This window comes from Gilliamella sp. B3367, assembly GCF_026536825.1.
GTDB lineage: Bacteria > Pseudomonadota > Gammaproteobacteria > Enterobacterales > Orbaceae > Gilliamella > Gilliamella apicola_E.
The window spans coordinates 1-57,671 of sequence record NZ_JAFNNJ010000004.1 but is presented as its reverse complement, the minus strand read 5'-3'; the positions used below and the strand labels follow the sequence as shown (position 1 = coordinate 57,671).

Sequence of the window (57,671 nt, the reverse complement as noted above, 5' to 3'; positions counted from 1 at the left end):
CTATTTCAAATCCTAAGCAGGAAGAAAATTAATTAGATATTAATATACGTTACTAATTATTCCGCCAATATATTTGGCGGAATTTTTATTTATAAATACATTTGGCTGGGTCACATAATAAAGATAATGAAAAAATGCTTTTATAAAATATTTAAATTTTTTTTGATATTATTAGTTTTATTGAGCAGTAGTTTTTTTATTGCTGACTCTCTTTTTCCTTTATCTATTTCACAAAATAAAACTACACAAACCGTTGTTGCAGATGATGAAACGCCATTATGGCGATTTGCTGATCAAAATGGTGTTTGGCGTTATTCAGTCAGTCTTGATGAAGTGCCAGACTATTATCTTGAAGTTTTATTAAATTATGAAGATCGCTATTTTTATGAACATATTGGTATTAATCCGATTTCTTTATTTCGTGCAGCTTGGCAAAATATATCAAATGATAAAATCGTTTCCGGTGGTAGTACTATATCTATGCAAGTGGCAAGATTATTATATCCACACGATCGAACGCTAACGGGTAAGCTAAAACAGATCTTTAGAACCCTCCAGCTTGAATTACATTATAGTAAAGATGAAATCTTAACTTTATATATTAACCACGCACCCTATGGTGGCACAATAGAAGGTATTGGGGCGGCAAGTTGGTCTTATTTTGGTAAACAGCCCAAAGAGTTAACAAGAAGTGAGGCAGTATTATTAGCAGTGTTGCCTCAAGCCCCAAGTCGATTACGACCCGACCGATTTCCTGAAAGAGCCAAACAAGCTCGTGATAAAGTATTAGACCGATTGGCAGAATATAAAGTATGGTCAAATGATTTAATCGAAACCGTTCGACGCGATGAGGTTTGGGTATATCCACGAAAAGCACCACAAGTGGCTCCCTTACTGGCTTATCGTTTAAAAAATAAATACCCTAATGAGGATATTATTCATTCCACTATTGATGTTTCAATTCAATATAATTTAGAAGATTTAGCCATCAATCGTGTGAAACAACTACCGCCTAAAACATCATTGGCTATTCTAGTAGTCGATCATACTGATATGACAGTAAAAGGTTATGTCGGTTCAGCTGATTTTAATGACAATGAACGTTTTGGCCAAGTTGATATGATTAGTGCGTTACGTTCTCCTGGCTCTACACTAAAACCTTTTATTTATGCGCTTGCTCTTGATGAAGGTATGATTCATTCTGAATCGCTGTTGCAAGATGTTCCTCGTATTACTACCGATTATCGTCCGACCAATTTCGATGATGGTTTCTATGGGCCGGTTAGTGTGTCTGACGCATTAAGTAAATCATTAAATTTACCAGCGGTTCAATTAATTGAGTTATATGGCCCAAAACGATTTGCAGGTAAATTGGCTGGTATTGGGTTACCTTTATCTTCGATAGGCAATGAACCTAATATCTCCTATATATTAGGTGGTGCTTCATTAAGGATGGATAATCTTGTTAGTGCATATAGTGCATTTGCTAGGCATGGCGAAGTGAGTCCATTGCGCTTTACTCAAAAAGAGCCATTGATTAATAAACCCTTTATTTCTGATGGTAGTGCTTGGATAACAAGACAAATGTTAATTAATAGTAATCTATTAGCTTATAAAACAGGAACCAGTTATGGCTATCGGGATGCTTGGGCAGTTGGTATCAATCCAAGATATTTAATTGGCGTTTGGGTAGGGCGTCCTGATGGCACTCCCGTTGTTGGGCAATATGGTTCAATGTCTGCCATGCCAATTTTACAACATGTTAATTCAATTTTATTAAATAGAGAAAATCGTTTAAATCGTCCACTTACTACTTATGAAAAACCAGCATCAGTATCTTCTACGAAAATTTGTTGGCCATTAGGGCAACCTCTTCCGGAATCTGATGTAAATTGTCACCGTCAAAAGACCGCATGGGTTTTAAACAATATGACACCGCCAACACTAAGTACCTATGGTGAACTAAAAAATAATATCTATCGTTCTGGGTGGATAACGATTTGGGTAAATGAACGAGGTGAACGTGTTGCTGCTGATTGTCCCGGAGCACAAAAAAAACAACTTGCCCTATGGCCAGTATCATTAGAAAACTTTTTGTTAACAAAAGAGAAAAGGCGGACTCTATTACCACCAATTGATAAAAGTTGCCCTGTAATGGGACAAGATGTTTTTGCTTCACTCAATATCGTAGGTTTACGTGATAAACAATTGATTAGAGCATTACCAGGAAGTCATCAAGTCACAGTTGATTTAACTCCAGAGGGTGGATATGGGGAAAAATGGTGGTTTTTAGATGGAAACTTAGTTGCTAATTCTAAAGATAATGAAAAAGTGGCCTTAACTATTGCTAAAAAAGGTGTTCATCGTTTGCTATTATTAGATGAAAGCGGACAAATATTTCGATTAAAGTTTATGTCAGATTAATTAAGTAACAAACTCAGTGGTTAATTTATTGCCCATTAAATATGTAATGGATTGCTATCTGAGGTTTATTTTAATCGGGATTAACAGAAATATCTAACGTGGCAGAAACAGTTAGCATCTATACAATATGTCACGGTTCAAAGTGCTTGTAAGATAAGTTTAACAAAAGTTAGACAATCAATGTAGACAAAAATATAGTGATCAGTGGGATAATTATTTTCAATAAAGCTAATACTACAAATAAAGTCATTCCATTGGTGATCTCTTATTAGTGGAATATATTATTTGGCAATATGTAATTTAAATGTTTGATTTTGAAGAGCTTGTACGGATTCTGTATCAAGATGATTATCAGTAATAATGTCAGTAAAGCGGTTTAGAGGTATAGACGTAAATAAAGAATAAGTATTATATTTACTACTATCTGCAACAAGAACAACTTTATCTGCCTTCTCGGCAAAGCTAGATTTTATTAATGCTTTATCTTCAGTTGGTGCTGTTACACCTTTACTTAAGCTCCAAGAGTTACAACTAACAAAGGATATGTCAGGATTAATTTGTAAAAGCAAAGAGCGACCATGTTCACCGATGCAAGATTGGCTACTGTCATCAATTTTCCCACCAATTATTGTGACTTCAATTTGTTTAAATTCAGACAAAAATAGCGCGATATGTAAGTCAGATGTAATGACCCTAACTGGCATTTGCGTAATTCTTTTTGCTATTTCTAATGTCGTCGTACCGGCATCAAGAGCGATTGAGTCACCAGGTTTTATTAGCTTTGCAGCTACATCTGCTATAAGTTGTTTTTCATTAAAATTTTTGTGAATTTTTTCGAAAGTAGTGGGTTGATTTGGAATAAAACGGTTTAGTGTCACGCCTCCATGTGTTCGACTAATGACACCTTGCTGATCTAATTTGATTAAGTCACGACGAATAGTCGCTGGAGAGGCTTCAGTAGCAATAACTAAATCTTCGACTGTCACTAGATTATGAATTTTTAAATAGTCCATGATTTGATCTAGTCGATTGTATTTTCCCACTGAAAACTCCTCTTTTATTTTACTTAATTAGATAACAGTTCCGCTAATCGGATTGATTCTATCATACTATCTGGTTTTGCGACACCTTGCCAAGCAATATCATAGGCGGTTCCGTGGTCAGCGGATGTGCGAATGAAAGGTAAACCAGCTGCAATATTTACACCATCATAAAATCCTAATAACTTAAGTGGAATATGACCTTGATCGTGATACATAGCCACGACTATATCAAATTTGCCTTGGTGTGCTTGTAAAAATACAGTATCTGGTGCACATGGTCCAATGGCGTCAATTCCGTATTGGCGCATTTTTTCGATAGCGGGAGTAACAATTTTAATCTCTTCATCACCAAACAAACCATGTTCACCAGCATGAGGATTAACGCCTGCAACGGCAATTCTAGGGTGCTTAATCCCAATTTTTTTAAGGAAATTATCAGCAATTTTAATTACTTTTTCAATGCGTTCACTGTTTAAGGTATCTAAGAATTTACGTAATGAGACATGGGTTGTGACATGGATGACTTTAAGTGAATCGGTATAAAGCACCATTGCTACATCTTTGCTATCAGTTAATTTTGCTAATAATTCGGTATGACCTGGATACATATGCCCAGCAGAATGTAAGGCTTCTTTATTTAATGGTGCGGTGGCAATAGCTGAAACTTCGCCGCTTAAAGCAAGCTCAGTCGCCTTTTTCACACATCGGTAAGCCAAATCACCAGCTTGCGGTTGAATCATACCAGGTTTTAGAGAATCAATATCATCTAACTTTATATCAATGACATTAATAATATTAGGTTGAAAAATAGCATTACTAACTTGTTCAATCACATTAATTGAAACATTAGTAAATAACCCCATTTTTAATTGCTTTTTCAGAACTTCAGCAGAACCAACTACAACAGAATGTATATTTTTAAGTGCTTCTGATTGTAGAGCTTTTACAATAATTTCTGGTCCAATACCAGCTGGATCCCCCATTGTTATCGCTACGATTTTTGACATCGTATTTCTCCTTTAAATAAATTCTAATGTTTTTAAAAAAATATCATTTGAACCAAAGCCTCCAGCTTTGGTAAATACACGATATTTTATAGGTTTGTTACTTATTAATTGACCATAAGGTACACCAGGACTTACTTGTCCTTCAATTCTAAACCCTATAGCCCCTAAAGACTTGGCTATAGCTATCGCTACATCTCCACCAGTCAAAAATAGATTTTTAAACTGTAGCCGATTGACTAATTGACCTAAAGATTGACAGATATGTTCACCAAGTTGTTCTCGAGTTAAGTTATATTCCTTACAATAATCTTCAACTTTATAACGATCGTCTATATTAGAACTTGTTCTGACTATGCAATGTTTTTGATAATCTAGTTGTGATTGAATCTTTTTTGTTAATTGGGTTAATGTAAATAATGATATATGTGGTAATAACTCTGTAATATTTATATCAAAAATTACCCAATTATCTTTCTGATTAACCGTATAATTTATTTGTTGTTGTGTCTTTTCACTCATTGAACCCGCTATGACTAATAATGGATGAGTACTTATCCTGGGGTTAGTTGTATTTTTTTCTTGATGAATTATTGGTAAAAAATCAATCAAACCAGCTGATCCAACTAGTAATAATTTCTCTTGTAATGGTAAGATTTGTTCAACTATACATTGCAAATCACCGTTTGTTTCAGCATCAACAACAATCATTTTTTTACCATTATTGATAGCATTTTCAATATGTTCTTTTAACTTATAATTTCTTACTTGATCTAAATTGACCTCTACACATGAATATTTTGTTTGTTGTTCAATACAATCTTTTATATTTGATGAGTAAACAGGCGTTTTAGGGTCACTAGCAAATTCAGTATTAATTAATTCAATTCCATTTATGTAACAATTTCCATTTATTGTCGTACGATTCATATTGGGATATGCAGGAACAACCAATGCAACTTTATTTTTAAAATTATCCAATAGCGTGGCTATTTCAGTACCAATATTTCCTCGTAAAGTAGAATCAATTTTCTTATAAATTTGCTTAACGTCAGGATTATTAATAATAACTTTTTGTATTCTTCTTTGAGCTTCTTTATCTGTAACGGCGCGACTTTCAGTATTCACGACTATAACATTATTATTTTTACTTTCTTGAAAACTATGTTTTTCTGATAAGTTGGCTTCTTCCCAATTGAAAATTACATCAACTACCAATCCTTTGTTTACTAATTGAACTCCAGCGTCATTAGAACCGGTGAAGTCATCAGCAATAATCAACTTAATCATTAAGAACTCTTAATTATAAATAATTCCAGTTTTCTGATTATACATATTCTTTATTAAAAAAAACAATTATTATGATTAAAATAAATCAAAAGTTGCATAATGTGATCTTGATCATAGTTTTTCATATTCAATTTGATCAAAATGCAAACATAAATTAATATTTAGTGATTAAATGAAATCAATATGATTTTTAATTGTCATTTTTGGGGCGTTTGTTGGAGATGGTTATGCATATAAATAGCACAATTCTTAGTGGACAAGGAGTTTTAAAAGATCTTCATTTTTTATTTAAAGATCGTAAGCATGTTCTGTTTATAACAGATCAAAATATTATTAATTTATCCGTAACAAAAGAAATCATCAAAAAAGTGCAAGAAAATGTTGCTTTAGTAAGCATAGTTGATGATATTCCGCCGGAACCAAGCCATCAGGATGTAACTAACTTACTTAATAAAATGAAGGTATCTAATGCTGATCTTGTAATAGGTGTAGGTGGTGGAAGTGTACTTGATGTAGCTAAATTGATTTCTGTTTTATGCGTTAAAGATTCCAATATTACTCTTGAACAATTATTAGATGGGCAAAAACCAATTAAGCGGTGTACTTCTGTATTGATACCGACTACAGCCGGTACAGGATCAGAAGCAACACCAAATGCGATTCTAGCTATACCTGAAAAAATGACCAAGCAGGGTATTATTTCTCCCGTCATGTTACCTGATTATGTTTGTTTAGCACCTGAATTAACAACGTCAATGCCAAAGCATATTGCTGCTTCAACAGGTATAGATGCTTTATGCCACCTAATAGAGTGCTTTACAGCCAGTATCTCTAATTCGGTTGGTGATAATTATGCTTTGATAGGTATGGAAAAGCTATTCAATTCACTCGAAAAATCAGTTAATGATATCACTGATATAGAAGCAAAATTAAATATGCTTTGGGCTTCTTATTGTGGTGGTGCCGCTATTGCTCATGCTGGTACTCATTTAGTTCATGCTATGTCTTACCCACTTGGTGGTAAATACCATATCCCTCATGGAGTTGCTAATGCAATTTTACTTGTACCTTGTATGGAATTTATTCGAGATGCAGTCGTTGATAAATTTGCTCAAGCCTATGATCTTTTACCTGATGCCGTTCGAACCTTAACCGCAGAAGAAAAATCGCATGCTTTAGTTAACTACTTTAGAGAATTAGTAAAACGTTTAGCATTACCTAGTAAATTACAAGAACTTAATATTTCACCAGATGACTTACCTTATTTAGTTGATGCAGCTCTTGATGTGAAACGTTTAATGAATAACGTGCCAAAGCAAGTTTCCAAAGAAGATGTATTAGCTATTTATCAATCGCTTTTATAGAAACTTTGGCTATTAGGAGTAAATATTATGAGAAAAAAAATAGAAGGGATTTTAACTGCTATCGTGACTACATTTGATGATAACGGTGATTTTTGTCCAAAACGAATGCGTAAACAAGTTCAACGTCAATTAACTAATGGTAACAGTGTTTTTTGTAATGGTACTAATGGTGAGTTTTTTGTATTAAGTACTCAAGAAAAAATTAAAGTGACTGAAGTTTGTGTTGATGAAGTTGCTGGCCGTTCACCAGTTATGGCTCATATTGGGGAAATCTCAACACGTGAAACAATCAAATTAGGCAAAGAGATAGAGAAATTAGGTGTTGATGCTGTATCAGTCATAGCACCTTATTTTATACCAGTTAAACAAGAAGAGCTAATTTATCACTACACGGCTATTGCTGACGCTCTTACTGTTCCCGTCTTTTTATACAATATCCCCGCCAGAACTGGTAACACAATTCAACCTGAAACAGCAGCCAAATTAGCTGAACATCCCAATATTTTAGGTATTAAAGATAGTGCAGGTAGTGCAGAAAGCTTACAAGCTTTTCTTGATGTAGCTAACAACATAGATGGATTTGATGTATTAACAGGGCCAGATTCGCTCATTTATCAAGGTTTTGTTGGTGGGGCTGTTGGATCTATTTCAGGACTCGCAAATGTAGCTCCGGGTTATATCAATGCCATTTGGAGAAATTTTAAAGAGGGTGATTTAGCTAAGTCTAAAGCTGCTCAAGATGCCGTTGGGGATTTAAGAAAAAATTTGTATGCAACAGTATTTTCACCAGCAGCTGTGAAGAAAGCATTAACTTTAATGGGCGAAGATGTTGGTGTAAGTCGTTATCCAGTTATGTTCTCTGATGAACATATAGCAACAATTAAAAATATTATTAAAAAACTATAACAAATATTTACATTGTAATTATATTAAAGATGAAAGGTGATTTATGCATTATTTTGGAACGATGGACACAATAATAATAATTAGTATTGTGGTTCTCTACATATTAGCTACCTCATGGATGACTTATTTTTTAAGAAGTAAAAACAATAGTGATTTCATGGAAGGGTCTCGAGCTGTACCTGCAATTGTTGTAGGTATTTTATTGATGACTGAGTATATTGGTGCGAAGTCAACTATAGGAACAGCTCAGTCTGCATTTGATAATGGTATTGCAGCGTCATGGTCAGTTATAGGTGCTGCAATAGGGTTTCCATTATTTGGCTTGATATTAGTTAAAAAAATTTATAACACTGGAGAAATCACTATTTCTGGTGCTATTGCACAAAAATATGGTAACTCAACTAAGAATTTAATTTCTCTAATAATGATTTATGCATTAACACTAGTAAATGTTGGAAATTATATTAGTGGAGCTGCAGCTATTTCTACTGTGCTCCAAATCTCTTTACCTGTTGCTGCTCTTATTACTGCAGTGGTAAGTACATTTTATTTCGCTTTTGGTGGATTGAAAGGTGTGGCTTATGTAACAATTATTCATAGCGCCGTTAAATATTTTGGTGTGTTATTTATTTTAGGAACGGCGCTTTATCTTACCGGTGGTTTTGGTCCTATGATTGAACAAATGCCACCTCATTATTGGACTTGGGATGGTTCAATCGGAGCAAGTACAATTTTCGCCTGGTTAATTGGTACTATAGGTTCAATATTCTGTACACAATTTGTTATTCAAGCTATATCATCAACTAAAGATGCTAAATCAGCTAAAAGAGCTTGTTGGTATGCTTTCTTTTTCTGCTTACCAATTGCGATAGCAATAGCTATTATCGGTGTTTGTGCAAAATTCCTTCACCCTGAAATCAAAAGTTTATATGCATTACCTGTATTTATTCAAGATATGAATCCTATCATGGCAGGCATTATTACTACATCATTAGTTGCTTCAATTTTTATCAGTGTTAGTACAGTGGCATTAGCAATAGCTTCTTTAATTGTTAAAGATTTCTATGTTCCTTACTGTAAGCCAACAGCAGAAAAAGAATTTAAAGCAACAAAAATTATTTCGGTTATTGTTGGTTTTGCTCCATTATTACTTGTACTTGCTTTCCCTGAAGTTCTGAAATTATCATTCTTCACAAGAGCAATTCGATTATCAATTACCATTGTGGCAATGATAGCCTTCTATCTACCATTTTTAAATAGTACACGAGCTGCAAATATGGCTTTAGTTGGTGCTGCAATTATAACGTCTCTTTGGTTCTACTGCGGTGATCCGTTTGGTATTAATAACATGTATGTAGCATTAATTTCACCTGCATTAATTATGTTATTAGACAAAGTGCTAATCAGTCCTTTTGTAAAAACTAAAGTGAAAGCGGATAATTTATAAGGAGATAACGGAATGACAAAAGTAAGATTAGATTGTTCAGGCCGATTATGTAAAAACACTGATGATACAAAACGTGTTGATGCATATTTGCCGACCGAATGTGTGCAAAATCATGCAGCAAATTTGTTGCAATTGCCAAACGGTGATCTACTTTGCACTTGGTTTGGAGGAACACAAGAAGGGATTCCTGACATTTCTGCGTATTATTCTAGATTGAAAAAAGGAAGTGATACATGGACAAAAGCGGTTAAACTTTCAGACGATCCAACACGATCTGAACAAAATCCATTATTCTTTTTAGATCCTGATAATGTTCTATGGATTTTGTATACTGCGCAAATTTCAGGAAACCAAGATACTGCGATTGTCCGTTATCGAAAATCACTAGATTATGGAGAAACCTGGGGGCCGATTGAAACATTATTGGAAGACCCCAATAAAGGTATTTTTATTCGCCAGCCTATTACTGTTATGCCAAACGGGGATTGGTTATTGCCAGTTTTTTACTGTATTGCAAAACCCGGTGAAAAGTGGGTTGGAAGTTATGACACTAGCGGTGTGATGATTTCTAAAGATAAAGGTAAGACATGGTCAAATATTGATGTTCCTGAAAGCCTAGGTTGTGTGCATATGAATATCTTAATGCTAAAAGATAACTCTTTGTATGCTATTTTTCGAAGTCGTTGGGCTGATTATATTTATGAAAGTAGATCAACAGATGGTGGCTATACGTGGACAAAACCAATTGCTACCATTTTACCTAATAATAATTCATCAATTCAAGCCACTGTATTAGATAATGGACATATTGCCTTAGTGTTTAATAATTCAAGTGCCAAAGATGCCAAAGAAAGGCGAGTGTCTCTTTATGATGAAATAGAAGATGAAAGCAGTGCACATAAAGAAGAAGCAAAAATTCTTGATGGGCAAAAAAATGCTTTCTGGGGTGCTCCTAGAGCGCCTATGTCGTTAGCAATTTCCACTGATAATGGTAAAACATGGCCCTATATTCGAAATTTGGATGAAGGTGATGGTTACTGTATGTCAAATAATTCAAAAGACAATCTTAATCGAGAGTTTTCATATCCAAGTATCAAACAAGGCTTAGATGGTAAGTTACACATTGCCTATACCTATTTTAGAATGGCAATTAAATATGTTTTGGTTGAAGAGGATTGGGTTAAGTCCACTATTAATAATAAGTTCTAGCAAATTTAAAGGGCTTAAATTTTAAAAAGTAAACTGGCAAAGGGAGATTGGAAATGATTGCTGGTAATACAAAATTTCTACATTTAGCAACACTACCTAAGTCGTTATATAGTATTTTAGCTCGACCAGAGGCTAGCTTTGAATATCTAAAGACTTTACCTGATGGTAAATATCAACTAAAAGGAGAAAGGTGGTTTTATAATGTCGGTGATTCTTATACTTCGCCTGAGCAAGAGCGACATACAGAGTTCCATAAGCTATTTTTAGATATTCAAATGATCTTAGAAGGTGAAGAAATCATTCGTTACAGTTTGATTGATTCTAGTAATGAACCTTGCTATGAGAAAAAACCTGATTTGTATATTTTGGAAAATCCTAAAATAAATAATGCTATTTATTTAACTGAAGGAGATTTTGTTACTTTTGCACCTGGTGAAGCCCATCAGGCTTTGTGTATGATTAATGTTCCACAAAAAGTACGAAAAGCTGTATTTAAAGTTCCCATAGATATTATTTAAATTCAATTATCATTTACTAAAACATCCAACAAGTAAGCCAAAGCAAGTTCAGTTACTGAGCTTGCTTTTTTAGTTAAAACTTTTATGTATTTTCAACGTATCTGATATGTATCATAATTCAATATAACTATAAGTTATAACCATGTAAACATTTGTTATTTATCCATACGATTCTTTATTGATAGACTTGATATATATAAACCAGTCCTTCATTTTTTGGGAGTCGATATGAAATTTTTAACTAAATCATTAACAGCTGCAGCACTATTTACGGTCTTGTTAGGTATCAATTCAGCCTACGCCGATCGTTTGGATGATATTGAAAAACGAGGGGAGATCAAGATAGCTGTTTTTGATAGTAATCCTCCGTTTGGATTTATTGATGAAAAAACTAATAAAATTGCTGGGCTTGATGTTGATTATGCCAATGAAATTGCTAAAGCATTGAATGTAAAAGTCGAACTAGTTCCAACTAATCCGGCCAACCGTATTCCTTTACTAACCTCACAAAAAGCAGATCTGATTGTTGCAAACTTTACGGTTACTGATGAACGAGCTAAAACAGTCGATTTTAGTTTGCCTTATTTTGCTACTGGCCAGAAGTTTGTAGCTAAAAAAGGATTCCTAAAAACAGCAGATGATCTTAAAAATCTTCGTATAGGTGCCGATAAAGGTACAGTGATGGAAATTACTCTACGTGAGAAGTACCCAACTGCTAAAGTAATCTCATATGATGATACACCTTTTGCTTTTGCAGCATTACGCAATGGTGTTGTACAAGCTATTACTCAAGATGACGCAAAGTTAATTGGTTTACTTGCTAATGTTCCAGAAGAACAACGAGCTGCTTTTGAAATATCTCCATTTAGTATAACTCAAGAATATCAAGCTGTAGGTATTCCAAAAGGGGAAACCCGCTTGAAAGAAAAAGTTGACCAAATATTATTAAAGCTTGAAAATGATGGTGAAGCGTTAACTATCTATAACCGTTGGTTTGGACCTGATACAAATTCAGCCATGCCTCGTGGTGATTTCAAAATAGGTAAAGGTCAATAAATAATGTATGAGCAATTACTGGAACCCCGTTATTTATGGTGGTTGTGGGATGGTTTTTTAGTCACTATCGCTATTTCAGTTTTAACAATCATTCTCTCTACAATATTTGGTTTTTTGCTAGTTATTGCTCAACAAAGTCATATCAAAATTATCAAAGGCGTTGTAATTAGTTATAACGCTATTTTTCGTTATTCTCCATTGTTACCGCAGCTTTTTTTCTGGTATTTTGGTATAGGTAATTTGTTACCAGTAGAATTTAAAATGTGGCTATTTGATGAACCGCAAATCCAGCTGTTTTTTTTCTCTTTAAAAATGCCTTCTTTTGAATTTATTATTGGTTTAATTGGATTAACATGTTACTCCAGCGCTTTTATTGCTGAAGAATTTCGAGCAGGAATTTTGGGAATAAGCAATGGTCAAGAACAAGCATCATTAGCTTTAGGCCTTACACGTTGGCAAAGTATGCGGTTTATTATTTTACCTCAAAGCATTCGTATCGCATTTCCTCCGTTAATTGGTCAATATATGAATATCATCAAAAATTCCTCTTTAACAATGGCTATTGGGGTGTTGGAACTATCTTATGTTTCACGTCAAGTTGAAACCGAATCGCTGAAAACATTTCAGGATTTTGCGATAGCAACATTTTTATATATTTTAGCCATTGTTATTGTTGGGACACTAGGCAATATTTACCAATCAAAGCGATTAAACAGGGTCTAATTTTTTATGGATTTTAAAGGTTTTGAAGTAATTTGGAATAATTTAGATTACCTAATGTGGGGTAATTTCCCAGGCGGTATTGTGTTGACTCTTTTGATGAGCTTAGCTGCTATTATCTTTTCGTCTATTTTAGGTATTTTCGCTGGTATTGGTCTAACTGTTTGCAAAGGATTTTTACGTCAACTTTTAGTTGTAGTATTAGGATTTTTAAGAGCGATTCCCGTTATTATGCTGATATTTTGGACTTATTTTTTGTTGCCAGTGCTATTGAATGTTGATGTGCCAGCTATTACAACAGTTATTTTTGCTTTATCTTTAATTGGTGGCGCATATATTGGTCATTCCGTGTATGCGGGAATGGTAGCTATTGCTAAAGAACAGTGGCAAGCGGCTTTTTCGTTAGGTTTAAATAAAAGACAAGTCATCATTTTTGTTATTCTTCCTCAAGCATTAAAAATGATGCTGCCTTCATTTGTTAATCAATGGGTATCATTAATTAAAGATACGTCTTTAGCTTATATAGTGGGTGTTGCAGAATTTACATTCATTGCTACCCAAATTAATAATCGTAGTATGGTTTATCCTACTGAAATATTTTTATTTGTGATTGTTGTTTATTTTATTATTTGTGCTGCACTTGATTTTACTGTCTCTTTATTGCCGAAATACCATTTGATTACTCGAAAAAATAAACGATAAATATCATTTATTAAATGTTCAAAATCCTTTTTAAGGTTCTTTTAAGCTTTATTGATTAAATTAAAACTAAATATTGTTTTTATAGGTCGTTGTATGTTGCTTGATATGAACACTCATCTTTTTTTATTAATTAATGCTCAAGAACAAGCCTCCAAATTATTTATTCTTTTTGCCATATTTTGTGCAAATTATTTAATCTTTGTTCCTATAGTCATATTGGGAATATGTTTTTTATTCAAACCTGTTTATAGACAATTAATCATAAAAATTGCTTTAGGTTTGGCTGTAGCCTTATTTGTAACCTTTGTTATTCGACATCTATTTTATTCTCCACGACCATTTGTTCTTAATATTGGTACCAACTATTTGAATCACGATAAAACGAGTTCTCTTCCTAGTCAGCACGCTGTTTTTATTTGGACTATTTGCTTCTCACTTTATCTAAATTATAAAAAGCAATTTAAAGCAATAACTTATCTATGTACGATTGTTGCATTACTTGTTTGTTGGAGTCGAATCTACTTAGGTGTTCATTGGCCACTGGATATTCTGGTGGGTATGTTGTTAAGTTTTATCTCTGTTTATTTAGTCAAAAAGATATGGTTTATACGTTCAAAAAGTTTTAAATAATTATTCGCTAAATTATAACTATCAAAATGAACTTAAATTTTTAAAGCATTGGGAAATAAATAGTAAAGCGTATAATAGTTGTAAATGTTACATTTCTTAAATCAAAATTAGGTAACACTATAATGAAAATTCTTATAGTAGAAGATGATAGTTTATTACAAAAAGGTTTATATGACGCGATAACGTCTAATGGCTATGTTTGTGAAGTCGCATCTAATGGCAAGCAAGCTGAGGATCTTATTGAGTTTGCACAGTTTAGTTTAATTATTCTTGATTTAGGTTTACCTGATTGTGATGGCTTAGAGTTACTCACCCGATGGCGCAAAAGAAATATCGATATTCCTGTACTAATTTTAACCGCTCGCGATACTATCGAAGATAGAGTTGAAGGTTTAGATCTTGGTGCAGATGATTATTTAATAAAACCCTTCGCCTTAACCGAATTGCTAGCCAGAATAAGAGCGTTAATTCGTCGAAATCAAGGAACTGCCGATAATATTGTTAACTATGGTCCTATTTCAATAGATATTAAACTTCAAAAAGCTACTTTAAATAATCAAGAAGTGATATTGACGCCAAAAGAATTTATTTTACTATCTAGATTGATGTTGAAAGCCGGTGAAAAAGTGCATCGAAGTTTATTACAAAATGATCTATATGATTGGCAGAGTGATCCAAGTTCAAATGTGCTTGAAGTTTATATTCACGCCTTAAGGAATAAATTAGGAAAAGATTTAATTAAGACTGTGCGTGGGTATGGCTATCAACTCAATATTAATAATTAGTTATTATTTTAAAATTAATTGAATGGCAAATTTATGATTGAACAGTCTTTGAATAATATTCGACATAGTATCCGTTGGAATCTATTTTTTACTTTGGGTGCAATAATGCTAATTTGCCAAATTATTACAGTATTTTGGTTATGGCATGAGAGTAAAGAGCAAATTGATGTTTTAGTTAACTTAACGTTAAGTCAAAATAAAATAGATGAAGTGGTTGAACATGAAGAATTAGAAGCAATTTTTGCATTATTTTGCTCAGCATTTTCCATGATGGTTGTAACTTTATTTTTGGCCTATAAGGCGATTAAATGGATTACTAAACCCCTTGAGATACTTGAAAAAGATTTAAATAAAAGAACTGAAGATAATCTTAAGCCAATAAAACCAATCAGTAATATGCGTGAAATTAAGTCAATTACTACGGTATTAAATAATTTATTTGAAAGGCTTAATAATACATTATCTCAAGAACGTTTATTTACAGCAGATGTAGCTCACGAGATGAGAACACCTTTAGCAGGTATTCGATTACATCTAGAATTATTAGAAAGTAAAGATAAAATAGATTGCCATGAGTTAATTGAACGAATAGATCGTTTAGTAAATACCGTAGAACAACTGTTGATGCTTGCTCGAGCAAGTCAAAAATTTACTCTAGGTCAGTATCAAAAAATTAATTTTCTAGATGATATTCAAATTCCCCTTTTTGATGAATTGACAGAGTTAACAGTACAGAAACAACAAAGTATTGATTGGGAAATTACGGGTAATAATATAATTTTTAATGGTGATGCGACTTTGATTCGTTTACTGATTCGTAATTTGGTTGAAAACAGTTATCGGTATAGTCCAAATGAAAGTAAAATTACTATTAGTTTTTATAAAGATGCTGAAGAAATTGTGATAGCCGTTAAAGATGAAGGGAGCGGTATTGACGAGTCAAAAACAGAAAAGTTAACCCAAGCCTTTTTCAGAATGGATCGTAAACATGATGGAATAGGGCTCGGTTTGAGTATTGTTAATCGTATTACTAAATTACATCATGGCCAATTTACATTAAGAAATCGGCAAGACCAAAAGGGTACGATTGCCGAAGTCAGACTTAATGATTCACATCATCAATTAACTTAGTGATTAATGAATTATGCTTATTTTCTCGAATTAGTGATGATAAAAATCGTTGCCATGTGCGTTCAATTTTGGCTTTTGCAAAAAAGCCTACATAGTTAGCGATAGGAATAAATGTCGAATTACCAATGTTATCAATAATAATTAAGCGATTTTCCTCTGGTGACAAATGCTGAAATAAAATATTTTTACTCTTGATTGTCATAGTAATGATTCTATCTTTTAGCAAGGCTGTTTTTAATGCTTTGAGTGATACAACTAACGCATCATAATTTTGATTAGTTGCTTGTTCGTCGAACAGATATTTTTCTAATGGAATAGAAATTTTTCCATCATAGTCACGAATAAGTTCAAAAACATGACCTTGACCAAAATTAGTCATTACAGGACCATAATATTTTGCTAGCACATCCCATGAGATATTGCGATTTATAAGGTGCTTATAATAGGCAATTTCACGGTTTGTTTCCTCTTCTGCTCCTTCATTATAATTAACTTTGATACATTTATTAGGATCATCGGGGTGATGATAGCATTTGCGGTGTAAACCTTTACTTATATAATCTTTTTCAGCAAGTTGAATTAAGTTTTCCATCAATTTTTATCGTGTTATTTAATATTAGTTAAAAGTGTAGCAGTTACTGTTTTTTCTCGCTACGCTTTTTTTATCATAAATCCTAGCGCTTTTTTAATATTTCTGTATAATATTGCCACCCACGTTACAACAGTGTTTTTCCCAACGCTGTTTTCGGTTGTCAGTATTAGTATAACGACTCGAAGGGGTTAGTTAGTTAATAGTTGCAATCAAAAAGTGTAAATAAATCAAATGATTTATTAACGTGAGATTAATTAAAATTTGGATAAATACAAATGAGTACTTTTTCAGCTAAACCAGAAACAGTTAAACGCGACTGGTATGTTGTAGATGCAGCAGGTAAAACGTTAGGTCGTTTAGCTACTGAAATCGCAAGCCGTTTGCGTGGTAAACATAAAGCAGAATATACACCACATGTTGATACAGGTGACTATATTATCGTTATCAATGCAGAAAAAGTTGCTGTAACAGGCAAAAAACGCACTGATAAAATCTATTATCGTCATACTGGTTACATCGGTGGACTTAAAGAAGCGACTTTTAAAGAAATGATTGAACGTCATCCTGAACAAGTCATCGAAATTGCTGTAAAAGGCATGTTACCGAAAGGTCCTCTTGGTCGTGCAATGTACCGTAAACTAAAAGTTTATGCTGGTAGTGAGCACAATCATGCGGCACAACAACCGCAAGTATTAGATATTTAAGGGGATAGAAGATGGCTGATAATCAATATTACGGTACAGGTCGCCGCAAAAGTTCTGCTGCTCGCGTGTTTATTAAACCAGGTAGTGGAAATATCATTATTAACAAACGTTCATTAGAGCAATACTTTGGTCGTGATACTGCTCGTATGGTTGTTATGCAACCTTTAGAGTTAGTTGAAATGACTGACAAACTTGATCTTTACATCACAGTTAAAGGTGGTGGTATTTCAGGTCAAGCGGGTGCGATTCGTCACGGTATTACTCGTGCATTAATGGAATATGATGAAACTTTACGCTCTTCATTACGTCAAGCGGGCTTTGTTACTCGTGATGCACGTCAAGTTGAACGTAAAAAAGTGGGTCTACGCAAAGCACGTCGTCGTCCACAATTCAGCAAACGTTAATTGCAACGTTACAAATTTGTTTCGAAACCCAGCCTATGCTGGGTTTTTTTTATCGCTATATAATTCTAAACTAACTGCAGTAATATTTATTTTATTTTTATTAAATTATAATTTATTCAAATAGATAATAATAATCTTTGTTATCTTTCTCTTACTTTATTGAAATTAATAAACGTACAAAAATGATTATTCTTCGAAAAAACAAAAAGAAAATATATTTTTTTTAACAAATTTGTTATCCAATTTGCTAGAATAGTAACCATATTTAAACTTAATTAAAATTTCGCATATTTGGAGTGAACATGGTTGTTGCTGTTAATAAACGTTCTGTGATGACATTATTTTGTGATACAACTGACATTTACGGCCATCAGATTCGTTTTGTGCTGGCAGAAAAAGGGGTAACAGCTGAGATCGAGTTTGTTACATCAAATACTTTACCTCAAGAATTATTGGATCTTAATCCGTATGGTTCAATCCCTACCTTAATTGATCGTGATCTAACTCTTTATGAAACACATATTGCATTAGAGTATTTAGATGAACGTTTTCCTCACCCGCCATTAATGCCGGTATACCCAATTGTTAGAGCTAATTCCCGCTTAACAATGTATCGCATTAAAAAAGAATGGTATAGCGCCTACGAAACGATCTTAAAAGATCCTGATAGTAGTAAAGCTAAAGAGGCTCGTAAAAACTTACTTGATGACTTAGTTTCTATTTCTGTCATGTTCAAAGAAAAAGATTACTTTATGAGTGATGATTTTACTTTGTGTGATTGCTATTTTGCTCCTTTACTATGGCGTTTACCATTGATTGGTATTGAATTGCCAAAAGTTGCAGAGAAAAACTATCTTTCTTATATGGCACGTGTATTTGAACGACCTGCTTTTATAAATTCTTTAACTGAAGATGAAAGAAAGATTAGAGCTTAAAATTTATTTTATCTAATGACAGATTAGCAATTAAACAAGGTAGCCGTTATGGAACTTGATGACATGACTCCTCGACGCCCTTATATATTTAGGGCATTTTATGACTGGATTTTAGATAATGATTTAACTCCTTATGTTGTGGTGAATACGTCTATTGATGGTGTATTAGTTCCACAAGAGTTTGTGAAAGATAATCAGATAGTACTCAATATTGCACCCCAATCAGTAGGACAGTATTTGGCCAATAATGATCAAATTGAATTCAATGCAAGATTTTCTGGTGTTCCTCAACATATTGTTGTGCCAATGGCTGCTATTGAAGCTATTTATGCTCGTGAAAACGGAGTAGGGATGGGGTTTGAAGATGAACCACACTACAAAGCCTTAAGACAAAGTGCAACTAAGCAATCCGAAAATGTTAAACCTGCAAATCCTTTTAGGGTTGTTAAATAGCTATCCTTAATTATTTTTTTATTATCCTATTTAAAATTTAACTAATAAATAGGATATTTTCCTACCTATTGGAATACCCATGCTAAAACTAGCTAACCTAAATCACACAATTTAAACAAGATTGTTATCTTGTGATGTTTAAAATTAAGAATAAGTTTTATAAAAAAGTGTTTAGTTAATTAATTTATATAATTCCACTTTTCTACTGCTTTTTCTATACACTTTTACCTATAAAGTATTAATTATTTTATCTTGTTTATTTATCATCCTGAATGTCGCTATAGCTTTAATCATATTATAGTTGATGATAGCCTATATTTGTTAGCCTAATCGGTATATCATATGGCAAAATAAATAATGAAAACAGACAAATGAGTAACGAAATTGAATTAAAGTTTCAAATCAATCAAAGTGATATAGAACACTTACAAAGTTATTTAAATCAATGGGTTTATTGTGATGAAGTAGAATTTTCATCACAAAAAAATTTAACCAATCAACTAAAATTAACTAATACTTATTATGATACCGAAGATCATTTATTGAGACAAAATGGTTGTGGTTTGCGTATTCGAAGTACTGAAGATGGCCAAAATAAGTGTTATGAAATTACCGTCAAATCAAAGGGTAATTCTGTGAGTGGCTTACACGAACGAATTGAAATTAATCGGCCTTTACCTAATGACAAATTAGATTTAAGTGTGCTGCCCAAAGAGGCATTACCTGATGGTTTAATCCAGTTAAATCCACTTTTTACGACTAATTTTAAACGTCAAACTTGGTTGATATCATTTGCCAATAGTGAAATAGAAGTTGCTTTAGATATAGGCAGCATTACCTCAAACGGACAATCTAAACCAATACAAGAAGTTGAGCTTGAGATAAAACAGGGTAATAAACAAGATTTGATCAACTTTGCGGTTGAATTAAGTCGCTTTAGCTTACATCTGTTTTCTCAGAGTAAGGCTTCGCGAGGATATCGCTTATTTCTCAATGTACCTCTTACTCCTAGCGTTTATTCTCCACAAATAGAGCAGGATTTGCCAAGCCTACTAAACTTTTGGCAACAAAATGAAGAATATGCTTTAGAAAATAATGATTTAACTTATTATAAACAGTTACTTATTCAAATAAATGAAATATTAATAAATAAGAATTTTGAAATTGAGCCAGAATTTCAGCAGTGGCAAATGGCAATGCAACGTATTAACTCGATTAAAAATTTTGCTTATAGCGAGGTAAACACAAAATTCAAACTTAGGCTAATTTCAGAAATAAATAAAATATAGGTATAAAAATGAAATTGGAAAGGAATTTTTTTAAATTACCACTATTATTAGTTTTATTTTATTGGTTATTTAATATTTTATATATTGTTGTCTATTTCACTGGATTTGATGATTATTTTTTACTGTCAAATATGACAAGTAATCAACTTATTAAAAATTTAACTAAGCAAGTATTAATCAACTTCTATTACCAAATACCAAGCTCAATTGTTGTATTTGTATTTTCCATAGTATTATTTTATAAATATTCAATTAATCAGGTCAATTCGAGAAATATTACTAATACGTTACTTGTTGCTATATTAATTACATCAATGGATATTGCAGGGCGATGGTTTCTTTACAACAGTATTAATTCATGGGTTGAATCTAAAATTAATTACCTTTTCATGGATAGTTATTTTTCTCTACATAATGAGCTTATTAATTTTATTAAGATAATAACTATTTATATTTTTGTAACACTATGGACTTATTTTAGTATTAGATTGTTGAATAGATATTTTATTCATGACAATCACGAATTAACTCAATCAGAGAGTCAGCGGTTACATCTTGGAGTATTCATTTCGCTTTATAATTGTTATTTTAACAGCCTGTTTTTTCCCATTATTTTGTTTGATGGTGTACATTTCAGTTTCACAGGTATTATTATTAATATAGTTGGATTAGCTATATTTTTATTAATTACTAATTTGATCGGCTATTTTTTGTTAAGAAAATGTTTTACAGGTGTAACAGAAGTTTTAAACACAAAAAAGCTTATATTTAGTACGATAAGTATATTCATCTTCAACTGCATATTGGTAACAATAATTATTATGGTATCAGTTTCTCTTCATGAATATTTAGAAATATATTATAGATTATCCAATAATTTTTCATTGTGTTATACATGGACCATTATAGGAATCGTGTTTATTCTAAGCTCTATAATGGTTAGAATTATGACCAAACTGCTATTTTATTCAGAAAAAAATAGAATCAATATCACACAATAGTACAAGTTGTATATATGTATTGGTAAAGCGATTTATAAATTAGCTTCCAATACATAATCATCTTGAAAACTTACTCAAGATCTATGCCTTTCAAACTCAAATCAAAAACTCCTCATTTCAAAGTAAAAAAAACTAACACTTTATCGAAATTTATATTCGACAATTTTTATTGTCAGACAATAAAAGAACATTTAGTTAAATCATTAAATAACCGATATAGACATTAACTATTTTTTTTGATACTTTGTTATTTTAGGTAAATTTTATAAATAATAACAATAAGTTAACTTTTGTTAGGTTTGTTAAGATTTAAGTTAATCAATGTAATGATTAGTAAATACCAAATAAATGGAGTTTATGTGTTCAAAAGTAATTTAAATAAAATTGATCTCTTGATCAAATTAACACTAGGTACTTGTCTAGTTACACCTCATCTTGCAAGTGCTTTAACTATTATTGATGCATCTAATATTGGAACTCATACTAATAGTGGTATTGCCGTTTCTTCAACCGATGATATCATTATTCAAAATATAACAGGTGTTGCTGCGCCTCATATCAACATTACTAGCAACCAAGATTACGGTATTAAATCAGGATATAATGGTAAAACTTTAACCATTGATACCGGAACGGATGAATTTGTAATTCAAACTAATGCAACAGGTAATTATAATAAAATAAGTAACATCCATGTTCTTTCAAATGGGAAAGTCAATGCTTTAAGTGACATTCGCCTAAATGTTAAAGATGGTACCGGTATTTATTTTGCTAATAGGGGGAAAGCTGATTTTGATAAAAAGGTAACTATAATAGGGACCGGTACATCAAATGGCAGTTTCATTGGAATTCGAGCTTATAACGGTTCAAATTCATCAAAAACTGAAGGCAACTTCAATGGTGAAGTTAACATACAGTCAGTAGGAAATGGTAGTTATGGTATTTTATCCTTACTGAATAACGCACCAGATTCACTTGGTATAAATCTAAACTTTAACGAAAAAGTAACGATTAATATGAGTGGCAATAATTCGACTGGTGTTGCGTTCCAGGAATATGCTGGTGCTAACCCAAATGCAGACAGTGTTATTAAATTTAATAATGGATTAGATGTAACAACGGCTAATGGAACCGCTGTCTACATGGACCAAAAAGCAGGAAAATTATTCATTAATAGTGGCTCAAATGTTAATAACATTGTTTCAACTAGTTATAACAATTATAACGCAATACAGTCGACTGCTGGTGAAATAACTGTTAATGGTAAATCGAATATTAAGGGTGATATTTATGCAGCCAGTTCAGGACAGATTAATCTTGATTTAACTGATGGCTCGACATTATTAACTTCAATTGATAATACATCTTCATCTGCGAATAAAGGTACTATCAATGTCAAGATAGATGGTAGTCAAAGCCGATGGAATATGACCAATAGCTCATCTGTTGATTCCCTTACGTTAACTAATTATGCCAAAGTAAGTTTTGGTCATGATTATGCAACATCAAATACGATTCTTGATGGTTCAAATAACATGATTTTAAAGGCAAATTCATTATCTGGAAATGGGCTATTTGAATTGCGCACTTCCATCGGTAGTGGTTTTGCTAATGATTTACTTAAAATTACTGGCTCTTCACAAGCAACTGGTAATCACAATATCTCAATTAGAGATGACAATAATGGTTCAGCAACAGTTACAGGTAATGAAAAATTTACTTTAGTTGAAACTGAAGGTGGTGGTGCTAATTTTAATTTGACTTCACCATCAGTTGATATTGGTGCATACCAATTTAATACTCTAACTAAAGTTACTGATGAACGTAATAGTGGTTCAGAAGATTGGGTATTATCAGCTCAAAAGAAAACAGTAAATCCAACTAAGCCTAATTTAACCAATACAGCTCAAAATGCGGCAAATATTCTAAACTCCAGTTACTTGATTAGTTACATTGAAACACAAACTTTAATGCAAAGAATGGGTAAACTTCGTCAAGGCGAAACATCTGATGGTGATGCTTGGGGTCGTATTTATGGTGGTAAATTAAGTTCATTCAACGATAAACGTTTATCGAATTTTGATATGGATTATTATGGCTTACAACTTGGTGTGGATCGAAAAGTTGAAAATACAAATGGTGATATCTATTATGGTATCATGGGTGGTTTAAGCCGAGGAAATATAGATCATCATGTAGGTGATGGAAACACTAAAGGCTACTATGCAGCACTTTACGGCACATACCTAAACCAATCAGGGTTTTATATCGACGGTTTAATTAAATATATGAGAATGTCGAATAAATTTAATACTCGTACCGGTGGGGGTTATTTCGTAAAAGGTGATGGTAATACTAATGGTTTTTCAATAGGGACTGAACTAGGTCAACGATTCTATTTCAATTCATTACCAAATCAAGGTTGGTATTTTGAACCTCAAGCTCAATTAACTTATTCTCATCAAGGAAGTGCAGTCATCAATGCAACCAATGGATTAAGAACTAAATTGGACAGTTATAATTCATTACTCGGTAGAGCAAGTATTGTCCTAGGCAACAGCTTTACCCAAGATGATAATATAGTTGATGTATACCTAAAAACTGGTTATGTGAAAGAGTTTGATGGTGAAACATCTTATGTCTTTAACCATGTTGCAAAAGAAAAATATGATTTCGGTGGCAATTGGTGGGATAACGGTATTGGTGTAGATGTACAGTTTAACAAACAACACCATATCTATACAGATGTTGTTTATTCATTCGGTAATAAATTTGACCAAAAACAAGTTAACTTAGGTTACCGTTATAGTTTCTAATAATTAGAGACTATCTATTAATTTAAAAAATAGACATTAACTTAAAGTGACTACCCTGCGTAGTCACTTTATTCAATAAACAAGTCTCAACTCGTCTTTCAAATCGTTTTCATTAATTATCAGCTAACCAACTATTGAAATGATATCAATATTCTTTTTTACAATTTGTTTAATAAAAAGATATGTGAAGTTAAAAAGTCATTTATAATAGTTAATTAGGTGATTTTATCAACAAGTTTAAGTGAGTGCTTATTATGTCTCAGCCTATATCGCTAGTTTCACCATTAATTGCAGAGCAAAAACAGAAAATCACTTCGCAATTATCACAATGTGATTCAATTGCAGTACAAAATAATCTTGATATTTTGGTACAAAGTGATTTTATTGTTGATGCTTTTTATCGGTTTCCAGATTGGTTGACAGACATTATTAATAATCCTCCTCAAGCTGATGAAAGAAGTTACTATCAACAATGGTTAAATGAAAAGTTAGCATCGACATTTGATGAATTGGCATTAATGAAAGTTTTGAGATTATTTAGGCGCTATATTTTAGTAAGGCTTGAATGGTCACAATTAACGCAAACAAGTAGCGATGAACAAATTTTATTACAACTTACTGAGCTAGCTGAGGTGATTATTGTCACTGCACGAGATTGGCTTTATGATCTTAGTTGTAAAGAGTGGGGAACCCCTTGTAATATGCAAGGAGAGGCGCAACCTTTACTTATCCTAGGCATGGGGAAACTAGGTGGAGGAGAACTTAACTTTTCATCTGATATTGACCTTATTTTTACTTATCCTGAACATGGGCAAACACAAGGTGGTCGTCGCGAATTAGATAACGCGGTCTTTTTCACACGTTTAGGGCAGCGTTTAATAAAAGCTTTAGATCAAATTACTGAAGATGGTTTTGTCTACCGAGTTGACATGCGTTTACGTCCTCTAGGTGATGGCGGTCCACTTGTTTTAAGTTTTTCAGCGATGGAAGACTACTACCAAGAGCAAGGAAGAGACTGGGAACGTTACGCCATGGTAAAAGCGAAAATACTCGGTGATCAACAAGATTCTTACACTAAAGATCTTTACCAAATGTTAAAACCATTTGTATACCGCCGTTATATTGATTTTAGTGTCTTACAATCATTGCGAAACATGAAAGGCATGATTGAACGTGAAGTTCGTCGTCGAGGTCTAACCAACAATATTAAACTTGGTGCAGGTGGTATTCGAGAAATAGAATTCATCGTACAAGTATTTCAACTTATACGTGGTGGACGTGTGATTGGCCTACAAACACGTTCCTTGTTGACTGCTTTACAAGTGATAGAACAAGAATCCCTACTTAATGCTAATGAAGTAGATGCTCTACGTGAAAATTACTTCTTCCTACGTCGTTGTGAGAACCTATTACAGGCTATACATGATGAACAAACACAAACACTACCAGAAGATGAATTAGACCAAATACGTATAGCAATAGGCATGAATTTTAGAAGCTGGAATGAATTTGTATCTGAACTTACTAAAAGAATGCAATTTACTCGGCAAATATTTAATCAACTTATTGGTGATGAATCAACTGAATCAACACAAAATACGAACAACGATCACTATAATGACCTTTGGGTGCCTGATTTACAATTAAGTGATGTTACTTCAGTACTATTGAACTATTCACCTGATGATGCCAAACAGCTTTATCAAATGCTTTGTCAATTTCGTGATGATATCAGTAAACGGACCATTGGTGTTAGAGGGCGTGAAATCCTCGATCAGCTAATGCCAAAATTATTAGAATTAATTTGTAATGATAAGCATGCATTAATAATACTATCACGAATTTTACCGTTACTAGTCAATATTGTTAGCCGAACAACTTATTTAGAGTTACTGCTTGAATACCCAACGGCATTAAAACAACTAATTCGATTATGTAGTGCCTCACCAATGATTAGTGAGCAACTTGCACATTATCCAATCTTATTAGATGAGCTTATTGATATTCACTCACTTTATCAAACTGTTGCCCCTAATGAATATAAAAGTGAACTTTATCAATACTTACTTCGAATTCAGGTTGATGATGAAGAACAACAACTTGAGGCATTAAGACAATTCAAACAAATGCAACTCCTACATATAGCCGCTGCTGATGTTGAACATGTATTAAATACCATGAAAGTAAGTGATCATTTAACATATGTTGCAGAATCGCTTCTCGATTTTGTTGTTCAAATGGCGTGGAATCAGATGATTGCTCGTTATGGAAAGCCGGCACATTTAACCGATAATAAAAAAGGGTTAGTTATTATTGCTTATGGTAAATTAGGTGGTTGGGAATTAGGATATGGATCAGATTTAGATCTCGTATTTCTTCATGACTGCCCTGTTGATAGTATAACCGATGGTGATAAACAAATTGATAGCCGCCAGTTTTATTTACGACTGGTACAACGAATAATTCATTTATTCAATGTACGTACTAGCTTTGGTATTCTTTATGAAGTTGATGTTCGCTTACGTCCACAAGGGGATGCAGGACTATTAGCTTGTAGTTTGAGTGCATTTTATGACTACCAAATGAATGAGGCATGGACTTGGGAACATCAAGCATTAGTTAGAGCAAGAGCCGTTTATGGTGAGATTGAACTTATTAAACGCTTTAACGAAATTAGGCATACTGTTTTATGTAAAAACCGTGAAGAAAGAGTATTAAAAACTGAAGTTCGAGAGATGCGTGAAAAGATGCGGGCACATTTAGGCACAACAGCGCCACATCAATTTAATTTAAAAATAGATGCAGGTGGTATTGGTGATATTGAATTCTTATCACAATATCTAGTACTAAACTATGCACATCAATATCCTAAAATGACCACATGGAGTGACAACGTACGGATCTTGGAGCTTGCAGCTAACTATCAAATTATGGATAACCTAGAAGCCCAGCAACTCACTAAAGCTTATATTGATATGCGAAATGAAATCCATCAATTATCGTTGCAACTCTTACCGAGCATTGTTGATGACTCATGTTTCAAATTAGAAAAAGAGATCGTGAATCAAAGCTGGCTAAAATGGCTTAAAGACTAATTAGTTCTAATATACTTATAATTGTTTAATAAAGTTGGTTTGATTGAAGTGAAAATTTATGGAGTGTAATACCAAATGGCGACGATCAAAGACATAGCAAAACTTGCTGGTGTATCTCATGGTACTGTCTCAAATGTACTCAATGATCGTGGTAATGTCAGTTTAAAAAAAATCAAATTAGTTGAACAAGCGATTCAACAATTAGGTTATCAAATCAATTTATCTGCCAAAATTTTAAAAGAAGGTTCAAATAAGTCTATTTCAGTTATACTACCAAATATCACTTCCGAACAATATACTAATTTATATGATGGCCTGTTTAGTCAAGCCAACCGACTTGGTTATGAGCTTTCGCTTTATTTAACTTATGACTCTAAAGAACTGGAATTACAATTAATCCAAAAGGTAGCTGTAAAACGTGATCATGCAGTTATCGTTGTTAGTTCATTATCAGATGCTAACTCCTATTACCAAAAAATTAAATTACCAAAAGAAAAAATTATCTTTGTCTATCGAAAGCCTATCTCAGCATTGCAATTCATATCTCTTGATTATGAGAAAGCTGGACGAGATATTGCTAATGAATTAATCAAAAAAACGTATCGAAGAATTGGCTTATTTAGTAATTCAGAGCATCATACTCATACTAAAAACTTCAAAAAAGGTTTACTTAGCACGTTCAAAAAGCATCATTATGATGTGACATTGAATAGTATTGCATCTAAACCTTCTAATGGTACCTACAATTTAGCTTTTAGTTTTTTTGAAGATGAACAGGTTAATTATGATGCGCTAATTACCATGGATATGGAGCGAGCACATTTTATTCGTAATGCTAATTATTTTGGAAGTTTAAAATCTTGCCCACCCATTTATACATTAACCAATAACAGTTTTTTTTATGAAGATAACATTTATCAATACCATATGAACTATGGCATATTAAGTGAACAAATTATCAAACTAGTAGAAGGCAAAAACACAACCAATCTTGATAATAAAGGTTTTTCATTATTGCCTGATTTGAATTCAGAAAACTTAACTAAATCTTCAGAAACTATTAACTTTTTAATCTTACCCAGCCCATCAACGCAGGCGGTAAAAAAACTATTACCACATTTCCAAAAGACGAGCGGTATTGATGTAAATTTAATTATAAAACCTTTCGACGAAATATATCATATTCTTAATCAATTTGAACAACATCAGCAAATTGATATTATACGAATTGATATGGCTGGATTACCTTGGTTTGCACCATCGATATTCAAACCTTTATCAGAATTAGATATTAACTTGAATCAACTGTTTGCAAAATATCCACAAGAAATTGTAGAACGCTTTAGCTATGTAGATAATTCTGCTTATGCTATTCCTTTTGATCCTAGTGTTCAAATGCTCTTTTATCGCAAAGACTTATTTAATGATCCATTAATTAAGCGTGCTTATTTTGAAGCATATCGACAACATCTTAATGTCCCTAAAAACTTCAAAGAGTTCGATCAAATTGCGACCTTTTTTAATCAACAGCAAAATACGGAATCCCCAGTAGAGTTCGGTAGTTGTATTACGCTCGGTAATTATGAACTTATCGCATCTGAATTTTTAGTTCGCTATTATTCTCAAGGAGGAAAACTAATTAATGGCAATAAATTTGGTTTAAATACCACAATTGCTAGAACTACTTTAAATCATTTGCAATCATACATTAGCGTTGCCAAAAATATACAATCAGCTTGGTGGCAAGAATCAGTAAATTTATTTGAACAAGGCAAGCTAGCTATGTTAATTGTTTATATGAATTTATTTGGCTATATTAATCATCGTAATATATTGCCTTTGGTTGGATACGCTAAAGTACCGGGAAAAAAATCACTATTTGGTGGAGGTTCCCTTGGTATGTCAAAATATAGTCAAAAAAATGAACAAGTAAAAACCTTTTTTAATTGGCTTTACTCCAACGAAATCAGCGAACAAATAGCATTACTTGGTGGAGCAACCGCCCAAAATACTATTTTCCAAAATCATCGAATTATAAATAGTTATCCATGGTTACCAGTGGCGCAACAACAATATGCCAATGGCATTCGAGAAAATAGCATGACAGGTAGTGCTATTAATTTAAGACTGATTGAAAATATTATTGGAAAGTATTTGACACAGTGGATAACTAACCAATATAGTTCAAAACAAGTCATAGAGATGATTAATAGTGAGATAGAAAAAAGTATGGCTAATAAATAATTATTAGCCATATTAAAGTAAGAGTAAGAAATTAATCTGATTCTACTTTTTTAGGTGCCATGATGACATCTTTATCTTTAAAGAAATACCAGAAACCTACAGCAACAATTACAGCAACTACCGCAGGATAGATCCAGAACTCTTGCCATTGTGGACCAGCATTAGGTAATGTCTTCTCTGTAACAACGCGGTTATTGATAAAGCCACATACTGACGCAGCCATAAATACACCAAAGCCATTAGAAACAATAAAACGTAACCCTTGAGCTTGCGCTTTAATTTCTGGACCTGCTTTCTTATCAACATAGATATCACCAGCAGTAAAGAAGAAGTCCCAACAAATACCTTGTAACAATAGCGTACCAATAATATAGAAGAACATATTATTTTCTGATGTTGCGGCCAGTGATAACATCATGCTACGAATTACCCAACAAATTGCGCCGAATAAAATAATTTTTTTGAAACCAAAACGACCTAATAAGAAAGATAGAAGGAACATAAATAACACTTCTGTAGCGATAGCAATTTGCATCATTGAAGCAGGCTCTAAATCTAATACAGGTAAATATACTGGTAAATAAGCACTATATGCAGTTTTAGTTATCATTAGGACAAAAGTAGACAGCATAAAAATAGTGAAATACTTATCTTTGAAAAGTGATAATGCATCTAAACACATTGCATCACGGATTGAGAATTTCTTATTTCGACTTGTAGGTGGTGTGTTAGGTAAAGTAAAACAATAAATCCCATAAACCACAGATGCACCAGAAGCAAGTAAAAATGAGTTAATGGAGCTAGAAAAACCAGTATAACCAAGAATTAATCCTACAATCATAAAACCAATGGTGCCAAATACACGAATAATTGGGAACCAGCGCACACCATCTATATGCCTAAAACTAACGCTATTAGCTAATGCTGTTGTTGGATAAAATAATAAACCAACGATAAAAATCATGATTAAAAAGCCAGCAATATTGCCACTTTCAACAAAATTAGGAATGATAAATAAAACAACTGCATTGAGAATATGTAATATGCCCATCACTTTTTGTGATGCAATGAACCTATCAGCGATCATTCCAATGAAAAGTGGAGAGATAATAGTTGCGATTCCTAAAACTGAATAAGTCGAACCAACAATTTCTTTCAATCCATAAGCAGCAAGTACTGCCCCAATAACCATATTCCATGCACCTTGCACAAAATATTGTAAAAACATCATTACCAATAAACGTGGTATTTTAAACATATAAAGCTCCGTATTAAATCGTCTTCGTCAAGCCATCATAGGCTACTTCAATATTGTAAGGTTTGAATATTTCAACTAATTCATCATGCATAAAACCACTGCTATGAGAGTGGTGAGACGTGATAAGTTGAGTGTTTGAACTAAAAATACCATCATCCAACATGCGCTTTTGAGTAGCGATAACAGTTTCAATACTCATATGATTATTGGTCTTATCATTTTGTTTATATCCGTAAGTACACTCAAAAATAGCCATATCAATTTTTTTGCCACTATCTTTTAACCATTGCCAAGTGAGTTCAGGAAAATAGCCAGAGTCATGTCCGTGTAGAAACGTTTTTCCATCTTTCTCAATCAAGTAAATAAAGCAAAATTCCCATTTAGCATGATTAGCTAACAAAGCTGTAACGGTATAACCAGCTGAGGTTACAACAGTTTGAAATGGAACTAATAAATTAAATACAAAACGTTCAGGACTATAACCAGGTACTACATTCAAACAACCATTTATGGCAATATCATTTCCATAAACGTAAAGAGGGTGGTCGATATTAAAACCATAATCCACCATACGGCTAAATAGATCGCCCACATTAAAATGGTCAGGATGAGTATGAGTAAATAATAAGTCCTTTATTTTAGTAACATCAATGTTTTCTCTCATTGCTTGATAGCTATATTCCGGAGCAAAATCGATTTGCACAATATCATCAATAAGAATCGAACTTCGAGTTCTTATATTTTTACCTTTTTGAATACGAGATTTTTCACAAATCTGACATTTACAAAAAGGATTTGGGATACCTTCTGATGCAGCAGTACCCAAAAAATGTATTTTCACATTGTTCTCCTATGTTTATTTATTTTTCATATATCGTTATTTTATGAAAATTGGAACGTTTCAATTTTATTTTAATGTCATTAGAACCACAATAAAAATGGATTTTTTTTTGTCAATTCGTGAGCTAGATCAAAGTTTATATACAATCGATTATTGTTTTAATATCAGAAAGGATTATCGACGATATAGATTATCGCCGATAAAAAAAGAAATTAAATTGAAGGGTTTTTTTAGTTGGCTTCTTTCCAAAGAATCAGATTTTTATCATCTAGTTCCGATGTATCAAATCCGACCATAGCTGGTAACTCTTCATGATCAAATGCCAAATCACCACCATTAACATCAATATCACCTTTCTTAATACCTTTGAAATCATATAAATTGGTATCACATAAATGAGAAAGGGTAATATTCTGCGTGGCTCTGAACATAGTTTCTATACGACCAGGAAACTTCTTATCCCAATCATTTAACATCTCTTTGATCACTTGACGTTGTAAATTAGGTTGTGAACCACAAAGATTACATGGAATGATAGGGAATTGCTTAATTTCAGCATATTTTGCAATATCCTTTTCTTTGCAGTACGCAAGCGGTCGAATAATAATATGTTCACCTGAATCATTCATTAATTTTGGAGGCATCGCTTTAAGTTTTCCGCCATAAAACATATTTAAAAATAATGTTTCCAAAATATCATCACGATGATGCCCAAGCGCAATTTTTGTCGCACCGAGCTCAGTTGCTGTGCGATATAAAATACCTCGTCGAAGCCTAGAGCAGAGTGAACACGTGGTCTTGCCTTCAGGGATCTTTTCTTTAACAATACCATAGGTATTTTCTTGAACAATTTTATACTCAATACCTAAAGATTCGAGGTACTTAGGTAAAACATGTTCAGGAAATCCTGGCTGCTTTTGATCTAAATTGACTGCAACTAATTCAAATTGCACTGGTGCACTGATTTTTAAATTAATTAAAATGTCTAGCAATGTATAACTATCTTTACCGCCAGATAGACAGACCATTATACGATCGCCTTCTTCAATCATATTGAAATCAGCGATTGCTTCGCCTGTTAGGCGACGCAATCGTTTATGTAATTTATTTTGATTGTATGTATTCATCACGATTTAATAGATTATTCCGCTCGGCTCATATATCGGCGTTCAGCAATATGAATTTTAACTTTTTCGTGGTTATCAATATATTCAGGTACTTGAATAACAAGGCCAGTAGACAATGTTGCAGGTTTAGTACGTGCGCTTGCCGAAGCACCTTTTATACTTGGCGAGGTTTCAATAATTTCAAGTTCAACTGTTTGTGGTAATTCTAGAGCGACAACTTCATTTTCAGCCATCAAAACTTGAATTCCATCCATACCGCCTTCTGGGATAAAAAGAAGTTCTTCTTCAATTTGATCTTTCTTAAAAATAAACGGAGTATAGTCTTCATTATCCATGAATACATATTCATCCCCATCAATATAAGAAAAGCTTACAGGACGTCGAAATAGTTCGATAGTGTCTAAAACATCATCACCCTTAAAACGTTCTTCAACTTTACCTCCAGATTTAACATCGGTAAAACGCATTTTATAAAGTGTACTTGCACCACGAGCACTAGGGCTTTGTACATCAATTTCTTTTACAAGTAACAACTTACCGTTATAGGTGACAGCATCACCACGTTTAATTTCATTAGCTTTAGCCATAATAGATTCTTCATATTAAATAGAGTTAAAAATTAGCTCGCTATTTTACCCTTAACTTGCTATTGTCACCAATAAAATTTATAAAACAATCTTATCTAATCTCATGACTGAATCATTCCAATGTCGAAGAAACTGTGGGGCATGTTGTATTGCACCGTCGATCTCAACTGCTATGCCTGGTATGCCTAAGGGAAAACCAGCAGGTGTTGCATGTATCCATTTGGATGAAAATTTATTATGCAAATTATTTGGCCAATCAACCAGACCCCAAGTTTGTAGTCACCTAAGACCATGTTATGAAATGTGTGGAACAAATCGTAACCAGGCATTAGATTATTTAACTCAATTAGAACAGCTTACTAGCAACTAAGTATTGCTAATATTTAACATATCGGCTGTATTATTAGAATTATTTATCTCGCACATAAATTTTTTTGATACACTTCACGCACTTTAATTAGCTAATGATAAATATTTAAATAAATTAGCTTAAATCAGTTACTAAGCTACATCATATTAAGTGTAGTTAAAATAATTAGTAAGTTTAATTAACAAGAAGAAAATTGATATGACGAAAAAATTAAAGCGTGATTTGAAAGCTCGCCATTTAGCAATGATCGCTATTGGTGGTTCAATTGGTACTGGGCTATTTGTCGCTTCTGGTGCAACAGTTGCACAAGCAGGTCCAGGAGGCGCATTAGTATCTTATGCTATTATCGGCATAATGGTTTATTTTTTAATGACTAGCCTTGGAGAGCTAGCTGCTTATCTTCCCGTTTCGGGAACCTTTGCAACTTATGGAGCTCGTTATGTAGATGAAGCATTTGGTTTTGCCATTGGTTGGAACTATTGGTATAACTGGGCAATTACTGTTGCTGTTGACTTAGTTGCGGCACAATTAGTTATTTCCTATTGGTTCGATGCTGGTGCCTATAGTTGGTTATGGAGCCTATTGTTCCTAAGCATTATTTTTTGCTTAAACTATATTTCTGTAAAAGGATTTGGTGAAGCAGAATTTTGGTTTTCATTAATCAAAGTGGTCACCGTTATTTTATTTATTGTTGTTGGCTTATTAATGATAATTGGCATTTTAAAAGGTGCTGAAAATGCTGGTTGGCAAAATTGGAAAATAGAGGGTGCACCATTTGTCGGCGGATTCTCATCAATGATCGGTGTGGCGATGGTTGTTGGATTCTCATTCCAAGGTACTGAGCTAATTGGTATTGCGGCGGGAGAATCTAAAGATCCAGAAAAAAATATACCAAAAGCAATGAAACAAGTTTTTTGGCGAATACTGCTATTTTATATCTTTGCCATCTTAGTAATTAGTTTAATTATTCCATACACTGATCCTAACTTACTTCGTAATGATGAAACAGATATCAGCGTTAGTCCATTTACCTTAGTTTTCCAACATGCAGGATTATTATCCGCAGCAGCTATCATGAATGCGGTAATTTTAACATCGGTTCTTTCTGCTGGTAACTCTGGCTTATATGCTTCAACACGTATGTTATATGCATTAGCAAAAGAAGGTAAAGCGCCTAAGATTTTCAGTCGATTATCTTCAACAGGCGTGCCTGATATGGCGTTATTCGCAACTACATTAGTGGCTATGCTCTGTTTCTTAACGTCATTATACAAAGATCAAGAGGTCTATTTATGGCTACTAAATATGTCAGGTATGACAGGATTTATTGCATGGCTTGGTATTGCAATTAGCCACTATCGTTTTAGAATAGGTTACCTCACACAAGGACGAGATCTCAATAAATTACCTTACCGATCAAGTTGTTTCCCATTTGGTCCTATTTTTGCTTTTGTGCTTTGTTTGATTATTACACTCGGTCAAAATTATGAAGCATTTTTACAAGATACCATTGATTGGAATGGCGTTATTGCAACTTATATAGGTATCCCATTATTTCTTTCAATTTATTTTGGTTATAAGATTGTTAAAAAGACAAAATGGATAAAATACGATCAGATGGATTTTTCTCAAATGGACTAATCAATTCACATCTAGATTAGATTGCACTTCCGTCGACATCTGTCGACGGAATTGTATTAAGAAAGAGAAAATAACCAATAAACTGGTTAATAATACAAAAACAACAAGTGCGATAACGATATTAGCGACTACGGAATATGATACGTGCTTTTGAAAGATCGTAAGGTGTCATTTCAACAGTTACTTTATCGCCAGTAAGAATACGAATATAGTTCTTTCTCATCTTTCCAGAAATATGTGCAGTAACAACATGACCGTTTTCAAGTTCAACTCGGAACATCGTATTCGGAAGAGTATCAAGAATAGTACCTTGCATTTCAATGTTATCTTCTTTTGCCATTGGGGCCTCTTAAAATTAAATACAAATTAAATATACTCAAATCAATATTCCGATTTTCTTTATGTTTAATTAGAAAAGCGAATTTATCAACTAAAACACCAATTTTTGGTGTGTGCAAATTCATTGAATATGAGTATAGACACAGAACAGCTATAATCAGATTATCTAAATATAGCGGCAAAATAATGCCGAAAAAACTCACAGATGTAAAGTCATTTCTAACATTTCTTTGAATTATAAATTCCATGTTCATGTATGTAGTGCCAAACTTTGCTCGGTAACAACTTTTCACAGCATTGTTGATTATCGATATTTAGCCTTATTTCTGTCGCTGAAATCGATTCAAGTGGTGTATTAGCAAAATAGATATAACCATTTGGATAATGATGTAACGCTTGGCTATCTTTTGTTTGATGTTGATTAATCCATGCTTGCAAATTGCTATCATCGGTGGTTTGGGGATAACCTGGCCTTTTACAAATAAGCAAATGACAATAATCGAGCAACTTTTGCCACTCTTTCCAAGTGGGTAAATTAAGCAAAGAGTCTTGCCCTATAATAAAAGCCAAGCCTGATAGGGTACCATTTTGTTCACGCCATGCCCTAAGCGTATCAACAGTAAAAGAGGGTTGATTGATTAGCTGTGGTTCTAATTCTCGTGTATCGATGGAAAAAAGCGAATAATCAGATATAGCTAATTTTAACATAGCTAAACGTTGTTCTGTTGTGGCTTCTGGCTGTGGTTTATGAGCAGGAATTCGATTTGGCAATAAACTAATATTATTCAATCCAACCTCTTTGGCTAAGGCTAAAGCAGGGCGCAAATGCCCATAATGGATTGGATCAAAGGTGCCACCAAAGAGTGCCGTTAACAATTATCTAATCCCATAAACTGCATAGTTAAATTCAACAGAGCATCCCAAATAGGTAAATCATTATTATGTTTTAAGCTAATCTCGATTTCAGTTAAAGTGGCCAATAGAGCAAATAGATGCTTGATATCGAATCGACTTAAATAATCACTATACATCTTTCTTTTATTTTGCCAAATTCGATATTCGTCAAAAACTTGGCGCGGGGATTTTTCTGCTAAAGCCAATTTTAAATTGATCAACAAAATCAACTCACGTTGAATAATACGCAATAATATCAATGGCTCGAAATCATTCATTTTAAGCTGGTGTAACACATGCATTGCCCGCTTAGATTTATTGTAAACCATTGCATCAACCCAATGATAAGGCGAGAATATTGCTGAATCATTAATATTTGATTCTACTTGCTCATAATTAATAGTCTGATTAGGGTAAAGTAACTTTAATTGCTCAATAATTTGCGTTAAAGCCAACAAATTACCTTCATAATAATAACTAAGCAATTCAATTCCAGGTTGCTCAATTGTCATTTGCATTTGTTGCAAATAGGTTTTTATCCATGATGGTAATTGTGCTACTTCTGGCGTTGAACAATTCACAACCACTAAATTATCAGACAAGGCCTTATACCATGCTGAATTTTCTTGAGTCTTGGTAATCTTAACTAAGCTGATTATCAACCCGATATCAGGGGTTAACATTTCACATAACGTATTTAATTTTGTAGCAACTGAAACATTAAGCACACCTTCACCAATTTCTAAACAGAGCAAGGTTTTATTAGAAAACAAATTCATTGCCTGACAACTGTCATACATTGCCGGCCAATCAGTTTGAGCGTTTATCGTGAAAGAAAGTTGCTCGTCATATCCAGCTTGTTTAAAAGCTTTACGTAACTCAGTTTGCGCATAATGTTGCAAGTAAGGATCACTACCTAAAATTAAATAATAGGGTGATCCTAACTGATGGATGATTTTTTCTGCACTAATTTTTTTCATCGTTAATTAGGGGTATCAACCGATTTTAATTTACGGATGATCTGTTTTGCAGCCTGCTTATACATTTCGTCTTCAATTAGATTTTGCTCGACTGTTTTCGCAAGAGCTGCGGCTGGATTATCAAAGAACGTACGGAAAACACGAACATTAATTGGATGAATTTGTTCACCCGCAATTACTACTTGAGCTTGAATCGTTAGTACTAATTGATATTCTGCTGCTTTACCATCTTGATAAATGGATATGGTGCTTTTACTCAATGAATCACCCACTATTCTGAGTGATGGGTAATTGGCCGGATCATTAATATTAGCCAAAGTTACTTTATTATCGCGTAGCAACTCTTTAATATTTCTCGATAAACGACCATAAGGATCACCACTAACATATGAAAGCGTTTTAAATCGAGCAGGGACTTCAGTTTCATACTGCAAATGAAATCCACATCCCGTTAGCGATATCGCCAATAACATCAGTAAAGCTAAATATTTTTTCATTGGTATTACCACCTATATCCAAGTTATCCAACAATATTAACTTACAACCAGATTCAATAATTTACCTGGTACATAAATCACTTTGCGAATTGTGGCATCAGCTAAGTATTTTTCAATATTTGGCTCTTGTTTAGCTTGCTCTACAACATAATCTTGCTGAGCATCAGCAGGTACAGTGAATTTACCACGCACTTTACCATTGATTTGCACAACAATTAATTTTTCGTCTTCAACCATAGCTGACTCATCAGCAACTGGCCATGAAGCATTATCAATTGTTTCACTATGACCTAATGCTTGCCACATAACAAAACAAGCGTGTGGCATCATAGGATAAAGTAATCGAACTACTGCATTTAAAGACTCATCCATCAATGCGCGATCTTGATCAGTGTCTTGTGGTGCTTTTTGTAAGCGATTCATAAACTCCATCACCGCAGCAATAGCTGTATTGAAAGTTTGACGACGACCAATATCATCACTCACTTTAGCAATTGTTTTATGTAATTCACGACGTAAAGCTTTCTGATCAGCATTCAATTTAGCGATATCGAGCGCAGCAGTTTTACCAAGTTGAGAATGCTCAAAAACTAAACGCCAAACACGTTTAATAAATCGATTAGCCCCCTCAACACCGGATTCTTGCCATTCAAGCGTCATATCAGCTGGGGATGCGAACATCATAAATAAACGAACAGTATCAGCTCCGTATTTTTCTACCATCTCTTGAGGATCAATACCGTTGTTTTTCGATTTTGACATCTTAGTCATACCAGCATGAACAAGTTCATTGCCTTTACTATCTATTGCTTTAGCAATACGGCCTTTATCATCACGTTCAATGGTCACCTCGGTTGGTGAAACCCAAATACGCTCGTTAGTTGGGCTGGTATAATAAAAAGCATCAGCTAAAACCATACCTTGGCAAAGTAAACGTTTAGCAGGCTCATCTGATTTAACCAAACCGAAATCACGCATCAATTTATGGAAGAATCGGAAATAAAGTAAATGCATAATCGCATGTTCGATACCACCAACATACTGATCAACAGGTAACCAATAATTAGCTGCGTTTTCATCTAACATACCTTTGTCATAATGTGGGCAAGTATAGCGAGCATAATACCAAGATGACTCCATAAAGGTATCAAAAGTATCTGTTTCTCGAAGGGCTGGTTGACCATTAACAGTTGTTTTTGCCCACTCGGGATCGGCTTTAATAGGACTGGTTATCCCATTCATTTCAACATTTTCAGGTAAAATGACGGGAAGTTGATCTTCAGGTGTTGGGATCGTTGTACCATCTTCAAGCGTCACCATTGGAATCGGCGCTCCCCAATAACGTTGGCGAGAAACACCCCAATCGCGTAAACGATAATTCACTTTACGGTTACCAATACCTAACGCAATAAGTTTATCGGCGATAGCATTGAAAGCTTGATCAAAATCAAGACCATCAAACTCACCTGAATTAAATAATTTACCGTGCTCAGTATAAGCTTGTTCAGAAAGGTCAGGAGCTTGCCCATCTTGATTCAAGATAACTGCTTTAATTGGTAAATTATATTTTGATGCAAATTCATAATCGCGTTCATCGTGACCCGGTACAGCCATCACAGCACCAGTACCATATTCAATTAATACAAAATTAGCGATCCAAACTGGAACCTTATTACCGGTTAATGGATGGATGGCAAAAAATCCAGTCGCCATACCTTTCTTTTCCATTGTAGCCATATCAGCTTCAGCGGTTTTCGTGGTTTTACATTCAGCAATAAACTCAGCAATTTTAGGATTGTTTTGCGCAGCTAATTGAGCAAGAGGATGCTCAGCCGCCACAGATACAAAACTCACACCCATTAACGTATCCGGGCGAGTAGTATAAACACGTAACTTATCGTTATAATTTTCAACAGCAAAGTCAAATTCCACCCCTTCAGAACGACCAATCCAGTTACGTTGCATGGTCTTAACTTGTTCTGGCCAACTCTCAAGAGTATCTAAATCATTCAATAATTCATCGGCATAATCAGTGATTTTAATAAACCATTGTGGAATCTCTTTACGCTCAACCGGAGTATTACAACGCCAACAACAACCTTCAACTACTTGCTCATTAGCTAGAACAGTTTGATCGTTAGGGCACCAGTTAACAGCTGAAGTCTTTTTATAAACTAAACCTTTCTCAAATAATTTAGTAAAAAACCATTGCTCCCATTTGTAATACTCAGGACGACAAGTAGTAACCTCACGGTCCCAATCATAACCAAAACCAAGTAATTGCAACTGCTTCTTCATATAAGCAATATTTTCATAAGTCCATTTAGCTGGTGCTGTATTATTTTTAACGGCTGCGCCTTCTGCTGGCAAACCAAATGCATCCCAACCGATTGGCTGTAAAACATTCTTGCCGTTTAAGCGTTGATAACGTGAGATCGTATCACCGATTGTATAATTACGGACATGACCAAGATGCAAACGACCTGAAGGATAAGGAAGCATTGACAAACAGTAATACTTCTCTTTAGATGGATCTTCAGTAACGTGGAAAGTTTTCTCTTCTTGCCAATGTTTTTGTACTTTGGCTTCAATTTCATCTGGGCGATATTGTTCTTGCATGACGAATTAATGTCCTATCTATTATTGCTAATAAAAAATAATTTGCTAATTGTATTGGTTATTGGCACGTTTTACAAACGATATATGAAACAAGGAGGAGGATTTGATACCAATATTTATATGAATTAAAATCAATAAAGTTATAAATAAAAAAATAATCTTTGCTTCTCAATATATTTAAAAAACTTAAGATATATTTCTAAAAAAATATCAGGAATGGCTTATGGAAAATCGTACATTTGAATTTCGTTGTTTTACTCGGCGCTCATTTATAAGTTTAATGATACTCATTTTTTGCTTTGGTGTTTTAGTCTTTGGTTGTCTCTTGTATTTATTTGCATTATTCTTTAGTGAGATGATTCCCAACCAATACTTTGAAATCATTTTTATTGTTGGACTCCTTGTTCCGGAATTATTTTCTGTCTTTCTGTTTGCTATATGTATTGCTCGCTTGTTCCGTAAAAAAATGACGATTAATGTCAATTCATATTCGATTAATATTGATGACCATAAAAAATTGAATCAAACGTTTCAATGGTCAGCATTACAAACAGTAATGATGTTTAAAAGTACCGTAGTGCTATATCACACGATTATTTTGGAGTTTGACAATAAGCTTATTAATATGATGGTGGCAAAAACTATCTATTTGTCCAAAAAAGATATTGATCAATTTCTTCAATTTATACAATATGTCGATGAACAAATTATAAAGCCAGATTTTACATTATCCTCATCGGATACAACGTTATCAACTAAACTTACCCAAGAACTAACAAAAGCATTAACAAATAAAAATTATGATCATGGAGAATACCGTTATTTATATGTTAGAAAGTAACTCATGGGCATTTATCGTTTATAAATTAATGATAAAAAAATGGCTATTTAAATGTTTAAATAGCCATTATTTTTTAGAACTGAACTAAATTAACCACCATTAAATACACTTAAGAAGCGAGAAAAGTAAGACTTTTTCTCTTCAACTGGCATATTTTCAAGATTAGCTTGTATAAGTTTATCGACTTTTTGGCTTTCGTCAGTCAAACCTAATTCATTATAAGCATTACTTAATAACGATAATGCTGTTTTTGTTGAATCAGTATCTGGAAATAACGCTAACATTTGAATGACTCGATTTACCACGGCAACATAAGCGCCACGGTTAGTATAATATTGAGCCACTTTTAACTCATAGCGAGCGATACGGTTCTTTAAATATACTAAACGTTTTTTTGCATCAGCGGCATAACTGCTCGTTGGAAAACTAGAAACCAAATAAGTAAAATCTTTAAATGCTGCCATCGCAAATTCAGGATCACGATCTGAACGATCAACATTAAACCAACCCTGAATAGTATTATCATTTTGCGCCATATTGTTAATACCGCGCATATAAATCACCCAATCGATATTCGGATGGGTTGGATTTAATTTTAAAAAGCGGTCAATTGACGCAATGGCCATAGGATAATCCGCATTTTTATAATAAGCATAAATCAAATCGAGTTGGACTTGTTGTGAATAAGGTCCAAAAGGATAATTTTTATCAATCGTTTCTAAGACAGTAATACTCGATTTTAAATTCCCACCTTCAAGCTCAGTTTTGGCTTTATTGTGTAACTCAATTTCTGATACATTTTCGACATCAGGCTTTGTACTCGTACAACCAATTAGCGCGCTACTTAAAGCGATGGCTAACAAAGTATTTAAACGAAGTTTCATTCAGTTTTAATCCAAAATATAATTAAACATTAAAGGCAATGATTAGTATATAATACTCTAAATCATAACAGCTTAAAATAGATAAATTACACATGCACAAGTTAAAACTTTCATCAGAAATAGAACCAACACAACTTGGAATGCGTCTGGATCAAGCTTTATCGGAGCTTTTCCCTGATTACTCAAGATCTAGAATTAAAGAATGGATCGTCAATAATCACGTGTTAGTTAATAATAATATTGTAAATAAACCCAAAGAAAAAGTTCTCGGTGGAGAAAAAATTACTATAGACGTTGAAATCGAAGAAGAAACATATCACCAACCTGAAAATATCGAACTCAATATTGTTTATGAAGATGATGATATCTTGGTTATCAACAAACCTCGAGATCTTGTTGTTCACCCCGGCGCAGGTAACCCAAATGGTACAGTGCTAAACGCATTGCTTTATCACTATCCTGATATTTCAAGAGTACCAAGAGCGGGTATCGTTCATCGCTTAGATAAAGACACAACTGGGCTAATGGTCGTTGCTAAAACCATCGAGGCACAAACCCATCTAGTTGAATCGCTACAACATCGTGAAATCACACGTGAATATGAAGCGGTAGCGATGGGAATCATTACAGCAGGTGGCACAATCGATCAACCGATCACTCGCCATCCTACTAAGCGAACGCATATGGCCGTATTCCCGACAGGAAAGCCAGCGGTAACCCATTATCGAGTCATGGAAAAATATCGACTTCATACTCGACTACGGCTAAGGCTAGAAACTGGCCGAACTCACCAAATTCGCGTGCATATGGCTCATATCGCTCACCCCCTAGTGGGTGACCCACTATATGGTGGACGACCAAGACCACCAAAAGGCGCGAGTGAATCCTTTATCCAAACGCTACGCGAATTTGATCGTCAAGCTTTACATGCAACAATGCTACGTTTATATCATCCAATTACAGGTGAACTAATGGAATGGCATGCGCCAATACCGGATGATATGTTAACATTAATTCATGCGTTACAAGAAGATACAGAACTTCATAAAGATGAACTTGATTGGTAAATAAAAATGATTAAATCAATATATCCTTATTGGCCTGCACCGAGTAATGTTCGTGCTTTCACCTCCACTCGCATTGGAGGGGTAAGCCTTCCCCCTTTTGACAGCTTAAATTTAGGCAGTCGAACAGGGGATGACTTAAATAATATCGTAGAAAATAGAAATCGCTTAATACAAGCGGAAAAAGTGCCAAGTGAACCTTACTGGTTAAATCAAACACATAGTACAACTGTCCTAGATATCACAAAAGTAAAACCTGCAATTAATACGACACGATTTGAAGCTGATGGCTCCTACACTAAGCAAGCTAATCAAGTCAGTGTAGTTTTAACTGCTGATTGTATGCCGGTACTATTTTGCTCAGTTAACGGCGATCAAGTAGCTGCTGCTCATGCGGGTTGGCGAGGACTATGCCATGGTATTTTAGAAGAAACCGCAAAAAAATTTCAATGCAACACCAATGAAATTCTCGTCTGGCTAGGACCAGCAATCAGTGCACAAAAATTTGAAGTAGGTATTGAAGTTAAAGAACAATTTGAAGAGTATGACAAAAATGCTCACCATGCATTCAAATTTATCGAAGGCAAAAAATATCTGGCCGACCTTTACATGATAGCTAAACAGCGATTAAACGCGATCGGAATTACTCAAATTTATGGTGGTAATTATTGCACGTATACTGAGCGCGATCTGTTTTACTCCTATCGAAGAGAAAACAAAACGGGAAGAATGGCGACAATGATATGGTTTGAAGAAAAGTGATAAACCACTAGTTTAATGGCAGTTAATAAAAAACTACTCAATATTAGCAAACTTATGAGTCTGCAAACTTAACAGCCATTTGTTATCGATACGATTATGGTTAATCTGACCTAACAACTCAATGGTATCAAACATATTCATCTCACCATTTATCTCGCAAGGAGACAAATAGTAACGCTTAGCTTCAATATGCTGCTCAATGAAGTGACAAAAATCGATAAAGCCCGCTTGTTTTTCAGCGACGATTCGAACTTCATTGGCAGTTGATTGCAGAATGTTTTGGTAACGGCTTTGATAACAAAATTTAGGACTCAGTGCAACATAATCAATTAATGGATCAACCTTACCCAGCCCATTACTCTCAATAGCAATATAATAACCAGCCTGCTTCAAATGGGACAACAATATAGGTAAATCTCTAACCATAGTAGGCTCACCGCCAGTGATAATAATATTAGAACTCTTATATTGCCCGACCATCGCCAGTAATTGCTCTAACGAAAAGCGCTTAAAATGACGAAAATTAGTATCGCACCAACTACAATTCAAATTACAACCAGCAAAACGAATAAAAATAGCAGGCATACCCGTATTATAACCTTCGCCCTGTAAAGATTCGAAGATTTCAACAATGCGATACTCAATCATTTTTCGCTCCGATGATACTCACAATAAGAAGAGGGGGTCTCCCAAAGCTTAATCATCGACACCGGCAAAAACTGAGACAAACGTTCGAAAATAAATTTACTCATTCCTTCCGCTGTAGTACGGCAAGGAAAAGCAAAAACTTTACGCTCCATTTGTTCTAAAAGCATAGCTATTTGGCGTTCATTAGCATTATCTTGATGATAAAGATAAGCATGATCCAATTGATCAACAATCTGCTGTTTTACAATCAACTTAAGATCAGCATAATCCATTACCATATCAGCGCTGGATCCACTGGAAATAAGATCATCGCTGATCTCGACTAACAAACGGTAGGTATGACCATGAAGGTTATGACATTTTCCATTATGCCCATCAAGCATATGACAAGCATCGAATTGAAACTCTTTAGCAATTTTAAACATATAATTTCCTAGTTTTTTTACGTGGGATGGATCACGAACCACGGTTGGCTAACTTAAAAGCGAGGCTAATATAAAGGATAAAAACCCATGTGTCACCCAAATTTTCTCAACCTTATTGATTAATCGATGATTTTTCAAGCTACTTTATCTTTCGCAAAGAAACGAGTAATATATATACAGCTTTGTTTCAAAAAATCGTCAAAAATATTGTTAATCAGCTCTTGAAATTTATTCTTCCACACTTATTTAGTGAATATGCAAATGGATTGAATGTTTTAAACATTTAAACCAAATCTATTGCTTAGGAGATAAATAATATGAGGTTAGATAAACTCACAAACAAGTTTCAACAAGCTTTAGCTGATGCTCAATCAATGGCATTAGGTAAAGACAATCAATACATAGAGCCTATACATGTGCTATCAGCCATGTTAAACCAAGAAGGAAGCAGTATAAATCCATTACTCGCTGCTTCAGGCGCGAATGTTGCGACATTACAACAAGAACTAAATCAAGCAATCGAACGCTTACCACAAGTTCAAGGTATCGGTGGTGAAGTTATACCATCACAAGAATTTATTAAAATCTTAAATTTATGCGATAAATTATCCCAAAAAAATGGCGATAGCTACATCTCGTCTGAACTATTTATATTAGCGGCATTAGATGAAAAAGGAAGCCTAGCAGATATCTTAAAAAAAGCAGGCGTTACTAAAGAAAAATTTAGCCAAGCTGTTAACCAAGTGAGAGGAAGTGATAACGTGAACGATCCTAATGCTGAAGATCAACGTGGTGCATTAAAAAAATACACCATTGACCTAACTGAACGCGCAGAACAAGGAAAACTTGACCCAGTAATCGGTCGTGATGAAGAAATTCGTCGCACAATACAAGTATTACAACGTAGAACTAAAAACAACCCAGTACTCATTGGTGAACCAGGTGTTGGTAAAACCGCTATTGTTGAAGGACTTGCACAACGAATTGTTAACCGAGAAGTACCAGAAGGATTACGTAACAAACGCGTATTATCATTAGATATGGGGGCATTAATTGCTGGTGCTAAATATCGTGGTGAATTTGAAGAACGCTTAAAAGCGGTATTAAAAGATATTGCCAAAGCGGAAGGCAGCATAATTTTATTTATTGATGAAATTCACACTATGGTTGGTGCAGGTAAAAGTGACGGGGCGATGGACGCTGGAAACATGTTAAAACCAGCATTAGCTCGAGGTGAACTACACTGCGTAGGAGCAACTACACTTGATGAATATCGTCAATACATAGAAAAAGATCCAGCATTAGAACGTCGATTCCAAAAAGTCTATGTAGCAGAACCAACAGTTGAAGACACGATCGCAATCTTACGTGGCTTAAAAGAGCGCTATGAACTGCATCACCACGTACAAATTACTGATCCAGCCATTGTCGCTGCTGCAACTTTATCGCATCGTTACATCTCTGATCGAATGTTACCCGATAAAGCGATCGACTTAATCGACGAAGCAGCATCAAGCATCCGTATGCAAATGGATTCAAAACCAGAATCATTGGATCGACTTGAAAGACGTATTATCCAACTCAAACTTGAACAACAAGCGCTCAAGAAAGAGTCTGATGATGCAAGTAAAAAACGACTAGAGATGTTAAACGATGAACTTGCTGAAAAAGAAAAGGATTATGCATCACTTGAAGAAGAGTGGAAGTCAGAGAAGGCTGCACTTTCGGGCACTCAAAATATCAAGGCGGAGCTGGAAAAAGCGCGTACCGAGATAGAACAAGCTCGCCGAATGGGTGACTTGAACAAAATGTCCGAATTACAATATGGCAAAATTCCAGAGTTAGAAAAGAAACTGGCTTCTGCAACGCAATTAGAAGGCAAAACCATGAAGTTATTGCGTAACAAAGTCACCGATAACGAAATTGCCGAAGTACTATCTAAAGCAACGGGTATTCCTGTATCAAGAATGCTTGAAAGCGAAAAAGATAAACTACTTCACATGGAAGAAGCCTTACACAAACGTGTAATCGGTCAAGATGAAGCGGTTGTTGCTGTTGCTAATGCGATTCGTCGCAGTCGAGCAGGACTATCTGACCCTAACAAACCAATTGGATCCTTCCTATTTTTAGGACCAACAGGGGTAGGTAAAACTGAACTTTGTAAAGCCTTAGCTAACTTCATGTTTGACAGTGAAGATGCAATGGTTCGAATTGACATGTCCGAATTCATGGAAAAACATTCCGTGGCTCGATTAATTGGTGCGCCTCCTGGATATGTTGGTTATGAAGAAGGTGGCTATTTAACTGAAGCAGTAAGACGTCGACCTTACTCCGTCATCCTACTTGATGAAGTTGAAAAAGCACACCCAGATGTATTTAATATTTTATTACAAGTGCTTGATGATGGCCGATTAACTGATGGACAAGGCAGAACTGTGGATTTTAGAAACACAGTCATTATCATGACATCTAACTTAGGTTCAGACCTAATTCAAGGTCACGTCGAACTAAGTTATGACGAAATGAAAGCTTTAGTTATGACAGTGGTAACCCAACATTTCAGACCGGAATTTATTAACCGAATTGATGAAACAGTGGTATTCCACCCACTAGGTCAAGAAAACATTAAAGCAATTGCAAAAATACAACTCGCTCATGTTGAAAAACGCCTAGAAGAACGTGGATATGAAATGGATATCTCTGATAGTGCACTAGAACAACTTGCCAAAGTTGGCTTCGACCCAATTTATGGTGCAAGACCATTGAAACGTGCAATACAGCAAGAGATTGAAAACCCACTAGCTCAACAAATTTTATCGGGTAAATTAGTGCCTGGTAAAAAGATTCATCTAGACGTAGATGATGGAAATATTGTTGCAAAACAATAAGGTTACTTACTTATTGCGTCGAATAGGCAACAATATAAATAAGCCAAAAAGCCTGAAAAGAAATTTTCAGGCTTTTTTATCACAAAAATTGCCGCCATGTCCATCTCAATTAAATAAAAAAAAGTTGAGGAGCGGGGTTTTTGAGGTGTTAATTGCAGGAATAATTAGAAAATAAAAGTCCTGAAAGCTTCTTGTCAGACTTTTTTGTAGAAAATCTTAAAACTTAAAATTGACAGTTCAACTAATTAGAAAAAATTCTTATCTTAAATTTATAACCTAAATTTATCACCTAAATAACCGCCTTATTGACTATAAAAATTGGTAATATTTTGGGTTTAATCCTTTCAATTAATAAAAAAGATGGAATTAAATGTTCATCTCTATTTCGGCTTTATCATATTGTTTCTCTATAGAGAATTTGGCAAAATGAATAAAGAGCCAGTTAATTCATTCTAAAGGACGCAAATATGATCAAGTTAATCATCACTGATTTAGATGGAACATTCTTAAATAGCCAAGGCGACTATGACCGAACATTATTCACTCAAGTCTATGACCTTATGGCAAAACAAAACGTCCAATTTGTTGCATGTACTGGAAAACAGTGTGAACGAGTAGAAGAACTCTTTGCCGATTATCTCGATAAAATTTGGATAGTAGGCGATAGTGCCACCACAATCAAACATAAAGGTGAATTTATCTATCGCTCTTTTATCGAAAATCAACTTGGTCAACGTATCATCAAAACCCTTGAACAAGCCAGTCAAGAGCATGTCATCATTGCATGTACTGCAAAAGGTGCAGTAATCAAATCTAATTTGCCTACACATCTAAAACAAAAAGTCCGAGGATCGTATGCAACAATCATCGAAGTGGATGATTTTAAAACTGTCGCTGACGACTTTATCAAAATTACCGTGTATGACGAAAAAGAACAATGCCCACAAACACGCAAGCATTTAAGACCGTATGATAATGACGTCTACATCGTCGTATCAGAAGCTGCTTGGATAGATATCACAGAACACAACGTCCACAAAGGCAACACTATCAAAAAACTACAACAGATCCTAAATATCACCTATCAGGAAACAATGGCATTTGGTGATGGGCTCAACGACATAGAACTGCTCGAACAAGCCAATTACAGCTTCGCAATGCGTAATGCTTTCGACGAAACTAAAGCAGTAGCTAAATTTATTACTGGTTCAAATAATGAAAGTGCTGTAATGACAACAATACAACTTATGTTAGCGCTTCAATAAAAAAATTGAGGAGCGGGGTTTTTAAGACTTCAAAAACCCCGCTCCTCAACTTTATTTATTCTTAATTTGCCATTGATTTATCTCATCTAAAAGCAATCATTAAAATACTACTCAGATTAAATCATAGTCATATAAACCTGATTATTGAGTAAATTCTTCGGATCAAACTGTTGCTTGATAGCGTGCATAAGTTGGCGATTGGCTTTGGGAATAGCATCATTATAATAGCTCACTTTCGCTGTACCAATGCCATGTTCTGCCGAAGGTAATCCACCAAGTTCAAGGCATTTTTGATAAAGAGCTTGATGAACTTGCTGTAGATCGGTATCCCACTGTTTATCATCACGATCATCACGCAAAATGCATAGATGAATATTTCCATCACCAGCGTGACCAAAGGCTAACATGCGTACCTTGGTTTTTGCTTCAAGCTGTTTGGTGAAGTGAATAAAATCGGCAATACGATTTATTGGAACCACAATATCAATCGGATCTTGTTCGGTCACTGCCTCAACCGCTCGCACCAATGAACCGCGAATCGTCCAAATTTGACTAGCCTGATTGCTATCTTCAGCAACAAAATAGTCACAGTCACCTAAATTCGCTAATAATTGCTTTCGTTGCTGTTCGATGGATTGTTGATCTGATCCATCAAGCATAATAATCAAATAAGCTTGGCTATGAGGTAGTGGGAATTGAAATCCTGAATACTTTTCGCCCCATTGTGCAACTTTACGTTCCACAAACTCTAGCGCGGTTGGCGTTAGGGTATGTAAAATGTTTGTGATACTGGCAATAGCCTGCTCAATAGTATTAAAACCAACAACAAATGTTTGAGATACTTTCGGCTTGGCGATCAGTTTTAACGTACATTGGGTAATGATGCCTAAAGTACCTTCACTGCCAATAAACAGATGCTTTAAAGCAAGCCCAGTATTGTCCTTAACATTTTTGCTGCCAATATTTAACACACTCCCATCTGCCATCACCACCTCAAGTGCTTGCACATAGTCACGAGTTACACCGTATTTTACCGCACGCATCCCTCCTGCATTAGTACTGATATTTCCGCCAATAGTGGAGGTTTTAGCACCCGGATCAGGTGGATAAAAAAGATCATACTGCTCAACAAACTGTTGTAAATCCTGCAATAAAATGCCGGGCTGTACCGTAATAGTGAAAGTTTCCTTATCTAACTCAACAATCTTATTCATCAATGATAAATCAAGAATAATGCCACCATTAGGAATGGTTGAACCCACTAAATTCGTCCCAGCACCGCGAGTGGTAATATTCAGATTATTGGCATTGGCAAATTTAACCACATCCGCTACTTCTTCGGTCGTTTTAGGATAAACTAATATATCAGCCTGCCCATATTTAAGCTTTAAACCATCGGTCAAGTAGGATTGTGGGATGGCATCTGCCAAAACAATGCGTTTTGAATCTTTAATGATAAGATTGTTCATACTAAATTACCCACTATTTATAACTTCTATCAAAGTGATTGGCTAACTCGTCACCGAGGTATTGAATCACCATCACAATAAAAATAAGAATAACAATACACAAAATAAGCACCTCGGTTACATAGCGTTGATAACCATAACTGATCGCCAAATCACCAATACCACCGCCACCAACAACCCCAGCCATTGAGCTAAAGCTGATAAGTGAAATTGTGGTAACTGTTGCGTGTCGTATTAATTGCGCCATTGCCTCAGGAAACAATATCCCAAAAATAATACGCATATGTGATGCACCACTTGCTACCGCAGCTTCGATCACGCCTTTATCAATTTGGCTAAAAGCGTTTTCGGCTAACCGTGCATAAAATGCAATAGCGGCAAGTGAAAGCGGTAAAATTACCGCTTTAGGACCCACTGCGGTATCAACCAACAGCGCGCCTAAAGGTAACACCGTAACCATTAGGATTAAAAATGGAATTGAACGGGTTGCATTGACGATAAAATTCGCAATACTGTTAATGATTCTATTTTTAAAGAAGAATTGATTTGACATTAAAAACAGCAATAATCCGATTAATGTGCCGAAGATCAAACCAGCTAATAATGACCAACTTACCATAATGAATGTCTCGTAAGCGGCTTTCCATAACATTTGCGCTATTTCGTTAATGGTGAGTTTAATCATTAGTTTATTTCCTCAATAATGACTTCTTGATCGGCCAATTTGGTGATTAAATTTTGGATATTAGTCGATTCACCAATCAGCTCGATCACCAAATTACCTAAAGCTTGATTGTCGAAATATTCAATAAACCCATGCAAAATATTAAATGACACACCCGTTTCAATCGCTGATTGATACAGAATTGGCTGGGTAGTGTTTTCATTAATGTAGCGCAAACGGACCAATTTTCCTTTTACATTTTGCTTTATAATATCTGGCAAATGGGTATTTTCATCGATATTAAGAAATTCTTGTGTGAATGGCTGTTTAGGGCAAGCAAAAAGGTTGAATGTGGTATTCATTTCGACAATTTCACCTTGTGACATTACTGCAACTCGGTGGCAGATTTTTTTAACCACATCAATTTCATGGGTGATTAAAACAATAGTTAAACCAAATTTTTGATTAAGCTGTTTTAACAAATCAAGAATCGCGCTGGTAGTAGTTGGATCTAAAGCACTGGTGGCTTCATCACACAACAAAATTTTGGCATCATTAGCCAGCGCTCTGGCAATACCGACTCGTTGCTTTTGCCCACCACTGAGTTCAGCAGGGTAGGCATTCGCTTTATCACTTAACCCAACTAAAGCAAGCAATTCGTTGACTCTATTTTTAACCGCATCGCCTTTTTTACCAGCGGCTTTAAGCACAAAGGCAATATTTTCATAAACGGTTTTTGATGATGCTAAATTAAAGTTCTGAAAAATCATCCCAACATGAAAACGAAACGCTTGCAATTCACGCCCACGTAAGGTTTGTATATCAACACCATTAATAATAACTTGCCCGGACGAAGGTTCAGCAAGCCGATTAAGCGTTCTTACTAAAGTACTTTTTCCCGCACCGCTCGAACCAATGATCCCGAAGATCTCGCCTTGATTGACATCAAACGAGACCTTTTTAACCGCTTCAACAACTTGATCTTTGGCTTTAAATCTTACAGAAACATCTTTTACTTGAATTAAAGTCTGCATAATTAAAATAACTGATAATCAGGTTTTTGGAAGGTATAGAAAATACCGTTTTTATCATTAATGACTTGAGCAAACTCAGGTGATTTAAGCACGTCGATAATGTCTTTACCTAATGTATCTTTTGATTCAGTGCGAATCGCAATAACATTTTTATGATCTTTATCTAACACTTCATGATAAAGCGCCTTAGAAAGATCTAAACCCGCACCAATTGCATAATTACCATTAACCACTGATAACGCAACATTGTCAAGCGAACGTGGAGTTTGTGGTGCTTCAATTGGCACAATCTCTAAACCATAACGGTTTTCGATAATGTTTTTAGGGGTTAAATTGTTTTTATCCACATTTGGATCAAGCTTAATCAACCCAGCTGCTTCTAAAATGCGTAACGCGCGAGCTTCGTTAGTCACATCACTTGAAATAGTCACTTGATCGCCTTGTTTTAATTGCGAAAAGTCAGTAATTTTATTTGAATAAATTCCTGCGCCAGCTGTTGGTACAAAACCAATCGCCATAATATCTAAATTACGCGCTTGCTTAAAATTATTAAGATAAGTTAAATGTTGAAATAAATTAACATCAATATCTCTATTTGCTAATGCTAAGTTTGGTTGAACATAATCGCTAAATTCACGAATTTCGATATGGTAACCTTTCTTTTCTAATCCAGGCGCAATAGCTTGATTAAACATGTCACCATAAGGACCAGCTGCAACACCAACAGTAATTTGATTCTCTTTTTTAGCATTATCACAGCCAGTTAATACTGAAGTTAAAATGACTAAACTTGCCACAATTAATTTTTTAAACATAATAATTTTTCCTTAAGTTTGGATAATCTTTCTAAAGCTGCAATCAGCGTTGGTTCTTGTTTAGCAAAATGGAAACGAATATAACGATATTCAGGATGTTTAAAAAAGGCCGACCCCGGTACAGCCGCTACGCCGACTTCTTTAATTAACCATTCGCAAAATTCAAAATCGGTCTTAAATGGATTAAACGCCGAAATATCTACTAAAACATAATACGCACCTTGAGGCTCATAATAAGCAAGGCCCAACTCATCTAATCCGTTCAAAAATAAACGGCGCTTAGCAGTGTAAGTTTCGGTCAATTGTTGATAATAATCATCCCCTAAAGCTAATCCAGCACAAGCTGCTTTTTGTAGTGGAGCAGCAGCACCAACGGTAAGAAAATCATGGATCATCTTACAACCATCTATAATCCTTTTATCAGCAATAATATAACCAAGGCGCCAACCGGTTATCGAATAGGTTTTCGACAACGAGCTACAACAAATAGTCCGCTCTTTCATATTTGGAAAACTTGCCAAATAAAGATGTTTATGCGGAGCATAAACCATATGCTCATACACTTCATCGGTAATAATGTAGGCATCAAACTCAATCGCCAATTGACTTATATAATCAAGCTCATCCTTAGTAAATACCTTGCCACAAGGATTGCTAGGATTACATAAAATCAGCGCCTTAGCGCCTTGCTCAAACGCTTCACGAAGTTGCTGTTTATCAAATTCAAATGTCGGCGGGATCAAAGGTACATAAATTGGGGTGGCATCAGAAAGAATGGCGTCCGCTCCGTAATTCTCATAAAACGGCGAAAAGATAATAACTTTATCTTTTGGATTACAAACCGTCATTACCGCACACATCATCGCCTCGGTACTACCACAAGTTACCAACACGTTTTCCTCTGGGTTGATATCAATTTGCATTAACTTTTGTTGCTTTTTAGCTAACAGACGCCGAAACTCAGCCGAACCCCAAGTGATCTCATATTGATGAGGACCACAATCGGCAGCTTGTTTTAACGCATCGATTAAAGGTTTCGGCGGATCAAAATCTGGAAACCCCTGTGACAAATTGATAGCTTGATATTGATTAGCGATCCGAGTCATCCGACGGATAACCGAATCGGAAAAGTGATCGAGTCGATTGGCTAGTTTATGCATTGTTTTTTATATATTAAAATTATGAAGTCGGAGATTATAATATAAAATCTTTCTATGACGGTTAAATAATATATTTATATATAGTTATACTTTTTTCTTATAACGGAGTCGAAAATAGCGACTAGATTTTAAAAAAGTTGAGGAGCGGGGTTTTTTAATCCCCAAAAAATATTATTTTTATAACCCTTTTTTTAACCAAAAAATAAAATAATTAAAAATCATAATATTAAAAAGGTATTAAAAAAAAGGGTTTTTAAAACTCCAAATGCCCTTTGCCTTTTTGCAAACAACGATTATAGTATGTCTTGTTCTAGGTTTATGCCGTGTAGGCAGTTTAGAAAATTTTCTACGCCTATTTTTTTTAAATCTTTTGGGTTTATGCCGTGTAGGCAGTTAATAAAATATAATTTTCGAATCAATCAACTCAAGTCAGTTTATTCAATGCAGATAATATCCCGTTTCTTAAAAAGTTGAGGAGCGGGGTTTTTGGGGTTTTAAATCCGCCCTAAATAAAACTTTTATAGGGTTAAAAATGAGGGTTTTTAGTGAGTGATAAATTTGATATTGATCAAATAGCAAATAGTTTATCTAATGATTATCTTTAGATCTTTCCTGATCCTCTTTACAAAGATTAACGATCTTAAACGCAAAAAATATTGCGTTATATTTTTCGGGTCACTATACTTTGAGATCATTTTAGCTGAGTAGCTAAAACATCAGCAATAAACATAAAATTGCAAATAAATCATAAATTTAATTGACAAGGTAGTCTAAATGCATTATAATTTTCAACAGGCAACAGGCAACAGGCAACTTGGCCAACCTATAATTTAAATTCGCCTAATTTAAACTCTCAACCTCTTTTTTTTCACTCCAGTTTATTAATCGACGAAAATGTAAGATCGCGTAGTCGATCGTTGCGTCTACCGTTACTTCGATCGCCATTTGGATCAATCCGATCCTCTCTCGGATCTAAATTATTCCGACTGATCTTTTTATCGTTAAGCTTATTGTTAATACCTTTTTATTCCAGCTATGCATTAACCTCTAAAACGTCAAATCTGATTCACGGAAATGCTCCGTATTTAACGTTTGATGGTGGTTATACAAGAGTGACAAACACTGACGGTCTGCTTGGTATTACATTATCTAACGGTACACAATATACGCCTTCAACCAATCCTTCATCTTCTTCAGCACCAATCGTCTTGCCCGTTGCAGGTCAGAGTTTTGCTGATATAGGTATGTTGGTTCCTACTGATACTAATTCAGTCGCTTTAAGTTCTCTTATCGGTCCGCCTTATAATTATTGGGGAGATGATGATGGTGATGGAGATATCAGTGCGACCGGCTCTTTAAATTTATCTATCGTCGATAAAAATGGGCAATCAGTATCACGTAATGCAGTACCAAAAATCTGTAATGCACCTTATCAAGTAAAATTAACTAATACAGATGGTATATTAAGCACACGTTATGGTCTTCCAAGTCATAGTAGCTTTAGTGCAAGTAATGTGACCTATTATATCAATCCTAATCCATCGCCAACGGTTTGTTTTGCAAGACCTAACCTATTGTATGGTAAGAACAAGGAGAATAATTGGCCACTAGATTTTAGCGGTCCTTCTTCGATTTGGGACCCTGCTAATGGTTTTCTTCCTCAATCATCTTACGGTTTAAACTTTCCGACTACTGGTGCTCATGGTTTGTACTTCGATTTAGTCATTTCGGATAGTAATCAGGTATTGTCTTGGTCTCCTGTTTCTCAGGGGGGGATAACCGCTACTATGAGCAATTCCACAAGTACAGGTGTTCGAGTTACATTAACAGGTCCTTTCGCCACTGAGTCCCAACAAGATTCTGGCTTTCCAGGTCCAATACCTAAGCCACCTTTACCTCTGACCTTTGAATTAGTCGGTCGCGATAGTCAAGGTAATGCAATTGTTAAATATGGTTTTACGCTAAAGCAGTGGTTCGTTAACCGTGGTACTGGCTATGAGGACTTTTATCCTGATCTTGCCTTTTGGTGTAATAATTTAGGTTATCGCGTATCACGCGTAAGTGATTTAACTAATTCAAATCATCGTATGGGCGCAATCCCTTCGTCATCTGGCAATCATTATCAGCGTCGCATTGGTTCAGGTTTTTTCACGGAGTGGGGCAAAATGGACGATTACTCAGGAGCTGACTTCATAAGTGCTTACTATTGGACTAGTGATCTGGATGCTAATCGCAATTTTATTGTGTTCGCACTCAACGGTTATGTGAATTCGTACCAAAATGACGCAAATAACGGCGGACTTTGTACTTATCCTTAGTTCTTATTTCTTCATCCTTAATCTTTAGGTCGGGGGTTGGAGTGATAAAAATAGTATTAAGTGATTAAAATAAGCGACGACTGAATTACCCGCCTCGGCGGGTTTATTTTTGAGGTATTTTATCGCAAAAAAAGTTGAGGAACGGGGTTTTTGATGTTCTCAATTTCACTTAAAAAATTATTAAAATATCAAAATCACTAAATTTCTAATCCAAAGCCTTAAAATAAAATTTTCGAGGATCAATTGCTCTAATTTTAAAGATTTGTAATTGCAATATATTTAATTAAAACAAAAGTTAATCAGTTATAACTTAGATCCTTTTTAGATCCTATTTACAAAAGTTAACACAAATGAGCGAAAAAAAGTGTTGCATCGTGTTTTTCCAATCACTATACTTTTTACACGGTTTTAGCTCAGAGGCTAAAATTTGATAAAAAAGTATAAAATTTTAAATTAATCAAAAAATTACTTGACAAGGTAGTCTAAAATGCATTATAATTTTCAACAGGCAACAGGCAA

General features: G+C 34.5%; 49 protein-coding genes, 1 pseudogene and 1 riboswitch (1 of these 51 running past the window's edge). Of the genes and pseudogenes, 29 read left to right on the top strand and 21 right to left on the bottom strand.

The genetic code is table 11. The annotated features are described in order from the left end of the window. Together J3U23_RS07625 and pbpC are read left to right on the top strand one after the other, a co-directional pair. Positions 1–32 carry the 3' portion of an alpha-2-macroglobulin family protein gene (locus J3U23_RS07625; RefSeq protein WP_267338930.1) on the top strand. 5,074 nt of this gene lie to the left of the window's left edge, so only the last 32 of its 5,106 coding nucleotides appear in the window; the start codon falls outside the window, past its left edge; the stop codon is at positions 30–32. 94 nt (positions 33–126) lie between these two features. Continuing rightward, a complete protein-coding gene (gene pbpC, locus J3U23_RS07620; protein ID WP_416380497.1) occupies positions 127–2,424 on the top strand; it encodes a penicillin-binding protein 1C in 2,298 nt (765 codons plus the stop codon). Between the two features lie 281 nt (positions 2,425–2,705). Here pbpC and J3U23_RS07615 read toward each other — a convergent pair whose 3' ends face one another. From J3U23_RS07615 to dtnK, 3 genes are read right to left on the bottom strand one after another with little or no spacing between them, the layout of a single operon-like run. After that, on the bottom strand, positions 2,706–3,467 hold the full coding sequence (locus J3U23_RS07615) for a DeoR/GlpR family DNA-binding transcription regulator (RefSeq protein WP_141677452.1): 762 nt from the start codon (positions 3,465–3,467) through the stop codon (positions 2,706–2,708). Between the two features lie 23 nt (positions 3,468–3,490). Continuing rightward, positions 3,491–4,474: a 4-hydroxythreonine-4-phosphate dehydrogenase PdxA gene (pdxA, locus tag J3U23_RS07610; protein WP_065733853.1), complete on the bottom strand. Its 984-nt coding sequence runs from the start codon at positions 4,472–4,474 to the stop codon at positions 3,491–3,493. Between the two features lie 12 nt (positions 4,475–4,486). Next, positions 4,487–5,761, bottom strand: a complete 1,275-nt coding sequence (gene dtnK / locus J3U23_RS07605) for a D-threonate kinase (RefSeq protein WP_267330619.1) — start codon at positions 5,759–5,761, stop codon at positions 4,487–4,489. Between the two features lie 227 nt (positions 5,762–5,988). Between dtnK and J3U23_RS07600 the strand changes: the two genes are divergently transcribed. The 11 genes from J3U23_RS07600 to pmrB all read left to right on the top strand — a co-directional run bounded on the left by J3U23_RS07600 (position 5,989) and on the right by pmrB (position 16,229). Beyond that, positions 5,989–7,125: an iron-containing alcohol dehydrogenase gene (locus J3U23_RS07600; RefSeq protein WP_267338928.1), complete on the top strand. Its 1,137-nt coding sequence runs from the start codon at positions 5,989–5,991 to the stop codon at positions 7,123–7,125. Between the two features lie 27 nt (positions 7,126–7,152). Next, positions 7,153–8,031, top strand: a complete 879-nt coding sequence (locus tag J3U23_RS07595; protein WP_267337401.1) for a dihydrodipicolinate synthase family protein — start codon at positions 7,153–7,155, stop codon at positions 8,029–8,031. Positions 8,032–8,074: 43 nt separating this feature from the next. Then, entirely contained in the window at positions 8,075–9,478 is a 1,404-nt protein-coding gene (locus J3U23_RS07590; protein WP_267330616.1) for a sodium:solute symporter family protein, read from the top strand. Between the two features lie 12 nt (positions 9,479–9,490). Then, a complete protein-coding gene (locus J3U23_RS07585) occupies positions 9,491–10,687 on the top strand; it encodes a sialidase family protein (protein ID WP_267330615.1) in 1,197 nt (398 codons plus the stop codon). A 53-nt stretch (positions 10,688–10,740) separates the two neighbouring features. Continuing rightward, entirely contained in the window at positions 10,741–11,205 is a 465-nt protein-coding gene (locus J3U23_RS07580; protein ID WP_267330614.1) for a YhcH/YjgK/YiaL family protein, read from the top strand. Between the two features lie 228 nt (positions 11,206–11,433). Next, complete coding sequence (locus tag J3U23_RS07575; RefSeq protein ID WP_267330613.1) at positions 11,434–12,261, top strand: ABC transporter substrate-binding protein; 828 nt, start codon at positions 11,434–11,436, stop codon at positions 12,259–12,261. 3 nt (positions 12,262–12,264) lie between these two features. Continuing rightward, a complete protein-coding gene (locus J3U23_RS07570) occupies positions 12,265–12,984 on the top strand; it encodes an amino acid ABC transporter permease (protein ID WP_065733860.1) in 720 nt (239 codons plus the stop codon). Positions 12,985–12,990: 6 nt separating this feature from the next. Beyond that, positions 12,991–13,683: an amino acid ABC transporter permease gene (locus J3U23_RS07565; protein ID WP_065561858.1), complete on the top strand. Its 693-nt coding sequence runs from the start codon at positions 12,991–12,993 to the stop codon at positions 13,681–13,683. Positions 13,684–13,788: 105 nt separating this feature from the next. Beyond that, a complete protein-coding gene (locus J3U23_RS07560; protein ID WP_267338926.1) occupies positions 13,789–14,313 on the top strand; it encodes a phosphatase PAP2 family protein in 525 nt (174 codons plus the stop codon). Between the two features lie 122 nt (positions 14,314–14,435). Continuing rightward, complete coding sequence (pmrA, locus tag J3U23_RS07555) at positions 14,436–15,098, top strand: two-component system response regulator PmrA (RefSeq protein ID WP_065733863.1); 663 nt, start codon at positions 14,436–14,438, stop codon at positions 15,096–15,098. Positions 15,099–15,131: 33 nt separating this feature from the next. Next, complete coding sequence (gene pmrB, locus J3U23_RS07550; protein ID WP_065733864.1) at positions 15,132–16,229, top strand: two-component system sensor histidine kinase PmrB; 1,098 nt, start codon at positions 15,132–15,134, stop codon at positions 16,227–16,229. Here the strand turns inward: pmrB and J3U23_RS07545 are convergent. Continuing rightward, positions 16,201–16,821: a YrbL family protein gene (locus J3U23_RS07545; RefSeq protein WP_065733865.1), complete on the bottom strand. Its 621-nt coding sequence runs from the start codon at positions 16,819–16,821 to the stop codon at positions 16,201–16,203. The two genes, pmrB and J3U23_RS07545, sit on opposite strands and share 29 nt — an antisense overlap. 275 nt (positions 16,822–17,096) lie before the next feature. On the opposite strand from J3U23_RS07545, the gene rplM reads away from it, so the two are divergent. The 8 genes from rplM (at position 17,097) to J3U23_RS07505 (ending at position 29,762) form a co-directional block, all read left to right on the top strand. Further along, complete coding sequence (gene rplM, locus J3U23_RS07540; protein WP_034901369.1) at positions 17,097–17,525, top strand: 50S ribosomal protein L13; 429 nt, start codon at positions 17,097–17,099, stop codon at positions 17,523–17,525. Between the two features lie 11 nt (positions 17,526–17,536). Next, positions 17,537–17,929, top strand: coding sequence for a 30S ribosomal protein S9 (gene rpsI, locus J3U23_RS07535; RefSeq protein WP_065561853.1), 393 nt, complete (start codon positions 17,537–17,539; stop codon positions 17,927–17,929). A gap of 302 nt (positions 17,930–18,231) precedes the next feature. Then, the gene (locus J3U23_RS07530; protein ID WP_065562614.1) at positions 18,232–18,864 is read left to right on the top strand and encodes a glutathione S-transferase N-terminal domain-containing protein; all 633 of its coding nucleotides are present in this window, start codon (positions 18,232–18,234) and stop codon (positions 18,862–18,864) included. A gap of 48 nt (positions 18,865–18,912) precedes the next feature. Continuing rightward, positions 18,913–19,317: a ClpXP protease specificity-enhancing factor gene (locus J3U23_RS07525; RefSeq protein ID WP_081299489.1), complete on the top strand. Its 405-nt coding sequence runs from the start codon at positions 18,913–18,915 to the stop codon at positions 19,315–19,317. A gap of 371 nt (positions 19,318–19,688) precedes the next feature. Beyond that, positions 19,689–20,606 (top strand): inorganic triphosphatase, encoded by a 918-nt coding sequence (locus J3U23_RS07520; RefSeq protein ID WP_267330610.1) that lies wholly within the window; start codon positions 19,689–19,691, stop codon positions 20,604–20,606. A 1,360-nt stretch (positions 20,607–21,966) separates the two neighbouring features. Next, a complete protein-coding gene (locus J3U23_RS07515) occupies positions 21,967–24,423 on the top strand; it encodes an autotransporter outer membrane beta-barrel domain-containing protein (RefSeq protein WP_267338924.1) in 2,457 nt (818 codons plus the stop codon). 254 nt (positions 24,424–24,677) lie between these two features. After that, the gene (gene glnE / locus J3U23_RS07510) at positions 24,678–27,518 is read left to right on the top strand and encodes a bifunctional [glutamate--ammonia ligase]-adenylyl-L-tyrosine phosphorylase/[glutamate--ammonia-ligase] adenylyltransferase (RefSeq protein WP_267338923.1); all 2,841 of its coding nucleotides are present in this window, start codon (positions 24,678–24,680) and stop codon (positions 27,516–27,518) included. A 75-nt stretch (positions 27,519–27,593) separates the two neighbouring features. Further along, positions 27,594–29,762, top strand: coding sequence for an extracellular solute-binding protein (locus tag J3U23_RS07505; protein WP_267338922.1), 2,169 nt, complete (start codon positions 27,594–27,596; stop codon positions 29,760–29,762). Positions 29,763–29,793: 31 nt separating this feature from the next. Here the strand turns inward: J3U23_RS07505 and J3U23_RS07500 are convergent, their stop codons facing one another. The 4 genes from J3U23_RS07500 to yeiP all read right to left on the bottom strand — a co-directional run bounded on the left by J3U23_RS07500 (position 29,794) and on the right by yeiP (position 33,575). Continuing rightward, a complete protein-coding gene (locus J3U23_RS07500; protein ID WP_267338921.1) occupies positions 29,794–31,020 on the bottom strand; it encodes an MFS transporter in 1,227 nt (408 codons plus the stop codon). Between the two features lie 13 nt (positions 31,021–31,033). After that, positions 31,034–31,861 carry an MBL fold metallo-hydrolase gene (locus J3U23_RS07495; protein ID WP_267338920.1) on the bottom strand — a complete coding sequence of 276 codons (828 nt, stop codon included), beginning with the start codon at positions 31,859–31,861 and terminating at the stop codon, positions 31,034–31,036. Between the two features lie 230 nt (positions 31,862–32,091). Then, positions 32,092–32,988, bottom strand: a complete 897-nt coding sequence (gene ttcA, locus J3U23_RS07490) for a tRNA 2-thiocytidine(32) synthetase TtcA (RefSeq protein WP_267338989.1) — start codon at positions 32,986–32,988, stop codon at positions 32,092–32,094. 14 nt (positions 32,989–33,002) lie between these two features. Continuing rightward, a complete protein-coding gene (gene yeiP / locus J3U23_RS07485; RefSeq protein WP_065562605.1) occupies positions 33,003–33,575 on the bottom strand; it encodes an elongation factor P-like protein YeiP in 573 nt (190 codons plus the stop codon). 103 nt (positions 33,576–33,678) lie between these two features. Here yeiP and J3U23_RS07480 point away from each other — a divergent pair, with 103 nt between their 5' ends. Beyond that, the gene (locus tag J3U23_RS07480) at positions 33,679–33,945 is read left to right on the top strand and encodes a YkgJ family cysteine cluster protein (protein WP_267338919.1); all 267 of its coding nucleotides are present in this window, start codon (positions 33,679–33,681) and stop codon (positions 33,943–33,945) included. 177 nt (positions 33,946–34,122) lie between these two features. After that, positions 34,123–35,586, top strand: a complete 1,464-nt coding sequence (locus J3U23_RS07475; protein WP_267338988.1) for an amino acid permease — start codon at positions 34,123–34,125, stop codon at positions 35,584–35,586. Positions 35,587–35,707: 121 nt separating this feature from the next. Here J3U23_RS07475 and infA read toward each other — a convergent pair whose 3' ends face one another. The 5 genes from infA to leuS all read right to left on the bottom strand — a co-directional run bounded on the left by infA (position 35,708) and on the right by leuS (position 40,915). Further along, positions 35,708–35,926 carry a translation initiation factor IF-1 gene (gene infA, locus J3U23_RS07470; RefSeq protein WP_025315083.1) on the bottom strand — a complete coding sequence of 73 codons (219 nt, stop codon included), beginning with the start codon at positions 35,924–35,926 and terminating at the stop codon, positions 35,708–35,710. A 218-nt stretch (positions 35,927–36,144) separates the two neighbouring features. Further along, positions 36,145–36,801: a nicotinate-nucleotide adenylyltransferase gene (nadD, locus tag J3U23_RS07465; RefSeq protein WP_267331649.1), complete on the bottom strand. Its 657-nt coding sequence runs from the start codon at positions 36,799–36,801 to the stop codon at positions 36,145–36,147. Then, entirely contained in the window at positions 36,795–37,799 is a 1,005-nt protein-coding gene (holA, locus tag J3U23_RS07460) for a DNA polymerase III subunit delta (protein WP_267331648.1), read from the bottom strand. Before holA ends, nadD begins: the two co-directional genes overlap by 7 nt. Positions 37,800–37,801: 2 nt before the next feature. After that, a complete protein-coding gene (lptE, locus tag J3U23_RS07455) occupies positions 37,802–38,296 on the bottom strand; it encodes an LPS assembly lipoprotein LptE (RefSeq protein ID WP_065562599.1) in 495 nt (164 codons plus the stop codon). Between the two features lie 36 nt (positions 38,297–38,332). Beyond that, a complete protein-coding gene (gene leuS, locus J3U23_RS07450; RefSeq protein WP_267337389.1) occupies positions 38,333–40,915 on the bottom strand; it encodes a leucine--tRNA ligase in 2,583 nt (860 codons plus the stop codon). A 223-nt stretch (positions 40,916–41,138) separates the two neighbouring features. Between leuS and J3U23_RS07445 the strand changes: the two genes are divergently transcribed. Beyond that, entirely contained in the window at positions 41,139–41,756 is a 618-nt protein-coding gene (locus tag J3U23_RS07445; protein ID WP_267337388.1) for a hypothetical protein, read from the top strand. A 161-nt stretch (positions 41,757–41,917) separates the two neighbouring features. Here J3U23_RS07445 and bamD read toward each other — a convergent pair. After that, positions 41,918–42,640: pseudogene (gene bamD / locus J3U23_RS07440) on the bottom strand (outer membrane protein assembly factor BamD); the annotation flags it as partial. Between the two features lie 92 nt (positions 42,641–42,732). Here bamD and rluD point away from each other — a divergent pair. Both rluD and pgeF read left to right on the top strand, forming a co-directional pair. Further along, entirely contained in the window at positions 42,733–43,707 is a 975-nt protein-coding gene (gene rluD, locus J3U23_RS07435; protein WP_267337387.1) for a 23S rRNA pseudouridine(1911/1915/1917) synthase RluD, read from the top strand. 9 nt (positions 43,708–43,716) lie between these two features. Then, positions 43,717–44,466: a peptidoglycan editing factor PgeF gene (pgeF, locus tag J3U23_RS07430; RefSeq protein ID WP_416380515.1), complete on the top strand. Its 750-nt coding sequence runs from the start codon at positions 43,717–43,719 to the stop codon at positions 44,464–44,466. Positions 44,467–44,499: 33 nt separating this feature from the next. On the opposite strand, the gene J3U23_RS07425 is transcribed toward pgeF, so the two are convergent. Both J3U23_RS07425 and queD read right to left on the bottom strand, forming a co-directional pair. Further along, on the bottom strand, positions 44,500–45,114 hold the full coding sequence (locus J3U23_RS07425; protein ID WP_267338917.1) for a 7-carboxy-7-deazaguanine synthase QueE: 615 nt from the start codon (positions 45,112–45,114) through the stop codon (positions 44,500–44,502). Further along, entirely contained in the window at positions 45,111–45,539 is a 429-nt protein-coding gene (gene queD, locus J3U23_RS07420; protein WP_267338916.1) for a 6-carboxytetrahydropterin synthase QueD, read from the bottom strand. Before queD ends, J3U23_RS07425 begins: the two co-directional genes overlap by 4 nt. A 2-nt stretch (positions 45,540–45,541) precedes the next feature. Further along, positions 45,542–45,587: riboswitch (PreQ1 riboswitch) on the bottom strand. 269 nt (positions 45,588–45,856) lie between these two features. Here queD and clpB point away from each other — a divergent pair. Together clpB and J3U23_RS07410 are read left to right on the top strand one after the other, a co-directional pair. Continuing rightward, on the top strand, positions 45,857–48,427 hold the full coding sequence (clpB, locus tag J3U23_RS07415) for an ATP-dependent chaperone ClpB (RefSeq protein WP_065562591.1): 2,571 nt from the start codon (positions 45,857–45,859) through the stop codon (positions 48,425–48,427). A gap of 467 nt (positions 48,428–48,894) precedes the next feature. Continuing rightward, on the top strand, positions 48,895–49,692 hold the full coding sequence (locus J3U23_RS07410) for a Cof-type HAD-IIB family hydrolase (RefSeq protein WP_267338915.1): 798 nt from the start codon (positions 48,895–48,897) through the stop codon (positions 49,690–49,692). A gap of 116 nt (positions 49,693–49,808) precedes the next feature. On the opposite strand, the gene J3U23_RS07405 is transcribed toward J3U23_RS07410, so the two are convergent. Genes J3U23_RS07405 through J3U23_RS07385 form a run of 5 tightly spaced genes read right to left on the bottom strand, consistent with a single transcriptional unit; the run spans position 49,809 to position 54,834 of the window. After that, complete coding sequence (locus tag J3U23_RS07405) at positions 49,809–51,161, bottom strand: FAD-binding oxidoreductase (RefSeq protein WP_267338913.1); 1,353 nt, start codon at positions 51,159–51,161, stop codon at positions 49,809–49,811. 13 nt (positions 51,162–51,174) lie between these two features. Beyond that, a complete protein-coding gene (locus tag J3U23_RS07400) occupies positions 51,175–51,846 on the bottom strand; it encodes a methionine ABC transporter permease (protein WP_416380512.1) in 672 nt (223 codons plus the stop codon). Then, a complete protein-coding gene (locus J3U23_RS07395) occupies positions 51,846–52,859 on the bottom strand; it encodes a methionine ABC transporter ATP-binding protein (RefSeq protein WP_220225878.1) in 1,014 nt (337 codons plus the stop codon). The genes J3U23_RS07400 and J3U23_RS07395 overlap by 1 nt, the downstream gene beginning before the upstream one ends. Before the next feature lie 2 nt (positions 52,860–52,861). Next, complete coding sequence (locus J3U23_RS07390) at positions 52,862–53,674, bottom strand: MetQ/NlpA family ABC transporter substrate-binding protein (RefSeq protein ID WP_267338912.1); 813 nt, start codon at positions 53,672–53,674, stop codon at positions 52,862–52,864. Next, positions 53,659–54,834, bottom strand: coding sequence for a pyridoxal phosphate-dependent aminotransferase (locus tag J3U23_RS07385; RefSeq protein ID WP_267338910.1), 1,176 nt, complete (start codon positions 54,832–54,834; stop codon positions 53,659–53,661). Before J3U23_RS07385 ends, J3U23_RS07390 begins: the two co-directional genes overlap by 16 nt. A gap of 1,112 nt (positions 54,835–55,946) precedes the next feature. On the opposite strand from J3U23_RS07385, the gene J3U23_RS07380 reads away from it, so the two are divergent. Beyond that, entirely contained in the window at positions 55,947–57,152 is a 1,206-nt protein-coding gene (locus J3U23_RS07380) for a hypothetical protein (protein WP_267338909.1), read from the top strand. Positions 57,153–57,671: the final 519 nt, after the last annotated feature.

Coding starts and splice junctions, on each gene's coding strand:
- pbpC (WP_416380497.1), top strand. CDS start 127: ATGAAAAAATGCTTTTATAAAATATTTAAATTTTTTTTGATATTATTA.
- pdxA (WP_065733853.1), bottom strand. CDS start 4,474: ATGTCAAAAATCGTAGCGATAACAATGGGGGATCCAGCTGGTATTGGA.
- dtnK (WP_267330619.1), bottom strand. CDS start 5,761: ATGATTAAGTTGATTATTGCTGATGACTTCACCGGTTCTAATGACGCT.
- J3U23_RS07600 (WP_267338928.1), top strand. CDS start 5,989: ATGCATATAAATAGCACAATTCTTAGTGGACAAGGAGTTTTAAAAGAT.
- J3U23_RS07595 (WP_267337401.1), top strand. CDS start 7,153: ATGAGAAAAAAAATAGAAGGGATTTTAACTGCTATCGTGACTACATTT.
- J3U23_RS07590 (WP_267330616.1), top strand. CDS start 8,075: ATGCATTATTTTGGAACGATGGACACAATAATAATAATTAGTATTGTG.
- J3U23_RS07585 (WP_267330615.1), top strand. CDS start 9,491: ATGACAAAAGTAAGATTAGATTGTTCAGGCCGATTATGTAAAAACACT.
- J3U23_RS07580 (WP_267330614.1), top strand. CDS start 10,741: ATGATTGCTGGTAATACAAAATTTCTACATTTAGCAACACTACCTAAG.
- J3U23_RS07575 (WP_267330613.1), top strand. CDS start 11,434: ATGAAATTTTTAACTAAATCATTAACAGCTGCAGCACTATTTACGGTC.
- J3U23_RS07570 (WP_065733860.1), top strand. CDS start 12,265: ATGTATGAGCAATTACTGGAACCCCGTTATTTATGGTGGTTGTGGGAT.
- J3U23_RS07565 (WP_065561858.1), top strand. CDS start 12,991: ATGGATTTTAAAGGTTTTGAAGTAATTTGGAATAATTTAGATTACCTA.
- J3U23_RS07560 (WP_267338926.1), top strand. CDS start 13,789: ATGAACACTCATCTTTTTTTATTAATTAATGCTCAAGAACAAGCCTCC.
- pmrA (WP_065733863.1), top strand. CDS start 14,436: ATGAAAATTCTTATAGTAGAAGATGATAGTTTATTACAAAAAGGTTTA.
- pmrB (WP_065733864.1), top strand. CDS start 15,132: ATGATTGAACAGTCTTTGAATAATATTCGACATAGTATCCGTTGGAAT.
- J3U23_RS07545 (WP_065733865.1), bottom strand. CDS start 16,821: ATGGAAAACTTAATTCAACTTGCTGAAAAAGATTATATAAGTAAAGGT.
- rplM (WP_034901369.1), top strand. CDS start 17,097: ATGAGTACTTTTTCAGCTAAACCAGAAACAGTTAAACGCGACTGGTAT.
- rpsI (WP_065561853.1), top strand. CDS start 17,537: ATGGCTGATAATCAATATTACGGTACAGGTCGCCGCAAAAGTTCTGCT.
- J3U23_RS07530 (WP_065562614.1), top strand. CDS start 18,232: ATGGTTGTTGCTGTTAATAAACGTTCTGTGATGACATTATTTTGTGAT.
- J3U23_RS07525 (WP_081299489.1), top strand. CDS start 18,913: ATGGAACTTGATGACATGACTCCTCGACGCCCTTATATATTTAGGGCA.
- J3U23_RS07520 (WP_267330610.1), top strand. CDS start 19,689: ATGAGTAACGAAATTGAATTAAAGTTTCAAATCAATCAAAGTGATATA.
- glnE (WP_267338923.1), top strand. CDS start 24,678: ATGTCTCAGCCTATATCGCTAGTTTCACCATTAATTGCAGAGCAAAAA.
- J3U23_RS07505 (WP_267338922.1), top strand. CDS start 27,594: ATGGCGACGATCAAAGACATAGCAAAACTTGCTGGTGTATCTCATGGT.
- J3U23_RS07500 (WP_267338921.1), bottom strand. CDS start 31,020: ATGTTTAAAATACCACGTTTATTGGTAATGATGTTTTTACAATATTTT.
- ttcA (WP_267338989.1), bottom strand. CDS start 32,988: ATGAATACATACAATCAAAATAAATTACATAAACGATTGCGTCGCCTA.
- yeiP (WP_065562605.1), bottom strand. CDS start 33,575: ATGGCTAAAGCTAATGAAATTAAACGTGGTGATGCTGTCACCTATAAC.
- J3U23_RS07480 (WP_267338919.1), top strand. CDS start 33,679: ATGACTGAATCATTCCAATGTCGAAGAAACTGTGGGGCATGTTGTATT.
- infA (WP_025315083.1), bottom strand. CDS start 35,926: ATGGCAAAAGAAGATAACATTGAAATGCAAGGTACTATTCTTGATACT.
- holA (WP_267331648.1), bottom strand. CDS start 37,799: ATGAAAAAAATTAGTGCAGAAAAAATCATCCATCAGTTAGGATCACCC.
- lptE (WP_065562599.1), bottom strand. CDS start 38,296: ATGAAAAAATATTTAGCTTTACTGATGTTATTGGCGATATCGCTAACG.
- leuS (WP_267337389.1), bottom strand. CDS start 40,915: ATGCAAGAACAATATCGCCCAGATGAAATTGAAGCCAAAGTACAAAAA.
- J3U23_RS07445 (WP_267337388.1), top strand. CDS start 41,139: ATGGAAAATCGTACATTTGAATTTCGTTGTTTTACTCGGCGCTCATTT.
- rluD (WP_267337387.1), top strand. CDS start 42,733: ATGCACAAGTTAAAACTTTCATCAGAAATAGAACCAACACAACTTGGA.
- J3U23_RS07425 (WP_267338917.1), bottom strand. CDS start 45,114: ATGATTGAGTATCGCATTGTTGAAATCTTCGAATCTTTACAGGGCGAA.
- queD (WP_267338916.1), bottom strand. CDS start 45,539: ATGTTTAAAATTGCTAAAGAGTTTCAATTCGATGCTTGTCATATGCTT.
- clpB (WP_065562591.1), top strand. CDS start 45,857: ATGAGGTTAGATAAACTCACAAACAAGTTTCAACAAGCTTTAGCTGAT.
- J3U23_RS07410 (WP_267338915.1), top strand. CDS start 48,895: ATGATCAAGTTAATCATCACTGATTTAGATGGAACATTCTTAAATAGC.
- J3U23_RS07405 (WP_267338913.1), bottom strand. CDS start 51,161: ATGAACAATCTTATCATTAAAGATTCAAAACGCATTGTTTTGGCAGAT.
- J3U23_RS07400 (WP_416380512.1), bottom strand. CDS start 51,846: ATGATTAAACTCACCATTAACGAAATAGCGCAAATGTTATGGAAAGCC.
- J3U23_RS07395 (WP_220225878.1), bottom strand. CDS start 52,859: ATGCAGACTTTAATTCAAGTAAAAGATGTTTCTGTAAGATTTAAAGCC.
- J3U23_RS07390 (WP_267338912.1), bottom strand. CDS start 53,674: ATGTTTAAAAAATTAATTGTGGCAAGTTTAGTCATTTTAACTTCAGTA.
- J3U23_RS07385 (WP_267338910.1), bottom strand. CDS start 54,834: ATGCATAAACTAGCCAATCGACTCGATCACTTTTCCGATTCGGTTATC.